Below are 54,335 nucleotides of genomic sequence, written 5' to 3' on the forward strand. Positions count from 1 at the left end.
GCGGGACGGTGGAGGATTTCGCGCCATGGTCGTCGCCCGCAAGGCAGAGCACGCCGCCATGCTTGGCGGAGCCGGCCGCATTGCCGTGGCGGAACACGTCGCCGCAGCGGTCGACGCCGGGGCCCTTGCCGTACCAGATGCCGACTGCGCCATCATATTTGGCGCCCGGCGACAGGGCGAGTTGCTGCGAGCCCCAGATCGCGGTGGCCGCGAGGTCCTCGTTCACGCCGGGCTGGAATTTGATGTTGTACTGCTCGAGATGCTTGCGGGCGGCGAACAGTTGCTGGTCGTAGCCGCCGAGGGGGGAACCGCGATAGCCGGAGATGAAGCCTGCCGTGTTGAGACCCGCGGCGCGGTCGCGCCTGATCTGCGCCATGGGCAGGCGGACCAGCGCCTGGATGCCGGTCATGAAGACGTGGCCGGTGTCCTGGGTGTATTTCTGGTCGAGGCTGATAGGCCCTTGGTTGATTCCCATTTAGCCCTCTTTTCGCTGGTCGCGACGACAGCTTTTTAGCTAGTCATCCGAGCTTGTTAGAACCAGTCTATGTCGGATTTTCCGGCCCGCGCAGCACAATTCTGGGCGAGCAGGCCCGTCGCTCAAAAATCGCAATTTCGTGCCGGGAATATTGCAGGGCCGTTTCGGTTTCTGTCGCAGGACAGGCCCGCGGCGAAATGGCGTAACGCGTCTTGTGGACCGAAAGGTGATTGGATGCGGCGACGATTTCGAACGACGGGCGCGATTCTGGTCGCCGCGCTGTTGTGCGGTGCGCTCACGGCAAGCGAATGTGCCGCGGCGCCGGCCGACGACGTCATCGCCCGCGGCAAGGCGCTCACGATCGCCGGCGACTGCGCCAGCTGCCACACGGCTGATCCGGCAAAGCCCTTTGCCGGGGGCAAGCGGATCGACACGCCGTTCGGTGCGGTGTTCTCGCCGAACCTCACCCCCGACCGCGATACCGGCATCGGCGGCTGGAGCGACGACGATTTCCTGCGCGCGCTGCGGATGGGCGTCTCGCCGAGCGGCGCGCATTATTTTCCTGCCTTCCCCTACCCGTACTTCACGAAGCTGATCCGCGACGACATCCTGGCGATCCGCGCCTATCTCGCGACGCTGGCGCCGGTCAGCAACAAGGGGCCGCCGCCGGAGCTGCGCTGGCCTTTGAACTACCGCGTGCTGATGCGGGCCTGGAACGCGCTGTTCTTCACGGCGGGCATCATCCAGCCGGACCAGAACAAGGGTTCGGAATGGAATCGCGGCCGCTATCTCGTCGAGGCCCTCGCCCATTGCGGCGCCTGCCACACGCCCAAGAACGCCTTCGGCGCCGACCGGCGCGACCAGGCGTTCGGCGGCAGCATGGTGCAAGGCATGTTCGCGCCAAGGCTCGATGGCGCCGCGCGCAGCGGGCTGAAATCATGGAGCGTGGCTGACATCGCCGAATATCTGCAGAGCGGCCGCAACGGGCACAGCCATGCCGGCCCCCTGATGTCCGAGGTGGTGCTCAATTCGACCTCGAAGATGAGCGACGCCGATGTGCGCGCCATCGCGGTCTATCTGAAGAGCCTGCCCGCCGGCGCGCCGGAGCCGGAGATCACTCCGCCCTCGCCGGCGCAGATGAGCAATGGCGAACGCATCTATCGCGGCGCCTGCATCGCCTGTCATGAGCTCGACGGCACCGGCGCGCCGCGGATCTATCCGCCGCTGCCCGGCAACGCCAATCTGCAATCGGCCAATCCGGCAAGCACGCTGCGCATCATCCTCGACGGCGCGCAGACCGTGACGACGCCGCGCGCGCCGAACGGCGGCTCGATGCCGGCCTATCCGAAGCTCACCGACCAGGAGGTCGCGGACGTTGCGACCTACATCCGCAATGCCTGGGGCAACGCGGCGCCGGCCGTCACCGCGGACGAGGTCGCGAAGGCGCGGACGGCGAAATAGCCGTTCAACGCTCCTCGTCGCCGAACACGAATTTCGGCATCTCCCATCGGTAGCGGATCGCAAGCATGCGGAACGTCAGCCCGAGGGCGAAGGTCAGCGCCGTCCAGAGCTGGGCGTTCACCTGCAGCCCGGAGCCGGTCACATAGAACAGTCCGGTCACCACGGAGACGCTGGCGTAGAGCTCGCTGCGAAACAACAGCGGCACCTCGTTGCAGAGGATGTCGCGCAGCACGCCGCCGGCGCAGCCGGAGATCATGCCGGCGACGATCACGATCGGCAGCGAGACGTCGACTTGCGAGGCCACGTCGCAGCCGGTCATGGTGAACACCACAAGTCCGATCGCATCGAGCACCAGGAATGCGAGGTTGAGCCGGTGAACCAGCCGCGCCAGCAGGATGGTGGCGAAGGCGCCGGCGGCTGCGACCGCAAGGTAGATCGGGTGCGCGACCCAGAGCAGCGGATAATGCCCGAGCAGCACGTCGCGGATGGTGCCGCCGCCGAGCGCGGTGATCGCGCCGAGCATGCAGACGCCGGCCCAATCCATGCTGCGCCTGCCGGCCGCCAGCGCCGCCGTCATCGACTGCGCCGCAACCGCAATGAACGAGAGTACTTGCAGCACCGAATCGGTGGGCGGCATGGTCCACATTGAAAAGGCCTCATGAAACAGATTGGAACCCAAGGAATCGACGGTTCCTGCATGAACAGGTTGCAACATTGGCGCGGAACATCCTTGCGCGCCAGCCATTGTCCCATGCGTTTAGCTTTGAGGTGCTAACGGAGGAACTTTGCAATGGCCCATCAACCTGACGATCCGTATCGCGCCAACCTGACCGAGGACGAAATGCGCCGTCAGGCGCGCTTCAACAGCCTGGACAACGAGCTGCAGCCGGATCCGGAACTCCAGGAGGGACCGGCCAGCACCACCAAGATCGCGATGTTCGCAGTCGCGGTGGCCGTGGTGCTCGGTGCGTTGTTCTACGGCTTGAACAATACGTCGGTGCATGAGGCGGGCACGACGCCGTCAGCGCAGACCGCGCAGCAGCAGCCGGCCAATCCGGCCGCGCCGCCTCCGGGCATGCGCGACGTGACGCCGAAGCCGAACAGCCAGCCCGGCACGACCACGGGCGCGGCACCGGCGCAGCCCGCGTCGCCGTCGGCCAACAAGCCGACCGGGCAGGAGATCGACCGTTCGGCGACCCCGTCCGACTCGACCGGCGACAAGAACAAGTAATCCGCTCGCTATCGTGAGCGACGAAGCAGCGGGCCCAGCGGCCCGCTGCTTTTTTGCACGTGAGCCTACTTGAACATCTTGTTGAGCTCGCCGCCGGGATAGCCGTTGGCGAATTCGGCGAAGGTGCCCTTCTCGGCCATCTCCTTGGCCGCCTTCATCACGCCGGTCCAGGCCATCCGCGCCAGTGCCCCGCCGACGCTGATCCGCCGCACGCCGAGATCGGCAGCCGCTTGCAGCGTCAGCTCGGACGCCCCGCCGATCAGGAGATTGACCGGCTTTGGCGCGACCGCCTTCACGACCGCGGAAATCTCCTCCTTGGTCGCGATGCCCGGCGAATAAAGGACGTCCGCTCCTGCTTCCGAATAGGCCTGCAGCCGTTCGATCACCAGATTGAGGTCCTTCTTCCCCCACAGGAATGCCTCGCAGCGGCCGGTGAGCAACACGCCGCTGTTGTCGGCATCGATAGCCTTGCGCGCCGCCTTGATGCGCTCGACCGCAAGCTTGTGCTCGAACAGCGGGTTGGCGGCGTCTCCGGTGGAATCCTCGATCGAGAGCCCGGCGACGCCGGTCTTGACGCCGCGCGCGACATTGACCGCGACCCTGTCGGGCTCGACCGCGAAGCCGCCCTCGAAATCCGCATTGACGGGAATATCGACCGCCGCACACAGCGCGGTCAGGTGGTCGCAGACGTCGTCGACGGTGACGCGGTTGTCGGCCTTGGCGATGGTCCATGCAAAGCCCGCGCTGGTCGACGCCAGCGCCTTGAAGCCGAGATGCTGCAAGGCGCGGGCGCTGCCGACATCGAACGGATTCGGAATGATGAAGCACCCGCCCTCATGCAGCTTCTTGAAGGCGGCGCGTTTGTCAGCAGTTGGCAGTGGCATTGGTCGCTCCCTGGAGTCATTGGCCGCGCACAGATAGGCACCCACGCATCCGCCCGCTAGTGCGGCTCATGCACCGCGCGGCTGTCCTTCGGCGCCTGATCGCGTTCGTTCAGGCCGTAATCACGGATCACGCTCGCCACCCGCAGCCGGTAGTTCTCGAAGATCCGCGCGCGGCCCTTGGCCTGGGTACGGCGATGCTCGATCGTGTTGCGCCAGGCTTCCACCGCAGCCTCGTCGCGGAAGAATGACAGCGACACGAACTTGCCCTTCTCCGTGATGCTCTCGAACCGCTCGACCGAGATGAAGCCGTCGATCTCCTGCAGGATCGGCTTCAGCTCGGCGGCAAGGTCGAAATAGAGATCCCGGTGCTCAGGCTTCGGCCAGACTTCGAAGATCACGGCGATCATGGGCGCCTCCCGCACATTGCTGTTGTGGCCCCACTATAACTCGACCTTGCGGAGAAATGTCCGTTCCTCGGCGAGGATGAAACAGTTTTCTTCCGCGAACTTGAAGTTCGCGACGCCCTCCTTGTCCTGGCGCAGCCGCGCGCGATAGGCCTCATAGGCGGCAAGGCTTTCGAACGAGATCAGCGCGAAGCCGATGTTGTTGGTTCCCTCATGCGGCATCCAGTAGCCGATGAGATCGCCGCCGCAGCGCGGGATGATCGAGAGCCAGTTCCGCGAATACTCCTCGAACATCGCGCGCTTGAACGGATCGAGCTGGTAGCGGATGAAGACGGTAACGGTCATTGATGGCCTCCGGTAATGTTTCCGCCATTGCGAGCGTCAGCGACGCACTCCTCGCAATGACGGCACGGTGGACAATAGCGGCTTGTCCGACCTCGATGCTTCGGCTATCATCGAACTATGAAAGCAGGACCCGACATCTCCCGGATCGCCGCTCTGGTCGGCGATCCCGCACGCTGCAACATGCTGACCGCGCTGATGACCGGCCGCGCGTTGACCGCGAGCGAGCTCGCGCAGGAGGCCGGCATCACGCCGCAGACGGCGAGCTCACATCTTTCCAAGCTCGAGGCCGGCGGGCTGATCGAGCCCGAGAAGCAGGGCCGCCACCGCTACTACCGCCTCTCCGACCCCGACGTCGCCGACGTGCTGGAAGGCCTGCAGGGCATTGCCGCCCGCGCCGGCCATATGCGGGTGCGCACCGGGCCGAAGGATCCGGCGCTGCGCCGCGCCCGCATCTGCTACGACCATCTCGCCGGCGATCTCGGCGTGCAGATGCTGGACAGCATGAAGCGGCAGAAACTGGTCCGCCAGAGCAAGCAGGCGATCGAGCTCACTGGCGAAGGCAAGCGATTCATGGCCGAGGAGCTGCAGATCGACGCTGATGCGCTGACGCATCCGCGCCGTCCGGTGTGCAAGGCCTGCCTCGACTGGAGCGAGCGGCGGCATCATCTCGCCGGCACGCTCGGTGCTGCCATGATGGACCGCTTCACCGAACTGAAATGGGCCGCGCGCGACGCTGCGCCGGGCAGTCGCGTGGTCAATTTTTCGCGCAACGGTGAGAAGCGATTCGCCGCGCTGTTCGGCCCCGACCAATAGCGGCGCGCCTTCCGGCAAGCATCGATGAACCGCCGGTCTCGCTTGCCTCGCCTTCCGATACATTTTCGCACGCTCGCCATGTGCGCGCGGCTGCCCGCGTCCGCGAAATATTTCGAAGTGATGCTGAGCCGGCTTGCGACGTGCTGACGCAGCTGTGAGCTGCAACATTCATGTCGCATTCAGGCCGCAACATTATGGTCGGCGACATCGGGCACGCCTTCTGCAATGATCCGGCCGGGCGAATCGGTAGACGAAAATTTGTTGCGGTGCCGCAGCGCGGCCCAAAATAAAAAAGGAGAAGACATGAAGTATCTTTTTGCTGCAGCAGTTCTGGTGACGACCGCATTCGCCGGCATCAGCGCCGCTGATGCGGCCGGTGGCTGCGGCCCCGGCTGGCACCGTGGCCCCTATGGCGGCTGCGTCAGGAATCGCGGCGTCGTCGTCGCGCCGGGCGCCGTCGTCGTGCGTCCGCCGGTCGTGGTCGAGCGCCCCGTCGTGGTGGCGCCGCGCGTCCGCGCCTGCCCCTACGGCTTTGCCTGGCGCTATGGCCGTTGCCGCCCGATCTGATCGCGGTACATTCCGAACTAACAAAACCCCGCCTGCCGCGGGGTTTTTCTTTTCGTCATGGAGTCGATATCACCAGCGGCGCCAGTGATGACGGCGCCAATGATGGCGGCGCCAGCCCCAATGCCTGCGGTGCCAGTGCCGGTGACGCCAACCCCAGTGGCGATGATGCCAGCGTACCTGCTCGGGCTTCATGCGGCCGACCTCCTCGCCCGTGGTGACGGCGGGATGCGCATCGCCAGCCGCTGGTGCGCGTGCATCCTGGTTGAGGGGAAGCGGCGCGAGCGGCGCCGCCTGCGCCGTCGCTGCGAAGGTGACGGCTCCGGCGGCGACACCGAAGGCCATCTTCAGAAAATCCCGGCGTTCCATGAGCGTTTCCCTTTGTTGCTGAGCTGGACCAACTGCGGCAGCGAGTTTTTGCCTCGCGACCTGAACGCTCGCTGAACCGCGCATTCACGTTTCATGGAACTCGGGGTTGTCGACGTCGTGACGTCACGCAACCATCATGCCGCCGCCGCCTCCTCCGCCAGCATCAGGAGGTCGCGCGTACGCGTCACCTCCGGCCAGTCACGGTTGAAGTCGGCGACCAGCCGCTTCATGTCATCGCTGTTCACCGCGCGCTCGAGCGCCTTCTCGTCGGCGAACTGATAGGTCGCCTGGTGCAGCGACGGATCGCTCAGGCTCCAGCATCGCCAGGCGCGCTCGGCGCCGAACGATTTCATCGCGTCGGGCAGATGCGCGCGCGAATACCAGGCATCGAAGGCGGGACGCCTCGCGGCATCCGTGACGGTGGCGCGGACGACGAAATAGGCTGCCGGCATTGTTTCCTCCATGGTTTCATTTCGCACACGCGGCCGGTCCATGCTCCGTGATATGTCGGTCTGCTGACAATGCCTGATCAGGGGGATCACCCATGCTTGCCCGTCACCGCACCGCCCTGCTCGCGTTCCTGTTCGCCCTCGGCTCCGCGCTGCCGGCTGCCGCCGAGGAGATCGCGCCGCCGCGCGAGGCGCAGATCGGACCGCGCCCGTTCTATCTGGTCGACAAGATGAAGGACGGGCCCCTGAAGCAGCAGCTCAGCCAATGCACCGGGCCGTTCCACAAGACCGACTTTTCGATCGGCCACCGCGGCGCCGCGCTGCAATTCCCCGAGCATAGCCGCGAATCCTATCTCGCCGCCGCGCGGATGGGCGCCGGCGTGATCGAATGCGACGTCACCTTCACCAGGGATCGCCAGCTGGTGTGCCGGCACTCGCAATGCGACCTGCACACCACGACCAACATCCTCACCGTGCCGGATCTCGCCGCAAAATGCACGCAACCCTTCAGCCCGGCCGATCCCGCCACCGGCAGGAAGGCCTCGGCGAAATGCTGCACGAGCGACATCACGCTCGCCGAATTCAAGCGGCTCACCGCGAAGATGGACGGCTTCAATCCGGATGCGCGAACGCCGGAGGACTACCAGAACGGCACGCCGCGCTGGCGCACCGAGCTCTACGCCAATTCCGGCACGCTGATGAGCCATGACGAGAGCATCGCCTTGATCAGGAGTCTCGGCGCAAAATTCACGCCCGAGCTGAAGGCGCCGGAAGTGGCGATGCCGTTCGACGGCGACTACACCCAGGAGACATATGCGACCCAGATGCTCGCCGCCTACAAGGCCGCCGGCATTCCGCCGAGCGAGGTGTTCCCGCAGAGCTTCAGCCTCAAGGACATCCTCTATTGGGTGAAGACCGAACCCGACTTCGCGAGCCAGGCGCTCTATCTCGAGGACCGCTACGAGAAAGCAGGCCTCGATCCGAACCGGCCGGAGACGTGGAAGCCGTCGATGCAGGAATTGAAGGCCTCCGGCGTCGCGATCCTGGGGCCGCCGATCTTCGCGATGCTGGCGCTGAACGACAAGGGCGAGATCGTCCCGTCGGCTTACGCCAGGGCGGCGAAGGCGGCCGGCCTCGATCTGATCGGCTGGTCGCTGGAGCGCGACGGCCCGCTGAACAAGGGCGGTGCATTCTACCACAAGTCGGTGAAGGCGGCGATCGACCGCGACGGCGACACGTTGACCGTGCTCGACGTGCTGGCAAAACAGGTCGGCGTCCGCGCGATGTTTTCCGACTGGCCGGCGACGACCACATTCTATGCGAACTGCATGGGGATGAAGTGAGGTCTTGCCGAGCGCGTTACGGCTGCTCCGCCCTACGCACCGTGCGCGCCCGCCATGACCATTCCGGCCGTTCCGCGCGCGGCAGAACAGGACTAGCATCATCGCCTTCCCGCCCGACGGGACAACACCACAGGGAGGCCGCCATGAAGCCAGGACAACCGGTCAAGGACGCCAGCCATCTCTACGAAGTCGAGCGCCGCGCCCAGCACGCCGCCCGCCCCGGCTTCCGCATCATGGAGCTGCAACTCTCGCCGACCCAGAAGGTGCCGTGGCACACCCACAGCAACATCTCCGACACCTTCTATGTGCTGGAGGGCCAGATGCGGCTGTTCCTGCAGGAGCCGAAGGAGGAAGTGAACCTGAAGGTCGGCGAGGTCTATGCCGTGAAGCCGACCCGCCCTCACCTCGTCACCAATGCCGGCACGACGTCGCTGACCTTTCTGATCCTGCAAGGCGTCGGCGAATACGACTACGTGCCGCTGGCGTCGGGCTGAGGACACGCGTCGCTTGCTGCGCCGTCGTCCCTGCGGAAGCAGGGACCCATAACCACCGCGTTACGTTGTTGAAGCAAGCTGTGGCCCCAACGTCGTGCAACAAGATCGAGCTGTGGTTATGGGTCCCGGGTCGCGCTGCGCTTGCCCGGGACGACCGAAGGATAGAAACCGATTCACATCTCAAACAGCCTGTACGGTGTCATCACCCGTGCATGCGGAATCCAGTTTCCCAGAGACGCCGGTGTTTGAGTCGAGAAGCCGCGGCGTACTGGATCGCCCGATCCCGTCTTCGCCAAGGCTTCGATGGGGCTTGTTGGGCACGCCGAAGCTTTGCGGAGGCGGCGAACCTGGCGATGACGGTGCGGGTTCCTCACACACGATCGTCGTCCTGGCGAAAGCCAGGACCCATAACCAGCGCATTCGGTGATGAACGGGATCGCGGCCCCAGCGCCGCGCAACCATTGAGATTTGGGGTAATGGGTCCTGGCTTTCGCCAGGACGACACTGAGTTTGTGGCGCCGCTTTGCGCGCCCGCCGCGCCTCACATCAGCTTCAGCGGCGCATCGTGAACCAGCCGCAGGTCGATATTGCCGATCAGACGCGCGCGGCGCGCCTCGGCGGTGCTGATCGCAGCCTCGGTCTGCCGCAGCGTGCTGACATTCGATCCGAGCGACACGATGCCGCCGAGCACCAGTGCGATCGATCCGAGTGCCGCAGTCTGACCAGCGCCTAACAGCCCAAGCAGCGCGACGGCCAGCAACGCAAACCCGCCTGCGATCGCGACCTTCGACCCGAGAATGATCCGCCGGGAGCGCTCGGCGCTCTCGGCAAGCTCCTCGATCTGCGCCTCGATCTCGGAGATCTCGTCGGTCGGCTCGTCTTCGGTCATCAAGTTCGAACCTGTAGGGCGGGTCAGGCGGAAGCCGTAACCCGCCACGGATCGTGCGGAACGAAGATGGTGGGTTACGCCTTCGGCCAACCCACCCTACGCTCTCCTCACAACGGCAAATTGTCGTGCTTCTTCGCCGGGATTTCCACCTTCTTGTCCTTCAGCATCGCCAGCGCTCGCGCGATCCGCCGCCGCGTCGAATGCGGCATGATGACGTCGTCGATGTAACCGCGTTCGGCGGCGATGAAGGGGGACAGGAAGCGGTCTTCGTATTCCTTGGTGCGCGCGGCGATCTTGTCGGGGTCGCCGATGTCACTGCGGAAGATGATTTCCACCGCGCCCTTGGCGCCCATGACAGCGATCTGCGCGGTCGGCCAGGCGTAGTTCATGTCGGCGCCGATCTCCTTCGAGGCCATGACGTCGAACGCGCCGCCATAGGCCTTGCGGGTGATGATGGTGACGAGTGGCACCGTGCACTGCGAGTATGCGAACAGCAACTTGGCGCCGTGCTTGATCAGGCCGCCATATTCTTGCGCGGTGCCCGGCAGGAAGCCCGGCACGTCGACGAAGGTGACGATCGGGATGTTGAAGGCGTCACAAAAACGAACAAAGCGCGCGGCCTTGCGCGAGGCATCGCTGTCGAGCACGCCCGCGAGCACCATCGGCTGGTTGGCGACGAAGCCGACGGTGCGGCCGGCGATGCGGCCGAAGCCGGTGACGATGTTCCTGGCGAAAGTCTCCGAGATCTCGAAGAAGTCGCCCTCGTCGACGACCTTCAGGATCAATTCCTTCATGTCGTAGGGCTTGTTCGGATTGTCGGGGATCAGCGTGTCCAGGGACATATCGACACGCCCGATGTCGTCGAAGCTCGGCCATTCCGGCACGCCGTCGGTGTTGTTCGAGGGAAGGAAGTCGATCAGCCGGCGCATCTGCAGCAGCGCGTCGACATCGTTCTCGAACGCGCCGTCGGCGATCGAGGAGCGCGTGGCGTGCACCGAAGCGCCGCCGAGTTCCTCCGCGGTCACCACCTCATTGGTGACGGTCTTCACCACGTCGGGGCCGGTGACGAACATGTAGCTGGTGTTCTTCACCATGAAGATGAAATCGGTCATGGCAGGCGAATAGACGTCGCCGCCGGCACAGGGGCCCATGATGACCGAGATCTGCGGGATCACGCCCGAAGCCTGCACGTTGCGGCGGAACACGTAGGAATAACCCGCGAGCGCCGCGACGCCCTCCTGGATGCGCGCGCCGCCGGCGTCATAGAGGCCGATGATCGGCGCCCTCGCCTTCATCGCCATGTCCTGAAGTTTCGTGATCTTCAGCGCGTGGGTCTCGGAGAGTGAGCCGCCGAACACCGTGAAGTCCTTGGCGAAGACAAACGTCTTGCGGCCGTTGACCGTGCCCCAGCCGGTGACGACGCCGTCGCCGGGGATCCTGGTCTTCTCCATGCCGAACTCGATCGAGCGGTGCTCGACGAACATGTCGAATTCCTCGAACGAGCCCTTGTCCAGCAGGAGCTCGATCCGCTCGCGGGCGGTCAGCTTGCCGCGGGCGTGCTGCGCCTCGATGCGCTTTTCGCCGCCGCCCAGCTTGGCGCCGGCGCGCCGCTCTTCGAGGGTATCGAGGATATCTTTCATTTGTTTCCGCCCGTGTTAGCTACAGTCCGCGTCCCGGCACGAGCCGGTCCGCTTCGTTCGGAAATGGCTTTAGCACGGCCGTTTCGGAACCGGAAAGTCGCTTGTGAGCGGGTTCGGGCGCAAAAACGGTAGGATTTTCCGATATCTGGGGAGACAGCGATGACAGATACGACCACGGCCGAGACCGGTGCCGCGACCGGCGGGGTGCGCACCCTGCTCCGGCTGGAGGGGCTGGTGCTGTTCCTCGGCATGACCGTGCTCTACTACAAGTGGGAGGGTTCCTGGCTGGTCTACGTCCTGCTGTTCCTGGTGCCGGACATCAGCTTCGCCGCTTACTTGATCAGCCCGCGGGCCGGCGCCATCGCCTACAACGCCGCGCACACCTATCTGGCACCGGTGGCGCTGATGACGCTGGGTTTTGCCGGCGAAGGACCGCTGGTGCTCTCGATCGCGATGATCTGGCTCGCCCATATCGGGATCGACCGCGCGCTCGGCTACGGCCTGAAATATTCTGTTGGTTTTGGCTTCACCCACCTCGGGCGGATCGGGAAGACGCAGGAGCCCGCCTAGCGCCGGCTTCCTGACGTCACGCACGGCCGGTCAAATTGACAGCGTGCGCGTCGATTGCTGTAGTCGCGGCCAATCAAGACAACCTCCGGGGGAATCGATGCTGACAGACTGGCGCCTGGCCGCGACCGCGATCCTGTTTTGCTGCGCCGTGCTGTTCACCTGCATCGAGACCAGCGCGCAGCAGATCCCGAAGGAGATCGCGGCGCGCACCGAGATCTACGGCATCCCCTCGCTGACGATCTCCGACCAGCAATTTTTGAACGGCGACGGCAACGGCAAGGCGGTCACCCTCGGCGGCGAATTCCGCATCGCGCAAGGCAGCGGCCGGCTGCCGGTCGTGGTCTTGATGCACGGCTCGAGCGGCGTCGGCGCCGGGATGGACGGCTGGGTGCGCCACTTCAACGGCATGGGCATCTCGACCTTCGTGATCGACGGCTTCTCCGGCCGCGGCCTCACCGCAACCGGACCGAACCAGGCGCTCCTCGGCCGGCTCAATTTGATCGTCGACATCTACCATTCGCTGGAAATCCTCGCCAAACATCCGCGGGTCGATCCCGAGCGCATCGTGCTGATGGGATTTTCGCGCGGCGGCCAGGCCACGCTCTATGCCAGCCTCGACCGCTTCAACAAGCTCTGGAACAAATCCGGCGTGCAGTTCGCGGCCTATATCCCGTTCTATCCGGATTGCTCGACCGGCTATCTGACCGATACCGAGGTCGCGGCGCGGCCGACTCCGGATCTTCCACGGCACGCCCGACGACTATAATCCGGTGGCGAGTTGCAAGGCCTATGTCGCGCGGCTGCAAGAGGCCAGGCGCGACGTGGTGCTGACCCAGTATCCCGATTCCGCGCATGGCTTCGATGCCGGCCTGATCGGCAACAACAATGTGGTGGAGGCAACGGGATCGCAGACCGTGCGCCACTGCACCATCAGAGAAGGCGAAGGCGGCGTGCTGATGAATGCATCGACCCAGGCGCCGTTCAGCTACAAGGACGCCTGCGTCGAGCTCGGTCCGCATGTCGGCAGCAACCCGACCACCGCGCTCGAGGCGCGCAAGGCGGTCAGCGATTTCCTGCGGGCGCTGTTCAAGCTGAGCTGACGAGGCCCGAACTCTATGTCCTCATCCTGAGGAGCCGAGAAGCGGCGTCTCGAAGGATGCAGGCCCGCCTGTGGCCTCATGGTTTGAGATGCGCGTTCCGCGCTCCTCACCATGAGGAGAGACGGACGTCAGGCGAAGCGGCGCGCGAACACCACGCAGACCACGACCAGCAGGGTCGCCGCGATCATCGACCAGGCCACCTGCTCGTGCAGCAGCAGGCCGGCCAGTGCGAGGCCGAAGAACGGCTGCAGCAGCTGCAGCTGGCCGACGCTGGCGATGCCGCCGATCGCAAGCCCTCGATACCAGAACACGAAGCCGACCAGCATGCTGAAGATCGAGACATAGGCAAGCCCGAGCCAGGCCGGCGCGCCGATGCCCTGCCAGCTCGGCGGCAGCGTCATGATCGTCATCACGAGCACCACCGGCACTGAGAGCACCAGCGCCCAGGAGATCACCTGCCAGCCGCCGAGCCGCCGCGACAGCGCAGCCCCCTCGGCATAGCCGAGACCGCAGACGACGATGGCGGCGACCATCAGGAGGTCGCCGGTCAGCGACGCCGATCCGTCGCTCGACAAGGCGAACGCGCCGACCGTCGCGCTGCCGATGCAGGAGAACAGCCAGAACAGCGGCTGCGGCCGCTCGCCGCCGCGCAGCACGCCGAACACGGCGGTCGACAGCGGCAGCAGCCCGATGAACACGATCGAATGCGCCGAGGTGATGTGCTGGAGCGCGAGCGCGGTGAGCAGCGGAAAGCCGATCACGACGCCGAGTGCGACGATGGTCAGCGACACCAGGTCCTTGCGCTGCGGCCAGGGCTGCCGCAGCACCGCGAGCAGCGCGGCGCCGAGCAACGCCGCGATCGCCGCCCGCGCCGACGTCAAGAACAGCGGCGAGAACCCGGCGACGGCCACGCGGGTCGCCGGCAGCGAGCCGCTGAAGATAATCACGCCGAGCAAGCCGCTGCCCCAGCCGTCGATCGAAGCCTTGTCCATCGTACTCTGCTTCCCAAAACGTAACTGCGCCCCCTCACCCCGCTCTTGCGGGGAGAGGGTTGGGGTGAGGGGCCGCCCCGCATACTCGGTAACGGCCGAACCCGTGGAGACTCCCCTCACCCGGAACGCATCCGGCGATGCGTTCCGACCTCTCCCCGCAGGCGGGGCGAGGTGAAGCCGAGTCCGATGTCGCACCGACCATAGCCAGCGGAGGCTCGCCAAGGCAGCTACAGATCAGTACAATACCGCAAAACTGTATGGGCAAAGGTAGGCATACACACTTGCAACAGCAATCCGATGCACCAAAGGCGACGCGAACCACCGACGTGATGAACGCGATCCGCGCCAAGGTGGCGAGCCGCGCGCTGGTCGCCGACGACCGCCTGCCCTCGATCCGCGGCCTGGCCGCGACCATGGGCGTGTCGCCCTCCACCGTCGTCGAGGCCTATGACCGCCTCGTCGCCGAGGGCCTGATCCGGGCCCGGCCCGGCTCCGGCTTCTATGTCTCGTCTGCGGCGCTGCCGCCGCTCGCGCTCGCCAAGGACCAGCCGCAGCGCGACCGTGCGGTCGATCCGTTCTGGGTGTCGCGGCAATCGCTCGATGCCGAGACCGGCGCGCTCAAACCCGGCTGCGGCTGGCTGCCGGCCGAGTGGATGCCGACGGAGGCGCTGCGGCGCGCGTTGCGCGGCCTGGCGCGGGCCGACGACGCCGTGCTCTCCGACTATGGTGCGACGCGCGGCTCGCTCGCGCTGCGCCGGATCCTGATGGCGCGGTTTGCCGACGAGGGCCTCGAGGTGCCGCCCGAGCAGCTCTTGCTGACCGCATCCGGCACCCAGGCGATCGACCTCGTCTGCCGCTTCCTGCTGCGGCCCGGCGACACCGTGCTGGTCGACGATCCCTGCTACTTCAATTTCCGGGCGCTGCTGCGCGCGCATCAGGTTCGCATCGTCAGCGTGCCCTATACGGCGTCGGGGCCCGATGTCGCGAGCTTCGAGGCGACACTGGCCGCCGAGCGACCGCGGCTCTATGTCACCAACTCGGCACTGCATAATCCGACCGGCGCGACGCTGTCGCCGCAGACCGCGCACCGCGTGCTGAATGCCGCCACAGCCTACGATCTCACCATCGTCGAGGACGACATCTTTGCGGACTTCGAGCCGGAGCCTTCGGCGCGGCTCGCCGCGCTCGACGGGCTCAACCGGGTGATCCGGATCGGCAGCTTCTCCAAGACGCTGTCGGCATCGGTGCGCTGCGGCTTCATCGCCGCGCGCGCGGACTGGATCGAGGATCTCGTCGATCTCCAGGTCGCGACCGGATTCGGCGGCCCGAGCGCGGTCGCCACCGAGATCATCGCCCGCGTGCTGTCGAGCGGTTTCTATCGCAAGCATGTCGAAGAGCTGCGCCGGCGCCTTGCCCGCGCCCGCCGCGACGTCGGCGACAAATTGCAGCGCATCGGCGTCACACCCTGGCTGATGCCGCGCGGCGGCTTCTATCTGTGGTGCCAACTGCCCGACAGCCGCGATTCCGCCGACGTGGCGCGCGCCGCGCTTGCCGACAACATCGTGCTGGCACCGGGCAACGTGTTCAGCGCCTCGCAGACGGCCGCCGCCTTCATGCGCTTCAACGTCGCGCAATGCCGCGACCCGAAACTGATGCCGGCCTTGCAGCGGGCGATCGGGCGCTAGACCAGGATGAGTTGGGATGAAGGTCTCGAGGCAGACTGGTTCTACCTCTCCCGCCTGCGGGGGTCGAGACGAGCGAAGCTCGCTCTTAGGTAGTATTGCATCGAAGATGCAATTCTGGCGGGATCTCTCTCCACGATGTGATCCCTGGAGAGAGCCCCCACCCCAACCCTCCCCCGCAAGCGGGAGAGGGAGCACACCGCATTCGCGATTGCGCTGGCAGCCACCCGACGCAGCCGCGCCCTACTTCTCACCCACCTTGAACGGCTCCTCCTTGCCCGGCGGCACGGTCTCCTCCGCCATCGCCAGGATCATCGCCACCATCACGTAATTGCCGGCGACCGCGGTGAGGTCGACGATCTGCTGATCGTTGAAGATCTTCTTGGCCCGCGCATAGATCTCGTCGGAGACCTTCTTGGTCGTGGTCAGCTCGGTGACGAAGTCGTACACGACCGCCTCGTCGTCGGCCATCTTCGACGGCCGGTTGCCGGCCTTCAGCTCGGCGATGACGTCGGGCGGCAGGCCGGCCTTGGCGGCGAGCGGCGCGTGCGCGAACCACTCGACCTGCGAGCGCCACTGCCGGCCGATGATCAGGATCGCGAACTCGTTCAGCCTGGTCGGCACCGAGGTTTGCCAGCGCAGATAATAGAACAGATCGTAGAGGCGCTGGCCGAGCACCGGGCTCCTGATCATCGGATTGTAGGGACCGCCGATGCCGACGCTCGACACCTTCATGATCTGCTCGCCGAGCGGTTTTTGCAGGTCGCTGAGCTGCTCCATCGTGAGCTGCGGGAAGCGCGGCTCCTTGCTGGTGGCCGGTGCCGAGAACACCGTCGCCGCGAGCCAGCCGCCGGCCGCGGCCAGCGTGAGCGACGAGAGCCAGACTGTTGCTGAATGCATGATTCCTCCGCTTGGTTTTATCGGAGGATGCTAGTCGAGCTACGTAGCGCCAGCCAGCGAAGAACACGCAGATCAGCTCGTCACAGCGCGACGATATCGGTGAGGCATTGCTGCGTGACGCTCATCCGCGCATCGATCTGCGCCTGCGTCTTGCAGTCCATGTTCATCGCGAACACGGTGATGTCGGTGCCCTTCTCGGCCCAGCCGACCAGCCAGCCGAGCGAGCCGTGCTCCTTGTCGGTGAGGCCGGTCTTGGCGCGGATGACGGTCTCGCCGACTTTCGTGACGGGGAGGATGTCGCACACCAGCTGCTGGCTGTGCTTGCCGACCGGCAGCACGCCGCGGCGCAGCCGGTCGAGGAAATCGATCTGCTGCACCGGATCGATCCGCAAATTGCCGGTCACCCAGAACTGGTCGATACCGCCGCCGATGTCGCGGTTGCCGTAGTCGATGATCTCGAGATATTTCTTCATCCGCGCCTCGCCGATGCGGCGGGCGATCTCCTGGAACACCGGAAACGCCGACACGGCGAGCGCCGAGCGCAGCGTGTGATCCTTGTTCCAGGCCTCGATGCTGCGGGTTGTGCCGTCCCACTTGAAGACGTCCTTGTCGGGGTCCTGCACCACGCCGGTCTCGAGCGCGATCAGCGCGTTCGGGATCTTGAAGGTCGAGGCCGGCAGCCTGCCCTCGCCCGAGCGGACCTTGTCGCTGGCGATGATCAGATAATCGTCCACCTTGTAGCCGACGAAGGTACCCTCGGTGCCGAGATCGAAGAACCGCTTTTGCAGCTCCTCGCGAAACTCGCTGCGCTGGTAGGACACGTTGGCGAAGCTGCGCGACGGCAGGATCGTAGCGGCAGCAAGCAGACCGAGCGCATGGCGGCGATGGATCACGACGGGGGCCTGGACGGGTTCGGGTTGACGACGATGCTGATGCCATCGTGGTGAAAGGATGGCAATAAGACTCACCTGTTTGTCGCGTTTTCTTCACGCGAACCGGTGTCCACTTCGCTCGAAGACGCGCCCGCTAGCGCGCCCGGCCCGACATCCGCAGCACGAACACCAGCACCTCGGCGACGGCCTTGTAAAGCTCGGCCGGAATCTCGTCGCCGAGCTCGACATTGGAGAGCGCGCCGGCCAGGACCTCGTTCTCCTCGATCGGGATGTCGTTGGCCCTGGCGACCTCGATGATCTTGGCGCCGATTGCGCCCTTGCCCTTTGCCACCACGCGCGGCGCACCGGCGTGGTCGTAATGCAGCGCGACCGCGAGCTGGTTGTTGGCCTCGCTCATGATGCGCGGTCCAGGAAATGGCCGGCGCGCGCGGGCGCGGGTTGCGGCGGGCTGCCGTCGCGGATCTCGATGTCGCCGGGCGTGAGCTCGGCCCTGGTCAGCGCCTGGTTCAGCTCGGACGCGCCGGCGCGCAGCTGCGCGGCGGTCGAGGGCCGCTCGGCCCACATCCGCACCGAGGTGCGCTCGCCGTTCAGCGAGACCAGCGCGTGCACCGGGCCGGCCGGCTCGACATCGAGCGTGAAGCGCGCGCGCCACACCCGCTTGGCCGCCTCGACCTCATGGCCGCCGCCATCGCGGGAAATCTCGAACTGCGCCATCGCCGTGCCCTGCTGGGTCAGGAACGGGATCTCGAAATTCCAGCGCGGCAGCATGGCGTCGAGCTGCGGGCGCGCAGCGTCGCCGCGGTCCGGCAGCGAGGCGACCTGTAGCAGCGTCTGCCGCGCCAGCGCCGCATCGGTGTTTTCCAGCAGGCGGTGCGCGGCGGTCGCGAGCGGCGCGCCCGGTGCGATCGACGGCTCCGCGACGGCCTGGGCTGACGGCAGCGCGCCGTGAAATGGCGGCGGCGGCGTGTTGCCGCGTACGGGCACCTCGCCCGGCAGCATCTCCCTCGGCGCGGCGCCTTGCCGTGCTGCGGGATTGCCGAGTTCGTGCAGCGCTTCCTGAATGAGATTGAGCGCGCCGCCGGAGGACGGGCCGGCATCGAGCGCATCCGCGAGTGCTCCGGCGAGTCCTGCGGTGCCGCGGCTGACATCCTCGGCGACCGGCAGGCGGGCCTGCGGTAGCAGGATCTCCTGAACGTCGAGCTCGGGCATTGCCGGCGGCACAATGCTTGGCGCCGTGCCGGCACTGGCGGGCACCGGTTGCGGCGGCGGTGTGGAGGACACGGGCCTGCCGGCATCGCCGGTGCCAAGCGAGGTCAGCGCCTGGCGCAGCACGATCAGCGCGGCCTTCAGATCGGGCGCGCTGCCACTCGCGGGCGCAACGCCCGCGGCCAGCGTCGCCTCGAACAGCAGGCCGGATTTCTGCAAGCCGGTCTTGACCGCATCGCCGCTCAAATTCTCGTCGAGCCCGGTCTGCTGCGCCAGCACCTGCGCGATCGCAGCCTGCAGCTTCGGCGGCAGATTGGCCGAGGCGACCGCGGCGAGATTGGCAAACAGCGGCGCCTGGCTGCCCTGTACCACCGCCGCATTCTGCGCCGCAGCTGTAATGGTGACGCGCTCCAGCGGCGTGAGCACAGCCTTCGGTGCGGTGGCGACGGGCTGGGCGGCGTCGGCGACATTGGCCGCCGCTGGCGACAGCCGTACGGCATCGCCGGTGTCAGGACCCTGCCCGACCAGCTGCAGGCGGATGCCGTCATTGGTCTGCGACACCGCGAGCTGCAGGTTCTGGCCCTGCTGCAGCGGCACCTCGGTCTGGACGTCGATCGACAGGCTCGCGATCGCGATCCGCACCAGATCGGCGGACAGCACCTTCAGCACCTGCGCATTGACGACGCTGCCGGCCTCGAGCGTGAGGTCCGGCGCAACGCTGTCCGCCTCCTTCGAGGCGAGCACCGGCAGCACGGGATTGATGGCGATTGCCATGTCGGAGGTCTCGGCCAGGCGCGAGGAACGTGCCGCAGGCTAGCCCGGCGCCGTAAACCCCTCGTTAACCGGCAGCCGGCTTGAGCTCCCTGAGCACGCCGGCGGCGGCCTTGAAATCGAGCTGGCGGGCGGCGCGGCGGGCAGCGACCTCCTCGTCGACGCCCCATTTCTCGATGTTCCAGTCCTCGTCGACATGGGCGGCGGCCCAGACCTGGTCCTCGTCGCGGACACCGTGCGCCAGCGCCAGCGCGAGCAGCGCCGAGCCGGTCAGCGTCGTCACCACATGGAGCGCCGCGACCGACCATGGGTCGGTCGGGAACGCCGCCCGTGCCGCCTTGATCGCAGGCTCCGGCTGGCCGACATGCATGACCCCCTCGGCCATCACGAAATGGGCGCCGAGCGCGTCAGCGGCCCAGAACAGGATCGGATCCCAATGCCGGGCTTCGCGCGCCACCAGCGTTTCGGGATGCCCGGCGCGATAAAACAACAGGTCGCTGCCGAGGAACTTGGCCGCATCGTCGGCCACCTCGTCGACGCGATCGATCACCCCCTCGATCACGCTGTTGGCAAGGCGCGTCAGCGGCATGGTCATCGGATCGATGGTTTCGCCCTGCGCATTCCATTCCGCCGCCACCGCGTCCGCAATGGCCCGCGTCGGCACCGCGATCGGCTTGCCGGACGGCGTGCGGATCGGCTTGCCGTCGAGCGTGATCGAAAATCCGCCGTCGGCCTCGGCGACGCCGGCGCTGGTGTAGAACCGCTTGCGCTGGGGCGTGCGAATGTGGCGCCGCACCGCCTCCTGCGGATCGAATGGAGATTGTTCTGGGACATCGTCGAAAAGTTCGCGCATCGCGCCGGCCGGCTTTCGTTCGGAAGGATTTCCCTGCAAGATATGTCAGGGGCAACGGCAAATAAAGCTGATGGGACGCGTCAAGATCCTCGCGGGTTTCTCGCTCGTTGCGGCCGCCCTGGGCGCCGCCACCGCCGACGCCGGGTTCCGCACACCGGAATCGCTGATCCGCAACGTCTACGCCTACTATGGCAAGGGCAGTCCTGCGTTTTCCAATGGACTCCCGCGCGACGAGGACGCTGCCCGGCAATTCTTCGATTCGTCCCTGCGCGCGGCCTGGTCCGCCCCGCACGACGCGCCGTACGATTTCCTGGTGCAGAGCCCGAGCTGGAGGCTCGGCCCGATCTCGATCGCCATCCTGCGCCGGCAGTTCGACCGGACCGACCTGACCGTCTCGTTCGATAATGAGGGCCGCGCGGTCACGCTCAATTTCATCGTCGTCAACGGGCCCGACGGCTGGGTGATTTCCGACGTCGAGAGCCCGCACGATTCCCTGCGGATGTTTCTGACGCAATTCAAGCGCTAGAAGACCGTCCTTGCACTTGTGCGCCTTGCGGATGAAGAACGCATATCGCGCCACGACCTCGCCTTTGTGGAGATTGCTCAATGACGGACGTCGCCTTCCGCCGCGCCGAACTGGCCGACCTTCCAGCGATCGTTGCCCTACTGGCCAACGACATCCTGGGCCAGCAGCGCGAGGACGCGAGCTTCCCGCCGAACCAGAAATATGTCGAAGCCTTCCAGGCTATCCTTGCCGATCCCAACCAGTTGCAAGCCGTCGCGACCTTGAACGACGCCGTGATCGGCACGCTTCAACTGACCTTCATTCCCGGATTGGCGCGCATGGGCGCCTGGCGCGGGCAGATCGAGGCGGTTAGAATTGCCGAGACGCACCGGGGCTCAGGCGTTGGCCAACAGATGTTCGAATGGGCGATCGAGCAATGCAGGGTCAGAGGCTGCAATCTCGTGCAGCTTACCACCGACAAGGCGCGCCCCGACGCGCATCGCTTCTATGAACGGTCGGGATTCGTCGGCAGCCATATCGGCTACAAGCTGACGCTCTGAAGCTGCCGCCGGGCCGGCCTTGTCATCATGTCCGTCTACTTGTTCCGGTCACCACCAAGAAGATTCTTGTAGACCTTTCCATCCTTCATGATGACCAGGAAGTTCTTTGCCGGATCTTCGATCAGCTTGATATTGTCGATCGGATTGCCTTCGACCAGCAGAAGGTCGGCGAGCGCACCTTCCTCTACCACGCCCAGCTTGCCCGAATATGGATTTCGAAGCCCGGACAGAGCGAGCAATTCGGCATTCGTCGATGTCGCCATGATGAGCGCCTCAGCGGGCGTGTACCATCGCGTGAGGGCCGTCAGCATCGCGCCTTGCCGGTCAGCGAGCGCCTGCGAGAACAAGACGTCGGTACCGAAAGCCGTCTTCAACTTGTACTTCTTGGCAAAGCCGTAGACCCGGTCGGTGCCGGCAACGACCTGCCGCATCTTCTCCTGCTCCGCAGGTCCAAGGGCACTCGCGCCCGACAGATCGAGGAACGGCTGGGTGCTCAGCCAAATTCCCTTCTCGGCCATCAGGCGGGCCGACGCGTCGTCCATCAAATGACCGTGCTCGATGCACTTGACCCCCGCTGCGATCGATCGCTGGATCGCGACCGGGGTATAGGCGTGTACTGCGACGTAGGTACCCCAGTTCTCGGCAGCGTCTACCGCGGCACGCAACTCCGGTTCAGTAAACGTGGACACATCGAGCGGACTGAACGGCGACGCCACCCCACCGCCCGCCGTGAGCTTGACCTGCGTCGCTCCCTGCATGAGCTGCTCGCGCGCCCGCACGCGAACTTCATCCGGGCTGTCCGCGATCATGGCGCCACCTATCCTCTCCATGCGGCTGAGCATGCCGCCGATCGTTCTGGGCAGATCGGACAGCTGCCGGAAGTCGCCATGGCCGCCGGTGATGGTGATCACGGCACCGGATGGGTAGATGCGAGGACCGGCGACGAGACCCTCGTCGATCGCCCGCTTGAGGGAAAAGGCCGGCCCGCCCATGTCGCGAATGGTGGTGAAGCCTCGCATGAGCGTCGCTGTTGCCTCGGCAGCCGCAAGAAGGTTGGTGTAACCGACGTCGCTGGCCATCACGGCCGCCGGAGTCGGGCGTACCAGCAACGCATGCCAATGCGCGTCGATCAGCCCGGGCATCAGCACCCGTCCATCGCCGGCGATCACCTGAGCGTCGGCCGTGATCGCCGCAGTCGAAATCTTCTCGATCTTGTTGTTCCGGATCAACACATTGGACGGCCCGGACAGCGCGCCATTCTTGCCATCGAAAATGCGTACGTTCTGGAACAGCACGCCACCATCCTGCTGAGCCTGCGCCGGCCGCGAGGCGACGAGGCTCATCGCAATCGACGCAACCAGCGCCGAAACCCTGACGCTCTTCCTCAAACCCGACATGTCCACTCTCCGCCGATGGCGCATCGCGCGAGACCGTCATTGATCTCGCTGTGCGCGAGGGACCGACTTGATTTCAGCAATTGGTGAGAGTTCCGCTGCTCCCTGGAGGGATCGACGGCCTATTGAGCCGCTCTGGCGGCAGGCTGCAAAGCGTAGCTCAGCCATCCGATGCCATGGGACAACAGATCGATGCCCAGCAGCAGCCCGAGCACCCACAGCCCGGTGGCCGGAAATCCGGTCAGAATGATGAGGCCGGCCAGGACGCCAAACAGGCCGGACGCCAGCATGATCCAGCCGGACTGCTGCCAATGGCCGATGCCGACCAGCATGCGCACAATCCCGGAGACCAAAAGCATGAGACCGAGGGCATAGGTCAGGAGCAGCGCACTCGCCACCGGCTGGCTGAGCAGGACGATTCCGCAGGCAAGGTAGAGCACCCCGAGCAGAAGCTGCCATACGAATCCACCCCAGCCCCTGGTCCAGAAGGCGTGCAGGATTTCGAACCCGCCGGCAACGATGGCGGTCCAGCCGATAAAGATGGCGCTGATCACGGTGAAAAGCACGACATCTCCCAGGACCAGAAGGCCCGCGGCGATCAGGACGAGGCCCAGCAGAACGCAGACCCATAAAGGCGGGCCAGGCAGGCCGCGGAGCATCGTGGAACTGTTCTCATAGGTAGCCATGTCGTCCTCCTTGATCCCAGGCAGCCATGGCACGGTCGCGCATTCCAGGCCGCGCAACCGGGCCACTCGAGCTGCCGAAGCTTGTGCCCGCCGTCACCAGCGCCATCCGCAGCGGCGGCGACCTCTGTGCCACCAACAGGTCCAGCGGCGCCGGCGATGCCAGCGGCGGCGCGGTGGCGGAGGACGCGGGCGCGGTGGTGGTCGGGCGACGACCATATGAAGCGGCCGCTCCGGATCATCCGTCTTCACCACGAGGGCATCTTCGGGAGCTAGTGGCAGCGCCTTGGCCGCCTGCATCAGCAATCCGGTTCCGAGACCAACGGCTGCGACGCCGCCGAGCATTCTCCGGAGCACGATGCGACGGTCGAGTTCATCCATATCCGGCACCTCGTTGTTGTTGCAGAGAGCTTCTTACCCAGCGGCGGCCAACCTCCCGATCAGGCCGATCGCTCGCGCTCGCCGGTCGCTCCGTCGTCCGGTATTTCGCCCGGCCGGTAATTCGGCAGCCGTCCCGCCGGAATGACCGCAAGCAGAGCAAGGCCGGCCATGATCAACAATCCGATCTTCAAAGCGCGCAGGCGCGCTTCGGTGTTGACCCGGACGGCTTCCTCGACCTGCTGCGGCGTACCGCTCGTACCTTCGAGCACACTGCGCAGCCGGTCATTGCTGACGAAGGTGATGTTGCCGAGGTCAACCTGGCTCTGAAGCTCCTTGGTAAGCACCGGACTGGCCGCGATCCTGCCGAGCGCGATCGTGCTCAAAAGACCGACCAACAGAGCTCCGGCCACCGCGGTGCCAACGGCAGCCGCCAGATTCTGCGTGGTTCCGCGCAAAGACCCGACATCCCCCGCCAACGCCTTGGGCGAAGCCGTGACCAGAACGTTGAACAGTAGTGTCACCAGCGAGCCCTGGCCAATGCCGAACAGCACGAGGCCAAGGAGAACGGGAATCTCGCTCCAATCGTTGCGCACGACGAAGGCGAGCCACAGCAACGCAACGGTGCAGAGGCCGAAGCCAAAGCGTCCGATCTGGCGGGGCGTCAGTTTGTCGTAGAGATTGACGATCAGCATCGCCGAGAGAAAGACGGTCAGATTGAACGGCATCATCGCGATCGCCGTCGCAATTGGCGAACGTCCCTGCACGATCTGGATGTAGAGCGGCACCGTGAAGTTCAGCGCGGCCTCGAGCGCCACGACCGCGAATAGCGCGTAGACCGCACACCTCTCCTCCGGCGAGTCGAGCACCTCCAACGCCAGCAGGGGCGTCTTCCCCGCGGCCTGCTGCCGATGCGTCCACATCAGGAATGCCTGCCCGAGCACGATGCCGAGCACGATCAGGATCGGCGCCGGCGAGACGCCCAGCAAGTCAAACGGCGCGTTGGGGGTCGCAAGGATCACCCCCCAACCGTTCAGATTATTGAATCCGAAGCTGATGAAAATGATTGCGCTCGCTGCCAGGGCGACGCCGATCAGATCGATTTGGACATCCGCGCGACCGCGGTCCGGCCGCAGGCGGAAACTCAGAGCGAACGCGATCGCCGAGGCAACGATGAGAATTGCAAACGCCGGCCGCCAGCCGATATAGGTGCCGAGCAGCCCACCGACGACAAATGCCAGCACGCCGGCGGCAGCCCTTGCCGAGCCCAGCGCACCAAGGGCGGTCGCCTGCTGGCGTCCGGCATAATTCTCGGCAATCAGCGCGACGAGCGAGGGCACGATCACCGCGCCCGCAGCGCCGCAAAGCGCCTGAGCGGAAATCATGACGGAGGCCGTGGGGCTGAACGTCATCGCGATCTGCGCTATCAGGAAAAGCACGACGGCACCGCGAAATACCTGCACCGCCCCGAACCTTTGGGCGAGCTTCGCGCCAAGCATCACGAACCCGGCCACAAGCATCGAGTAGGCCACGATTCCGGTCGCGACGGTGGTCGGCGGCACGCCGAAGCTGGCCACCATTCCCCCCATCGCGACCGGCAACGACGCGACGTTGAACGACATGATCATCTGGCCGACCGCAATCGCGATCATGGGCACCCATGATGCGCGCTCTTCCTGTTGAATGTCGCCGATCGAGATCGCTTGTGTTGCCATCGCGTCCTCCAACCTGCCCGGTGTTGCGATCGATCGAGCGACAGCTCCACCGATCCTCACAGCATCTGGTTTCACTCGTCCGGTTGGGACACGAACAGATCCATGCCCAGTCTTTGCGACAAGAACTTCGCGGCGAGCTGCCCTCGCACGCTGTTGCCGGCCGCATCCAGTGGCGGCCCGAAAGTGCCGAATCCACCTTTTCCCGGAGACACCGCGACGATGCCGCCACCGATGCCGCTTTTGCCGGGCAGACCGATGTCGTACAGCCAGTCGCCCGACGTCTCATACAGTCCGGCCGTGACCATGACGGCCAATGCATAGTGGCACACGGCCGCATCGACCACCCGCTGCCGGGTCACCGGATTCACGCCACCATCGGCCAGCGTTGCACCCATCACGGCCAGATCCCTGGCGCTCACATTCAGCGAACACTGCCGGGTGTAGAGATCGGTCGCCTGCCTGGCGTCGCAGAAGATGCGGTCGTAACTCTCCAGCAGCCGCGCGATGCTTCGGTTGCGAAAATTGGTCTTGGATGCCGATGCGTAGACTTCCTCATTGAGCGAAAGCTTGCGGCCCGCAAAGCGCGAGAGACCGTCATGGATGAACCGCCACTGCTCTTCCGCGTTCGAACCCGGCACGAGGCTTGTGGTCGCGATCGCGCCTGCGTTTACCATCGGGTTGGTGCGCCCGGCGCCATGCTCGATCGCCGCCAGCGAATTGAACGGCAGCCCGGTCGCATTCGCGCCCAGTTTTGCACGAGCCTCTTCGGGGCCGATGGCCTCGCACACCAATGCGAACACGAATGGCTTCGATACACTCATGATCGAGAATTCGTATTCGATATCGCCGGCGCCGTAGACGCGTCCGCTGGTACCGGCCACGCAGACGCCGAACAGTTCACTCGGCACCCTGGCCAGGGCCGGATAAACCTGCGAATTGGTCCCTTCGCTGTTCGACTTGAAGCGCAGATGCGCTTGAGACACGAGCTCCTGCACCATCTCGGGCTTGGGCAAGTGCCCAGTCGAGATGTAGGGCCGCTCCGCTTGTTCCGCGATCGAAGGCGGCCACATTGGCTCTCCTTCCGGATTTCGACCTTATTGCTTCAGGTCTTCTAGTCGGCAACCAGAAGTAGGCGCCCAAAAAACCACGGAGTCAACGATCCGCTCCCACAGCCTTTGCAATGCTTGCGTTGGGTCGAGACCACTTTACGACAAATGTGCTGAACGCATTGCATTTCGCGGAATTGCAGCATCGTTACGCGATACGGCACTCGATTGATTCATGCGACGTTTCGGCGCGGCTAGGTAAGCAAGATTGTCCAATCGCCCGCGACGCAATTGAATCAAAAGAGAAGTCATCAGCAACCAGCGATTTCCATCGTGGGCCCGCGAGAGTACGATCATCGTGTGCGGATGTGAGCCCGCTGTTTGGTCCAAGCAACACTGGCCCGCGGCGATGGTGGAATGACCGCATCACTTGCAGAGTGAGGTTGATCATGGTGGCGCGCGCAAGCGACGGACAGCTTCTGCTGGTAAAGAAGCTGGGTGGGCTCATCGCTATCGTTGTTGGCTGCTTGCTGACAGCAGTCGGTGTGACATTCGAATCGACAAGCACAATTGTCGTCGGTGTCCTGTTTCTTGTGCTCGGGGCGGCCCTGCTCACGCTCAAGATCATGAGACGCAATCAAAGTGGGCCGTTTGGATAGCCAAACGGATTCGCACGTTGGACGGCCTTTAACCGGATCGCCGCGCCTCCGCCGGCCGATGCCGCTTGTCCGTTCGAGCTCGCACCGGCGCGACCACAATCCCGCCCGAGCGTCAGCAAGGCCTGTCTAGCAGACCACGCCCTGCCCTAATCCCGGTGGTTGGCGCAGGATCGCGAATAGGCGGCGCGCTCGGCCTGGTTCAGGCCCGCGGCGGCGGCCTCGTCGAGACACCGGCTGACGCGGTCACCGAACGAGCTGCGCGGCCGCGAACGCAGGCTCGGCTGCGTCGGTGCATCCATCCTCGGGATCGCCGGCACCTCGATCCGCGGCGGCGGCGGAGGCTGGGGCACCGGCGGGTCCCACATCGAGCGGCCTGGCGGAGGGATTTGCGCAACGGCGCTCGCCGCGCCGATGGCCCAGAGCAAGGTGCAGGCAACAATCAAGGATCGCGTCATCAGCCATATCTCGTGACGCGCCGGCACAGGTTCAAGTGATTGCGGCGCACGTCAACGCTTCGCTTGATCTGCGAGTTCCCCGCCCTCGTCACGGCTTCTGGTAGATCACGTGACCCGCACGGATGGTGGAGCTCACTTTCGCGAGATTGCCGACGTCGCCGAGCGGATCGCCGTCGAGCACCACGAGATCGGCGTCGAAACCCTGCTCCACCCGTCCCTTCTTCGCGGCCTTGAAGAACCGCGCCGGATTGGTCGTCAGCGAGGCCAGCACCTGCCGCTCCGACAACACGCGGTGCATCAGCTGAAATTCCTGCGTGGTGTCGTACAGCGTAGTGAAGCCGACATCGGTGCCGAACAGCACCGTGCCGCCATTCTCCGAAAACTGCTTGAGCTGGTTGACGGTCGAAGCCACCAGACGGTTGGTGACGTTCGGATCGAGCACCACGGTGGTGAACAGCGACAGTGTGGGAACGAGCGCAGTCCCCTGCGCCTTGAACCGCGCCAGCTGATCCCCGGTGTAGCTGGGTTCGCCGGGTGTGGCGTGCGCGAGCACGTCGACGCCGGACTCGATCACCGTCTCGACGCCGACCTTGTTCTGCGGGTGTGCGAACACCGGCCTGCCCTGCGCATGCGCCACATCGACGGCTGCTTTCGCGATCGCCGGGTCCATGTTGACGACGGGCTTGTCGCCCATGAAGGCGCCGGTGAACAGCTTGATGCCGTCCTCACCCATCGCCAGCCAGTCGCGCGCCCATTTTGTGGCCTCCTCGGGCGTTGCGACTTCCGGAAGCTGCACCTCACGCGGGATGTAGACGGGGTGCCCGCCCTTCGGGAAGATGTTGCCGGCAAACAGGATGTTCGGGCCGGCGACTTCGCCCGCGACGATGCGCGTGCGCAGCGGCAACGTGTCCCTCGGATTGGAGCCGAGATCCCAGACCGTCGTAAAACCCCAGCGCGTCAGCATCTCCTGCATGTGCTGCGTCAGCGCCGCGGCGGGCGCTGCGCCTGAGTTGCGCCAGACATTCTGCGTGAAATGGACATGGCTGTTCCAGAAGCCGGCGACGATGGTCTTGCCGCTGCAATCGATCACGCGGGCATCCGGCGGCGCCTGGATGTCGCCGGACTTGCCGACCGCGCTGATGACGCCGTCGGTGACCACGATCACCGCATCCGGCAGCGCTTCCGCATCGGCCGATGCGTAGAGCGTGCCGCCGCGGAGCACGATGGTCTCGGCCTGCGCCGTCACCGTGGCGACAGCCGAGCCAATCAGGAAAAGCGCGACGCGCAGCCAGGTGCCGATCATGGAGAGTCTCCGTTGCAGGCCGGCAGAGGCCGGCGCGCGAAGATAGCCGCAAAGCGCGGAGCCGTTTGATCGTTCTTGCTGTCCGCGCCGGATAGCGGCGCCCCGACTGTCACTCCTCAGGCGCGTTCTCGATCGGGTCGAAGCGGTCGGCCTCGAGCCCGAGCAGATTCCAGGATTGCAGCATGTGCGGCGGCAGCGGCGCGGTGGCATCGATCACGCCGCCGCGCGGGTGCGGAATCACGATGCGGCGGGCGAGCAGATGCAGCCGGTTCTGCAGGCCGCCGGGCAGCTGCCAGTTCTCCTTGTTGAAGTATTTCGGGTCACCGACGATCGCGTGATCGATATGCGCCATGTGGGCGCGCAATTGATGGGTGCGACCGGTCACCGGCTTGAGCGACACCCAGGCGAGCTTGGTCGCCGAGGTCTCGACCACGGCATAATAGGTCACCGCGTGGCTCGCGCCCTCGTCACCATGCTCAGCGATCCGCATGATGCTGTCTTCCTCGCTCTCCTCCTTGGCGAGGTAGGTCGAGATGCGGCCCTGCTTCGGCTTCGGCACGCCGGCGACCAGCGCCCAGTAGATCTTGCGCGCGGAGCGATGGCGGAATGCGCCGGTGAGATGCGTGGCGGCGAAACGCGTCTTGGCGACCAAGAGGCAGCCCGAGGTCTCGCGGTCGAGCCGGTGCACCAGCCGCGGCTTCTGTCCCTTGGCGTCGCGCATCACCTCGAGCATCTGGTCGACATGGCGCGTCATGCCGGAGCCGCCCTGCACGGCGAGGCCGGCCGGCTTGTTCAGCACCAGCACGTCGTCGTCTTCGTAGAGCGTCATGTCCTTCAGCGCCTGCAGCGTCTTCGCCTCGGCCTCGGAGAGCGCGCCGGCCGTCTTCGGCGTGTCGAGCCGCAGCGGCGGAATCCGCACGCTCTGGCCCTCCTCGAGCCGGTCCTTGGAATCGGCGCGCTTGCCGTTGACCCTGAGCTCGCCCTTCCGGACGATGCGCTGGATATGGGAGAACGAGAGGCCCGGAAACCGCGCTTCGAGGAAACGGTCGACGCGCATGCCGTTCTCGTCGGAGGTGACGACAACGGTCTGCACCTTGGTCGGCAATGGCTGCTCGGCCGCGGCGGTCTTCGACGTGGCGGGCTCGGCCCGCTCCTGCCGGTCGCGGCGCGGCTCGGCAAAGCGCTGTGGCTTTCCGGCTGCACGGTGCGCGAACGGACGCTCGCCGGTCTTGCGCTCACCGGACTTGCGGTCGCCGAATTTGCGATCGTCCGGCTTGCGGCTGCGCTGCGCCGATCCGCTCTTGCCACGATCCTTAGCACGATCCTTGCCACGATCGCCGGCGCGGTCCCGGTCGCGGCCCTTGTCGCGCCCTTTGGCGCGGTCGCCCGGCGATGTGGTTCTTTTGATGCGACGGCTCATGGTGATTTTTCGGCTCCAGACCTGCATTGTGCCTAGCGCAAATGCCGCGAATCGTCACGGCGAAATCGGTGTGAATCCGGTGCAGCATCGGCCATGTTCGGCCGCATACGGCAATCGACGGGGGCCCTGGAATGAGACTGGCGATATCGGCTTTGGCGGCGGCCCTGATGCTCACGGACCCTGCGCTCGCCCAGCAAAGCCCGATGCCCGAAGCCGCGATGCCGGAAGATCTGGCCTGGAAGCTCCTGGAACTCGGCCGCGTCATCGACCCGCCCAAGACCGCCGCACTCTACGCGCCGCTGCAACAGAAGGAGCCCTATCAGGGCGTCAAGGTCGAGCGCGACGTCAAATACGGCCCCGCCGACCGGCATCTGCTCGACGTGTTCACGCCGGAGACGGCCTCACCACCACGGCCGGTGCTGATCTACATCCATGGCGGTGGCCTCATTGCCGGCAACAAACACGCCCCCGGCAGCCCGTTCTACGACAACATCATGCTGTGGGCGGTGAAGAACGGCTTCGTCGGCGTCAATGCCACCTACCGCCTGGCGCCGGCCTTTCCGTGGCCGGCAGGCGCGGAGGATATGGGCGCGATCGTGCAGTGGGTTTCGGAAAACATCGCCTCCCGCGGCGGCGAGCCCAGGCGCATCTTCCTGATGGGCCAATCGGCCGGCGCGATCCATGTCGCGAGCTATGTCTCCCATGGCGAATTCCACAAGGTGAAGGGCGGCGGGCTTGCCGGCGCGATCATGGTGTCCGGCATCTATGATCTGACGGCCTCGCCGGTCGGCGACGCCGAGCTCGCCTATTACGGCCCCGACCCCTCTCGCTATGCCGAACGCTCCTCGCTGCAAGGCCTGGTCGCGAGCCCGATCCCGTTCCTGATCACCGCGGCCGAGCTCGATCCGCCGCGCTTCGTCGAGCAGTTCGAGCTCATGAAGCAGGCGAGCTGCAAGCGGCAGGCCGGCTGCGCCCGCAGCTTCATGCTGCCGCAGCACAGCCACATGTCGGAGGTCTATGCGATCAACACGCCGGACACGCGGCTGACCGATGAGATTTTGGAATTTGTGAAGAGCGTCAAGTGACGCGCCAGAGCAATATGAAGTTATGGCCCGTTGCAGCGCGCGCTGCCAAAATATCGAGAACAACCCCATGCAAAGTAGCCGGCGGCGATCAGCGTGGCACTAAGCAACTTGACACGTCGGGCAAATCAGGAATATATTTCTAATATTCCGAAGTTGCGCAAGTGTTCCTCGCCCGAAGGTGTTGCACATGGCATTGGCGAGCTTCCGCAACTGACGCTTCCACGCCGCAGGTGGCAACGGGAGCGCACGTTACTCGTGGCGCGGCCCAATCTCATGTTGCTCTGGGCCGTGTACCCATAAAACCGTAGGCGTGACTCTACGTCCGCTTTGTCCCGATAGCGACCAAGTTCGTGCAGCAACGCAAGATGTCGCGATCGGCCACTTCCGGACTCATGCGCCGCAGAAAAGCAGGCTCATTTGATCAAGGTCGTCGGCGCTGTCAGCAGAGTCTGGTGAGATGGAGATCCTTCAACCGCCAAATCCTGCGAGCCGCTCAATGAACCAGAACGCAGCCGTGACGCCGATCGCATAGCTCGTAACCGGGACAGTGGCGTGTCTGATCCTTGGCGAAACGCCAAAGCGTCGGGTGCAAAACAATGCCCCGAGCACGGCACCGATGAAAATCAATTGCCCGATCTCCACGCCGACATTGAAGGAGAGCAGCGCAAGTGGGATATCGCCTTGTGGCAGTCCGATATCCGTCAACGCGCTGGCAAAGCCCAGCCCGTGCAGCAGGCCGAAGGAGAAGGCCACGATCCATGGCCGTCGTAAGGTTAAGCTGGTCTTACCCTGCTGCATGCGAACAATTTCACACGCCAGCAGCAGAATGCTCAGCGCGATCATGGCCTCGACAGGCGGCCCCGGCACATGCACCACCCCCAGCGTGGCCAGACTGAGCGTAATTGAATGGGCAACCGTGAAGGCGGTGATGGTCCACAGCAGCACCCGTCCATTACGCACGATCAAAATGAGAGCGAGCACGAACAGCAGGTGATCGAAACCGAACAGAATGTGCTCGACTCCGTGCAGGACATAGGCTCCCGCCACCGCGAGCATTCCGGGCGCGGCCGCGATCTCAATCCATGGGCGGCTTGGCCGTACCAAGATGGTCGAGACAGTGCCGTCACGCATCTGCACGCGCACCAGCACCTCTGTGATTGTCAATTGCAGGCCCGCGAACTCGATGCGCCCTCCCAGTCCGTTTGGCCCCGCCTCGACCCAGCGACGTTCGACGAGCGAGTCCGAGAGCTCGCTCACAACGGGATCCTTCAGGTTCTTTACACGGTCCGGAAGCTTGAGGACGACCGGCAGACGCATGCCCGACAGGACGGGCGTTCGCCACAGAACCTCGTACTGGCCCGGCGCTGTCTCCTTGAGCGCGAGATAGGCGGGGCGAATCTCATGGGCGCAGGCGGACCGACAGGCGCAAAACGCCAGCAGCAGGGCTACAATAACGCCGATGAAAGGACGGACGGCGCTCACTGGGGATAGACCCCGGCCGGGATGGACTGCATGACCGTTTTCGGGTCGAATTTTCGGGGCGGCGGCGCGCCTTCAGGCGGTGGCGCCGGCAGCAACACGGTGTATTTCGCGCGCAATTCGTCATAGGCCTTTTTCGTCGCCTGCGCCTTCCGGTCGCTGAGCCAGACCCGTTTCACATCGGCCTGAATCTCGTCGAAGGGCGGCGTGCGCGCTGGAATCTGCGTATCGACGAAAATCAGATGCCATCCGTAACCGGATTCAATTGGACCCTGCCAGGAGCCCGTCGGGAGGTTGAGTACGGCGGTCGCAAAGGAAGGTCCGAATTCCTTGAAGAGATATTCGGGCGTGCGATCGCGATAATATTCTTGCAGCATGAACGGATCGGCGCCTGCGAGTTTCGTATCTTGCGGCTGGCGATTTAGTTCCGAGAGCGCCTTCTCGGCGTCCGCGTGCGCGTTGTCGCCGCGGCGGTCGGGCGAGAAATAGAGATGCCGGAAGCTGGTGCGCGGTGGCTCCACGAATAGCCTTTGGTTCTGTTCGAACCATGCTTTCAGTTCGGCGGCGCTTGGCTCGTGCGCGGCGGCCACGTCCTCGGCGAGGAACTGCATTTTCTGCGCCATGCGCCGCCTGATGATCTCGTCGTCCTTGTCGAGCCCCATCGCGACGGCTTCGCGATAGAATATCTCCTCCTTGACGTTGGTTTCGACGAGACGGTCGAGTTCTTGCAGTGTCGGCTCGCGGCCCCATTGCGACTGAAAAAGCGTGGCGAGGCGCGCGAGTTGATCGTAGGTCAGAACAATCTGCCTTGAAGGCGCCTGAGGAGCCGGAACGGAGGCTTGAGCCTGTGCTGTCGGGGCCGGTCCCGATGGCGGCAAGAAACGATAAAACGCGAACAGGGCGGCGCCGATTACAAAAAAATGGACCAGAGGCTCGCGCAAGAAACGGGACACAAGGAACTCCACGAAACGTGAACTATTGGATGCGCACGCCCGCCTCCGCCGCGCGCTGGAGATAGACAGTGATGGCGAAGTGACTGGCGGGGTCCAATTCCGGATTTGCCTTGACGATCGCGAAATAATCCGCCGCAGCATCCCAATAGCCCCAGTCCGCCAATTGCGGGGCGACGAAGCCGGCCATGGCCGGGCGCCGTTTGATGAAACTACGATAGGCTTCAATGATGCGCGCACGCGGCACTGCACCGTTGGCGTCGCCGAGAACCTTGAGCGCCAGAAGCGCGGCCTCGATTTCAGGCATTGTCCGGCTGCGGTCGCCGAACACCCGCGTTTCGATCCATTCGACGCGGGAGGCGCCGTCGAGTTGGAGGTCGGCGGCGAATAGCGCCGCGAGGTCTCTTGCGTCGTGGAACGCCAACGCCGCTTCGAGGCGGGCGCCGAGGCCCTTGGCTTCCACAGCGCCGCCGGCAAAGCCGAGCAACATCAGATAGGCGGCGCGGCGCGACGAAAGTCTTGGATCGTCGATCCAACCGGTGACTTTGGCCGGCTCGATTTTCGATCGCGCCGCATCAATCGCCGCATAGGGTGCACGGGCAAGTTCTCCCCAGGCGAGGCGCGCTGCCAGGGGATTGGCGATTTCCAGATAGGGCAGGACGAGCGCTACCCTTTGGCGCCAGCCGGCGTAGGTGAGGATGTCCGCCGTCGCGGGCGTCATCGGCCATGAACGCTGAGGGGCGTCGCCGCCGATTTCGCGCGTGGCGACAATCGCGCGGAGCCATTCCGCGTAGGCCCGTGGGATAGAGCCCAGGCTTGTCCAACCGGCGTCGGCGGCGCTGTGCACCAACAACAACGCCTCGCCGGCAGGAACGGTCATCGCGTTTCCGGCGACAGGGTCGGCGATGATCGCGCCGTCCATGTCTTTTCCCTTGACGACCGCGACCACCTGCAATGGGCTGCCATCAGCTTCCGGTGCGGCGAGCACGGCACGGTCCGCTGCATCGAGCCGCGTGCCCTCGGTCAGCATTTGCCGCGCGGCTTCATAGCAGAGCGGGCACGCCGCCGCGCCCATCGACGAAATCAGCAGCAACAGAATCGGCAGGCTGCTTCGAAGCCGCTCGAGCGCCGCAGCCCTCGTTCCTTTCCCCGGCGTCAATCGTGTCATCAGCGCAAGTTGTTCAGCGGATTCAGTTCTCTGATCGGCGGAATGATTTCATAATTGGCGTAGCCGAACTCGTTGCTGCGCGCGCCATAATATTTGTCGCCGAGCTTATAAACGCTGACCTGGATCGCCGTGCCGACCATGTCGGTGACGAGCTTGCCGTTATTGATGTAATAGGGCTTGGTCGCGCCGAGATAGCTGCTGCCCGCGATATCGCCTAGCGCGCTCGGCTGCATTTCGCCCTTGCCGCCGTAGGCGAAGCGGGTCTGAGCCTGGTTGGCGGCGAATTTCGACGTCTCATAGGCCGGGTCGATTGGCGTCAGCGGCTTGGCGGGGTCTGCGCCGTCTGACGCGCCGAAGACCATTCGCATCTTCACGCCGGTCACGTTGTTTTGCAGGTACGGCGATTTTCCGACAAGCAAACCCTTGAGTTCGCTGTCGCCAAGCGCGACCGCGCCCTGCTTCATGAGATCGTCCACGGTCGGCCCGGCCTTGGCCGTCTTCCGCACGTCTTCGCTTGGCGTGTACCAGATCGGCGAACTCCAGGCGCGCTCCTGCTGGGTCGAGGCCACGACGTCCGGCGGGGCGATGCCAAGTTTCGCAGCCTGGATCGTCGTCCACCGCGGCGTCGGGATTTCGAGCACGCGGGCGTAGTAGAATGCGTGCAGGCTCGGATCGAATTCCGGATCGGTCCAGACCGTCTTCAGTTCGACGGCGCCTATTGTGTTGGTGTAGGTTCCCTTGCCGATATTGACCGTGTTGCCAACCGGCGGCACGATGCCGGTGTATTTGTCCGGCTCGCGGTCGCCCGCCCAGGCGACGTCGAAGACTCTCTCGAAGCTCTGGCCACTCTTGGTCCAGCCCTTGACGACTTGGATGCGGTCGAGATTCCCGGAGCTCGGGTCCTTGAGCGCCCAGACGACGAAGGACGGCGGTTTCGCGCCGGCGGGCATCGGTTGCAAGTCGCCGCCCATCGGCACGCCTTGATCATAGGCCGTCGTGACCCAGGCCTGATCCTTCAGCCAGTCCGGCGCGATCTTCAGACGCTTCTGCTCATCGGTCACGTCCTTCGCGTAATTCCAGCCGCCGAAGAAGCGCACCTTGATGTGCGGGCCACTGACCGCAAAAGTCTCCTTGCGCTTCATGGCGTTGAAGATCGATTCGCGGGTGTTTTCTTCCGCCCAGACGCCCGTCAGGCCGGCCGTAGTGATGTTGCGGACGTCGATGCCAGACAACAACAAACCAGCCATGCGGCGTTCGACCGTGCCGTCGAGACTGCCGAGGGTGCCGAAATAATTGTCATGGCGGTAAGGCGTGGCCGTCGAGTGAGAATCCGACGCCGCGCCGAAGCCGAATTTATAAGGATTGAAACCTTTGGCGTCTTGGAGGGCGATGCCATCCTTCAGCGCCTGGCGGGCATAGCTGCCGACAATGTGCGGAATGCGCCCTTCGGGATCGCCGAGCAGAAACGCAAAAATTTCGTAGCTGGCGAATTCGTCATTCGGCGAGAGCAATGGATGAGTTTCGGATTGCCCCTTGGTCTGCTTCAGCTCGATCAATGGCTCGTTGCGCATGCGATCTTCGGCATAGGCCCGATCGATCGGGCGACCGTGCAGATCGACCTCGGTTGGATACATGCGCCCGTCCGAAAGATTGGCGTTATGCGAAATCGCCAGCAATTCGTTGCCGGCCTTGCGCTGGCTATCCATCCATTTCCAAAGGTCTGTCGGGTCGGTCGAGTCAAGCGCGCTGTACGGCGCGGTCGGGATATGTTTGCAATCCTTGAAGAAAATGTTGCGGTGGAGGTTCATGCTGTTGGGCATCGACGTCCACTCGTAGGAGCAGAAGGCCGTAAACTTGCCCGGTTCGTTGGCCTTTTCGGCGAAATCGACGGCTTTTTGCCAGACCGAGTGCGCAATCTCCGGATCCATCAGCGCTTGGTTAGGCGTAGGAAGGCCCACCAAAGTGACCGCGGCGAGGTAAACTCTCTGTTGTTCTTCCGGAGTGTTGCCCTTCAAAATGAATTGCTGCGCCGCGGGGACTTTGCTGATCGGCGACGATGGATCGTTGGCCAGACTGACGATGCCCACATATTCGGAATGATCGGTGACGCCGGCGAAATCCAATGGGGTTTCAATCTTGATGTCATAGCCCAGCGGATGCTTAATCGTTTGACCCTTGAAATATTTGTAGGAGTCGCCGGGGTCGCCCCGGTTGCCAAACGTCCAGGCGTCGAGCGAATAGCCAGTGTGGATGTGGGTTTCGCCGAAATAGGCGTCGCGTTCGGGATTGCGCTGCTGAGCCTGCGCGGGCAAAGACACAAAGCCGATTATGCCTGCTGCCAAGATTGACTTCGCGAAATGGCTTTGCCTGGAACGACTTTGTTCAGAAATGAACTTCATCATCGCCTCCCAGCTAAGTCTCGAGTGCTGCAAAGAATATATAGCTCAAATAGAGTCGGCGGTTCGGCGGTGTGGCTGGCCCGTCCCAGAGATCATCTGAACGGGAGAGCCGAACTTCCTTTGATTTAGATCAAAGCAGGTCCGCTGGATGATCGAAGGTGCCAAAATTCTCGAATGACCGCTGCGGGTCAAACGCGCCGCTTGGCCGGTTGAAGCGACCCAAGCTACGTCTCAAACGGTCCGAAAAGCCGCCGAGAAGCAACCGCAACGATGCGATCTGCTTCAGCCCCTATCTCTACCGTGCTCGCAACCAGGTCGAGCGGTTCTTCAACAGGATCAAACAATGTCGTCAGGTGGCGACGCGCTATGACAGGCTTGCTGCCAACTACCTTGCTTTCGTTCAACTCGCGTCGATCAGGCGCTGGCTGCGCCTTTATGAGTCCGCGTCCTAGCTCCCGCCGCGCTCCTTGCGCAGCCGCTGCCAATAATCCAGCCGCTTGCGGATCTCGCGCTCGAAGCCGCGGTCGGGCGGATCGTAGAAGGTCTGGCGGCCCAGCGCTTCCGGGAAGTAGTCCTGGCCGGAGAACGCGTCGGGCATGTCGTGATCATACTGATAGCCGGAGCCGTATCCCTCCGACTTCATCAGCTTGGTCGGCGAATTCAGGATGTGCTTCGGCGGCAGCAGCGAGCCGCCCTGCTTCGCGGTCTGCATCGCCGCGCCGAACGCGGTGTAGACCGCGTTCGATTTCGGCGCGGTGGCGAGATAGACCACGGCCTGCGCGATCGCGAGCTCACCCTCCGGCGAGCCCAGGAAATCATAGGCATCCTTGGCGGCGTTGCAGACCGCCAGCGCCTGCGGATCGGCAAGGCCGATGTCCTCGACCGCCATGCGCACCACGCGCCGCGCCAGGAACAGCGGATCCTCGCCGGCGTCGAACATGCGCGCGAGATAATACAGCGCCGCATCCGGATCGGAGCCGCGCACCGACTTGTGCAGCGCCGAGATCAGATTGTAGTGGCCGTCGGCCGACTTGTCATAGATCGGCGCGCGGCGTTGCAGGATGGCCTGCAACTGCTCGGCGTTGAACACCTCGCCCTTGCGGGCGGCGCGCCAGACTTCCTCGGCCAATGTCAGCGAGGCGCGGCCGTCACCATCGGCCATCCGCACCAGCACGGCGCGGGCTTCCGCATCGAGCGGCAGCGGCTTGCCCTCGATCTTCTCGGCATTGGCAAACAGTTTCTCGATCGCCGCCGTATCGAGCGAGTGAAACACCAGCACGCGGGCGCGCGACAGCAACGCCGCGTTGAGCTCGAACGATGGATTCTCCGTGGTGGCGCCGACCAGCACCACCGTGCCGTCCTCCATCACGGGCAGGAAGGAATCCTGCTGCGCGCGGTTGAAACGATGCACCTCGTCGACGAACAGCAGCGTGCCCTTGCCGGTCTCACGGCGGGCCCGCGCGGCATCGAACGCCTTCTTGAGATCGGCGACGCCGGGGAACACCGCGGAGATCTGCTCGAAATGCAGCTCGGTGGCGTCGGCCAGAAGCCGCGCCACGGTGGTCTTGCCGGTGCCGGGCGGTCCCCAGAACACCAGCGAGCCCAGCGTGCGTGTCTCCAGCATCCGCGTCAGCGCGCCGTCGGGGCCGAGGATGTGATCCTGGCCGACGACATCGGCCAGCGTGCGCGGGCGCAGCCGGTCCGGCAGCGGGTGTGGCGCGTCCTGCTCCATTCCCGCCGCCGCGAACAGGTTGCTGGCCTCGCGCGGTTGCTTCGGACTCACTTGGGACTCACTTGCGGTTCACCTTTGGGCTCATCCGCCGAGCGTCACGTTGATCTGCTGGCCGCCGCGCACCAGCGTGATGCGCCAGACCCGCGACCCGGTCTTCGAGGCCTTCTCGAGGTCGCTGGTCCGCGCAATCTTCTCGTTGTTGACCGCGAGGATGATGTCGCCCTTCTGGAAGCCGACATTGGCGGCGGTGCCGTCATCGGCGAGCTCGGTCACCACGACGCCTTCGGCGCCGGCGTCGAGATGCAACTCATCGGCCAGCGCCGGCGAGATGTTGGCGACCCTGGCGCCCTGGAACGGCGAGCGCGCGGTCAGCACGATTTCGTCGCGATTGGTGTCGGGCGCCGTCTCCAGCGGCACGGTGAGCTTCACCGGCTTGCCGGCGCGCTGCACTTCGATCTCCGCGTTGCCGCCGAGCGGACGGGTCGCGAAGCGGTAGTCGAACGCGTTGGGATCGTCGATCGGCGTGCCGTCGATCCCGACGATCAGGTCGGAGAGCTTGAGCCCGGCCTTCGCCGCTGGGCTGTTCGGCGCGACGTTGGCGACCAGCGCGCCGGACGGCAGCTTCAGTCCCAGCGTCTCCGCGATCTCCGGCGTGACCGCCTGCAGCCGCGCGCCGAGCCATGGACGCTTCACCGCCTTGCCGCCGCTCTTGGCGGAGGCCACCACCACCCGCACCATGTTGGCGGGAATCGCAAAGCCGATGCCCTGCGAGCCGCCGGAGCGCGAGAAGATCGCGGTGTTGATGCCGGCGAGTCGGCCGGTCATGTCGACCAGCGCGCCGCCCGAATTGCCGGGATTGATCGCCGCGTCGGTCTGAATGAAGAATTGATAATCCGTGATCCCGACTTGAGTACGCGCCAGGGCGGAGATGATGCCGTGCGTCACGGTCTGGCCGACGCCGAACGGATTGCCGATCGCCAGCACGACGTCACCGACCTGCAGCTGGTCGGAATTGGCGAAGTCGAGCGTTGCGAATTTTTCCTTGTTGGTGTTCTTCAGCCGCAGCACCGCAAGGTCGGTGCGGCTGTCCTTCAGCACGATCTCCGCCTCGTATTCGCGCTTGTCGGCGAGCGAGACCTTCACCTGGTCGGCGCCCTCGATCACGTGATTGTTTGTGACCACGAGCCCGGAGCCGTCGACCATCACGCCGGAGCCGAGCGACCGCTGCATCTGTTCGGGCTGCTGTCCCGGCACGCCGAAGAACCGGCGAAAAATCGGATCGTCCAGGAACGGATTGCGGTTCTGCACGGTCTTGGCGGCGTAGACATTGACCACCGCCGGCTGCACCCGCTGCACGATCGGCGCATAGGACAATTGCAGCTCGGCCTGCGAGGACGGCACGCGGCGCTCCTGCGCCGCGGCTGCGGAAAGATTCCCCATGAAGGCCAACGTGCACAGAGCGGATACGGCAGCAAAACGGACGGGTCGGAGCATTCTCACCTCTCGTGGAAACGCCGGAATATAGTCGTGTTCGCCAGGCAATTGAAGGGCGCCGGGCCGGATAACTGGCCCCCCGCCGGACCGGTGCACAACCCGCGGCCACCGCGTTGAAGCGCGCCGCCAAGCTTCTATGATGGCTGTCATCTCACTGCGCCGCTCCTCTTGTTGCCTGCGGACCACAAGCGGAACTGCGATGCCCGGAAGCAGTGTCGTGCGTCAGTCACGATACGCTCCTAGGACCGTTCGGTGAGTGGGGACTTCAAACACAACAGGGGTGCACAATGGGTGCGACAAAAGTTGGTGCAATCGCCATCGGCCTGGCAGGGGCGCTCGCCGCCTCGCCGGCCTATTCACAATCGGCCGGAGGCGGCAGCGATGCGGAGATCGCGCTGCTGAAGCAGCAGCTGAAGATGCTCGAGCAGAAGCTCGACAGACTGCAGAAGCAGACCAACGCCAATACCGCAACCGCGGCCAGCGCAAACGCCAATGCGAAGGCGGCGGATGCCAAGGCCGCGCGGGTGGCGAGCGCCAACGCCGCGATCCCGGTGAAGGGCCCGGTCGCGCCGTCCGGCGTCGTGGTGACGATGCCGAACAACCGGCCGACGATCTGCACCGCCGACGAACAGAACTGCGTCGCGATCACGAGCCGCGTGCACTGGGATGTCGGCGGCTACGACTATCGTCCGAACACCGCAGGCACCTCACCGCAGAAGCTCGACAGCGGCGAGAACGTCCGCCGCGCACGCATCGGCATCGTCGGCAAATTCTTCGGCGACTGGAATTACTCGCTGATCTACGATTTCGGCGGCTCGTCCGACGGCTTCGGCGGCGCGGCGCCGGGATCGCTGCCCGGCGGCGGCACCTCGGGCATCGAGAATGCGTTTCTGAGCTACACCGGCTTCAAGCCGTTCGGCGGCAAGATGGCGATCGAAGGCGGCATCATGGACGTGCCGTGGACGCTCGACGAAGCGACCAGCTCCAACGACATCCTGTTCATGGAGCGCGCCTCGGTCGGCATCATCGCCCAGAACATCGCCGCAGGTGACTTCCGTTCGGCCGCCGGCACCCGCTGGTGGAACGACCAGTTCTGGATCGGCGGCTATGTCACCGGACCGACGTCGGGCGCCATCCACTCCGCGTCCTCGGCCTCGCCGGCCGGCACGTCCGAGCAGTATGGCGGGGTCATCCGCGTCGCCGGCAATCCGATCAGCGGCAAGAACTATTCGGTGCATATCGGCGCCGATGCGGAATGGCTGGTGCAGCCGCCACGCAACCAGCTGACGCAGGCGCAGACGCTCACGCTCAGCGACCGGCCCGAGCTGCGCATCGATCCGACGACGCTGATCTCGACCGGTGCGATCGCCAACGTCTCCGGCGCGCAGGTCTACGGCGTCGAGGCGGCCGCGACCTATGGTCCGTTCATCGCACAGGGCGAATATTACTGGTTCAATGTCGATCGCTCCGCGAACACCGGATTGCCGCCGTTCGGCGCGCCGAGCCTGAAGTTCGACGGCGGCTACGCGCAGGTCGGCTACGTGCTGACCGGCGAGAACCACGCCTACAATCCGGCGACGGCCTCCTATAGCGGTATCAAGCCGCATGATCCGTTCTCGCTCGCCGGCGGCGGCATTGGCGCCTGGGAAATCGCCGGCCGCGTCAGCACGATGGACCTCAACGATCAGATCGCGCAGGCGGTCGGCATCGCGGGCGGACGGCAGACTGTCTACACCGCCGCGCTGAACTGGTACGTCAACAACAACGTCCGCTTCATGCTGAACTACCTGCACGGCGATATCGCCAAGCAGGCCTCGGCGACTTCGACTGCGGACGTCGGCTCGAAGTTCGACGCGGTCGCGCTACGCACGCAGGTCGCGTTCTGAGGCGATCTGAGCTGAGACGAACTCATAGACGGCCGGGGCATCGCTCCGGCCGTTTTTGTTGCTCTGAAATGCGTGAAATCATCGAGCCGTAGCGGCATCGAAACTGCGGTCCCTCTCCCGCTTGCGGGCCGGGCTATCGCATTTCGTGGCGGTGCCCTCGTGGCCATCCTTCGAGACGCCCGCCTTCGGCGGGCTCCTCAGGATGAGGTCTTGTTTTGCGGCACAATAGTAGACCCTCATGGTGAGGAGCGCCGCTTGCGGCGCGTCTCGAACCACGAGGCCCAGCACTTGCGCAGTCGCCAAGGGGCATATGCGATAGCCTGCCCAGGAGGGGGAGGGCCAGGGTGGGGCTCTCTCCACGAGTCACATTGTGGAAAGAGCCCCCACCCGCATCGCATAAGATGCGATGCGACCTAAGAGCAAGCTCCGCTTGTCTTGACCCCGCAAGCGGGAGAGGTGCAGCGGAGTTTGCCGCACGACCAGTTCAACTGCACCTCAGCCCTAGGCCGCGCGCTTCTTCTTCACAACGACCTCCGGCGCCGGCGCGCAGGACAGCCGCTCCTGATGGCCCTCGCCCCAGGCCTTCAAAATATCGATCACCGGGCGCAGGCTCTCGCCGAGTTCGGAAAGCGTGTATTCGACCCGCGGCGGCACCTCGGCATAGACCTTGCGGATCACGAGGCCATCGTCCTCGAGCGCGCGCAGCTGCTTGGTCAGCATGCGCTGGGTGATGCCGGGCATCCGCTTCCGCAGCTCGCCGAACCGCTGGGTGCCGGCCTGCAAGTGGTACAGGATCACGCCCTTCCATTTGCCGTCGATCAGGTCCAGCGCTGCCTCGACCGCGCAGCCCGGGCGGCGCGCAAAATTCTGCCGTTTCATGGGATATTTCCCAATAGTATACAAACAGGGACTAGTTCCCTGTTTTTACAGTACTTGCCAAAAGGACGCCAGCGCGACAGGTAAGACGGCAGGCAATCGCCCACCACGGAGACCAGGCATGAAGGCCGTCGGATACCAAAAATCGCTGCCGATCGAGGCGGCGGATTCGCTCGTCGATTTCGAGATCGCCAAGCCCGAGCCGAAGGGGCGCGACATCCGCGTCGCGGTGAAGGCCATCTCGGCCAATCCGGTCGACTACAAGGTGCGCAAGCGCGCGGCGCCGACCGACGGCGGATACAAGATCCTCGGCTTCGACGCGGCCGGCGTGGTCGACGCGGTCGGGCCTGAAGTCTCGCTCTTCAAGCCCGGCGACGAGGTGTTTTACGCGGGCTCGATCCTGCGCCAGGGCACCAATTCGGAATTTCACCTGGTCGACGAACGCATCGTCGGCAACAGGCCGGCGTCGCTGTCCTTCGCGCAGGCCGCCGCCTTGCCCCTGACCTCGATCACCGCGTGGGAGCTGCTGTTCGACCGGCTCGGCGCGGTGCCGGGCAAGAGCCTCGATCCGCGCACGCTACTGATCACCGGCGGCGCCGGCGGTGTCGGCTCGATCCTGATCCAGCTTGCGCGCCGCCTCACCGGGCTGACCGTGGTCGCGACCGCAACGCGGCCGGAGTCGCAAAAGTGGTGCCGCGATCTCGGCGCCCATGCGGTGATCGACCACTCGCAGCCGATGAAGGAGCAGATCGAAAAACTGAAGCTGCCGCCGGTCGGCCTCGTCGCCAGCCTCACCTTCACCGACCAGCACTACAAGTCGATCGCCGACTTCATCGCGCCGCAGGGCAAGTTCGGCCTGATCGACGATCCGCCGGAATTCAACGTCGCCGCGTTCAAGGGCAAGGCGGTGTCGGTGCACTGGGAATCGATGTTCACGCGTTCCTCGTTCCAGACGCCTGACATGATCGCGCAGCATCATCTGCTCAACGATGTCGCCGACCTGATCGACAAGGGCGTGCTGCGCACCACGCTCGACCAGACCTTCGGTACCATCAACGCCGCGAACCTCAAGCGCGCCCACGCTTTGCTGGAAAGCGGCAAGTCGCGCGGCAAGATCGTGCTGGAAGGCTGGTAGACGGGTGGGTTAGGCCTGCTGCGTTACGGCTCTACCTCCGCCGTCATTGCGAGGAGCTCGCGACAAAATTGCGAAGCAACTTTGCGCTGAAGCGACGAAGCAATCCGCCCAACCGCGTTTGCGGGCAGATGGATTGCTTCGCTTCGCTCGCAATGACGGCTGGGCGCAGGATCCGTGGAGAAGCAGCTGCAACGCAGTAAGAGCAGCAAACCCGCCCACCGCACCTCGCGAGATATCCCCACAGGCCGGCGGGTGGCTTTTGCCAAAGCCACAGCATCGCCTGTATGATTTGCGCAACGATCACCCCGTCCTCAATCCAACCGCGCAAGACGTGGCTGGAGCGGTGGTGACGCCCCAAGGGAATACATGGGGGATGGGAGGAAACCGATGAATTTGCTCACGGCCGATCCGTCGCGGATCGATCCGGAGTGGATGACGCGGGCGCTGCGCGAAGCCGGTGTAATCGACCAGGTCAGGGTCGTCGATCTCGCGTGCAAGCCGGTCGGCAATGGCCTCGTCGGCGACAGTTATCGATTTCGTCTGACCTATGACGGTGACGAGCCGAACGCTCCCTTGAGCGTCGTCGGCAAATTCCCGGCCGCGGATCCCGACAGCCGCCGCTCCGGTTCCGCGCACACGCTCTACGTCCGCGAGGTCGCGTTCTATCGCGAGCTGGCGGCGACCGTCGCCATTCACACCCCACGGCCGATCCTGGCCGAGATCGATCCGGCAACCGACGATTTCACGCTGATCCTGGAGGACCTCGCGCCGGCGCGCGCGGGTGATCAGCTCGCCGGATGCGTGATCACGGACTGCCTGACAGCGATGACCGAGGCCGCGGCGTTGCATGCGCCGCGATGGAACGACCCGAGCCTCGATGCGGTGCCATGCTTCGTGGTGGCCGCAAGCCGGCGCAGAGACCTTCGCGCGGTGCTGCCCGGCATCATCGGTCACTACAAGGAGCGATATCGCGGCGTGATCGAGCCGGAATTCCTTGATCTGATCGACCGGCTTCCGGACGCGCTATCGCGCTACCAGTCCGATCGATCGGCGCCGCGAACCCTCCAGCACGCGGATTTCCGGCTCGACAACATGCTGTTCGACGTCCGCGGCAATACCCATCCGATGGCGACGCTGGACTGGCAGACGCTGACAGTGGGCCCAGGAATCGTCGACGTCGCCTATTTCCTCTCGGCCGGTATCGACCCGATCGAACGGCGGCTTCATGAGGCCGACCTGGTGCGGTTCTATCATTCGGAACTGATCCGGCGCGGCGTGCGGGACTATGACTGGGATCGTTGCTGGCGGGATTACCGGCGCTACACGCTGCATGGCATCATGATGGGCGTCGTCTCCGCCCTCAGCGTGCAGCGCTCCGAGCGCGGCGACGCGCTGTTCCTGAAAATGACCCGCGGCGCCTGCGCGCAAGCGCTGGACCACAACAGTTTTTCATACTGGCAGGACTGACGCGCTATCGAGCGAAGTGGATACAACGCGTCAGGACAGCGAAAGGGATCGGCGTGCTTAACAAACTGGACGACTTCCCCATCCACCAGACGCCGGAGCCGATCGCGGTTCCTTCGACCAGCGACCGCAATGTCTATGACCGGACATGGTTCAATGGCTACACCGCCGACGGCGCGTATTATTTCGGCATCGGCATCGCGATCTACCCGCACCGCAAGATCCTCGATTGCGCCTTCAGCGTCGCGGAACGCGGCGGACGGCAGCACTGCTTCTACGGCTCGCGGCGCGCCCCGATCGAGCGCACCGAGATGCAGGTCGGTCCGTTCAGGCTCGAAGTGCTCGAACCGATGCTGCGGACCCGGGTCGTGCTCGACGACAATGCGACGGGCCTCGCCTGCGACCTGACCTTCTCCGCGCGCACCGCGGCGATCCAGGAAGCGCGCCAGACGCTTTGGTCGGGCGACCGCCGCGCGATGGATTCGACCCGGTTCGACCAGTTCGGCCGCTGGAGCGGCGTCATCAGCCACCCCGACGGCGGGATCAAGGTCGACGATCGCACCTGCTACGGCACCAAGGATCGCTCCTGGGGCGTGCGCAATGTCGGCGAACGCGACGTCGGAGGCGCGCCGATGCCGCCGCCGAGCGTGTTCTTCCTCTGGGCGCCGCTGGTCTGGGACGACCACATCTCGCACGCGATCTTCTTCGACGGGACGCAGGGCGAGGCGCTGGTCCGCGAGGGCATCACCGCGCCGCTCTACCGAAGCGAGGCCGAGATCCCCGGCGTGGTCGACGGCCTCGACCGCCGCATGGCGACCGCGCGGCATCGCGTCAAATACGTGCCGAACACCCGGCTCGCGCAGTCGGCTGAAATCGACCTCGTCGATATCGACGGCCACACCGCGACCATCGCGCTCGACCCGATCCTCAAATTCCAGATGAAGGGCCTCGGCTACGGCCATCCGCAATGGGGCCAGGGCATGTGGAAGGGCGAGCTCGAGACCGGCGGCGAGTCGTTCGATCCATCGACGCTCGACCCACTGGCCCGCGAGAATGTGCACGTGCAGCAGGTGGTCCGCGCCCGCCAGGGCGGCCACACCGGAATTGGCGTGCTGGAGCAGATTTGCTTCGGCCCCTACCGCCCCGCCGGCTTCAGCGAATTCCTGGACGGCGCGAAGGGATAGCTAGAGCGTTTTCGAGCGAAGTGGATACCGGTTCGCGTGAAGAAAACGCGTCAAAACAAGAATCTAGAGCCCCGTTCCGATTCCATCGGAACGGGAAAAGCTCTAGATCGGCGGCACGCCCTCGACGAACAGAAGGCGTCGCTCCAGCGCGGTTGCGCGAAGCTTCAACGCTTCGGCGTATTCCGGTGACGCGTACCATTCGCGCAGGCGGGCCATGGTCGGAAATTCGACGATGACGATCGCGTTCGGTGGTGGGCCGCCCTCCACCACCTCGACTGTGCCGCCGCGCACGACATAGCGCCCGCCATATTGTGCGATGGTGTTCGCCGCCAGCGTCCGATAGGCCTCGAATGTCGCGGCGTCGCGCATCTCGACCTCGGAGATCACATAGGCCGGCATGCGGCCTCACGCGATGGTGTTGACGATGCCGCCCTCGGCGCGCAGCGCGGCGCCGTTGGTCGCGGAGGCCTGCTTGGAGCAGACATAGACCACGAGATTGGCGATCTCCTCGGTGCTGGCAAAGCGCTGCAGCAGCGAGGTCGGCCGGTGCTGCTTGACGAAGTTGGAGGCCGCCTCCTCGACCGACTGGCCGTTCTGCTTGGCGAGATCCTTGACGAAGGTCTCGACGCCCTCGGACATCGTCGGCCCGGGCAGCACCGAGTTGACGGTAACGGCGGTGCCCTTGGTCAGCTCGGCGAGCCCGCGCGCGATCGCAAGCTGCGCGGTCTTGGTCATGCCGTAATGGATCATCTCGGTCGGGATGTTGAGGCCGGATTCGGAGGAGATGAAGACGATGCGGCCCCAGTTGCGCTTCAGCATGCCCTGCATGTAGCCGCGCGACAACCGGACGCCCGACATCACGTTGACCTCGTAGAAGCGGCTCCAGTCCTCGTCGGGAATGTCAAAGAACGGCTTCGGCTCGAAGATGCCGGCGTTGTTGACGAGGATGTCGACCTCCGGCAGCGCCGCGAGCAGCGCCTTGCAGCCCGCCGCGGTCGAGACGTCGGCCGCAATGCCGCGGACCTTTGCGCCGGGTACGGCCTTCCCGATCGCGGCAACCGCTGCATCGACCTTGGCCTGACCGCGGCCATTGACCACGACCTCGGCGCCGGTCTCGGCCAGCCCCTTGGCAATGGCGTTGCCGATGCCCGCCGTGGAGCCGGTTACCAGCGCAGTCTTTCCGGAAAGGTCGATTTTCATCTGTCATCTCCATTGATGTCGATGGATATCGGGCGCCACATGATGCACCGCAATTGTGTCTCACCGATGCGTGAGGAAATAGAACACACCTCGTCGTCCTGGCGAAAGCCAGGACCCATTACCACCGCAGGTGATTATGAGAAGGATTTGAGCCCCAGCGTCGCGCAGCAATTTAGATTTGGGGTAATGGGTCCTGGCTTTCGCCAGGACGACGGCTGGAAGGAGCGCCGCCGCCAAACAAAAACGGCGCCCGAAGGCGCCGTTCTCAAAATCTGGCTCGGTAGCCCGGCTTACGCCGCCTCGGCTTCCTTGTCCTGCGTCGGACCGGAGTCCTGGCCCTTGGCGTCGACGTCGCGGTCGACGAACTCGATCACGGCCATCGCCGCGTTGTCGCCGTAGCGGAAGCCGGCCTTGATGATGCGGGTGTAGCCGCCCTGGCGGTCCTTGTAGCGGGTCGCCAGCGTGTCGAACAGCTTCTTGACCTGGTCGACGTCGCGCAGCTCCGAGATCGCCTGGCGGCGCAGGGCGAGGCCGCCCTTCTTGCCGAGGGTGACGAGCTTCTCGACGATCGGCCGCAGCTCCTTGGCCTTCGGCAGCGTGGTGACGATCTGCTCGTGCTTGATCAGCGCGGCCGCCATGTTGGCGAACATCGCACGCCGGTGCTCGGCGGTGCGGTTGAGCTTCCGATGAACCTTGCCGTGACGCATAGTCTATTCCTTACTTTGTAAACTGCCGCGACGGTTCGTCGGACATGTTGCTCAGGTGGGCTGCCTGCGTTCGCCCGGTCGTCATTCCGGGGCGGCTCGCAGAGCCGAACCCGGAATCTCGAGGTTCCCCGATGCGCAATTGCGCATCTGTGGTTCGATGCTCGCGCATCGCCCCGGAACGACGAATTCTCAGTAGTGATCCTCGAAGCGCTTGGCGAGCTCGTCGATGTTCTCCGGCGGCCAGCCCGGCACTTCCATGCCGAGGTGCAGACCCATCTGGGCCAGCACTTCCTTGATCTCGTTCAGCGACTTGCGGCCGAAGTTCGGGGTGCGGAGCATTTCCGCTTCCGACTTCTGCACGAGGTCGCCGATGTAGACGATGTTGTCGTTCTTCAGGCAGTTTGCCGAACGCACCGACAGTTCGAGCTCGTCGACCTTCTTGAGGAACGCCGGGTTGAACGCGAGATCGGGGATGATCTCCTGCGTGACTTCCTTGCGCGGCTCTTCGAAGTTGACGAACACGTTGAGCTGATCCTGCAGGATGCGCGCGGCGTAGGCCACGGCGTCCTCCGGCGTGATCGCGCCGTTGGTCTCGATCGTCATGGTCAGCTTGTCGTAGTCGAGGATCTGGCCCTCACGGGTGTTCTCGACCTTGTAGGAGACCTTGCGGACCGGCGAGAACAGGCTGTCGACCGGAATCAGGCCGATCGGCGCATCCTCGGGACGGTTGCGCTCGGCGGCGACATAGCCCTTGCCGGTCGTGACCGTGAACTCCATGCGGATCTCGGCGCCGTCGTCCAGCGTGCAGAGCTGCAGGTCGGGGTTGAGCACGGTGACATCGCCGACGGTTTGGATGTCGCCCGCGGTGACGGCGCCCGGGCCCTGCTTCTTCACGACCATGCGCTTCGGGCCTTCGCCCTGCATCTTGATCGAGATGTCCTTGATGTTGAGGACGATGTCGGTGACGTCTTCACGGACACCGGCGATCGAGGAGAACTCGTGCAGCACGCCGTCGATATGCACCGACTGCACCGCCGCGCCCTGCAGCGAGGACAGCAGGATGCGGCGCAGCGCGTTGCCGAGCGTCTGGCCGAAGCCGCGCTCGAGCGGTTCGGCGACCACGGTGGCGAACCGGCTCGCGTCCGAGCCCGGCGTCACCTGCAGCTTGTTCGGTCGAATGAGTTCTTGCCAATTTTTCTGGATCGTCACTGTTTCACCCATTTGCCGGTCACAGGGCCAAATCGAATGGCCGAACCCGGCGTTGGAGATCGCGGATCAGTCCGCGCGGTCAATTCCAAAAACCATCGCAGGGCGGCCAGAGGCCGCCCGCGACTTACAGATCAAACGCGCCGACGCTTGCGCGGACGGCAGCCATTGTGCGGGATGGTGGTCACGTCGCGGATCGAGGTGACGGTGAAGCCCGCAGCCTGCAGCGCGCGGAGCGCCGACTCACGGCCCGAACCCGGACCGGCCACTTCAACCTCCAGCGTGCGCATGCCGTGTTCCTGCGCCTTCTTGGAGACGTCTTCCGCCGCGACCTGCGCGGCATAGGGGGTCGACTTGCGCGAGCCCTTGAAGCCCATGGTGCCGGCTGACGACCAGGCGATGGTGTTGCCCTGCGCGTCGGTGATGGTGATGGTCGTGTTGTTGAACGACGAATTCACGTGCGCGATGCCGGAGGCGATGTTCTTGCGTTCGCGGCGGCGTACGCGGGTGGCTTCCTTGCCCATTTCAAACCTTTCCTGTGATCTCGACGCCGCCGTAGTGCCAGCGGCTACACCTCAAAACGCAAATGGCGAGTAGCGAACTTCCATTCGCTACTCCCCACCCGCAATTCGCAAAACTTACTTCTTCTTGCCGGCGATCGCCTTGGCCGGCCCCTTGCGCGTGCGCGCATTGGTGTGGGTGCGCTGGCCGCGCACCGGCAGACCGCGGCGATGACGCAGGCCGCGATAGCAGCCGAGGTCCATCAGCCGCTTGATGTTGATGCCGACCTCACGACGGAGGTCGCCCTCGACCAGATAGTCGCGGTCGATGACTTCGCGGATCTGCAGGACTTCCTGGTCGGTCAGCTGGTTGACGCGACGGTCCAGCGGGATCTTGACCTTCTCCACGATGTCGGCCGCGTGCTTCTGGCCGATGCCATGGATGTACTGAAGCGCGATCAGGACGCGCTTGTTGGTAGGAATGTTGACGCCGGCAATACGGGCCACGGACTTCTCTCCTGTCGCCGATCCATCACGGATACGGGCTTCTCGAGTTCTTGCTCTCTCGGGCTTGTGTCCACAAACGCGAACACGACGCCCTCCCCTCATGTCCTTCGGGGCCCGGCATCGTCATAAAACTATCCAACTTGGATGCGGGGCTTATTAAAGGATTCATGTCGGTTTCGTCAACCGCTCCTAGCGTTTAGCTCGCTTTTTCGTGAGCTTTTTTGCCGCCTTTTTGGCGGTCTTTGCTCCCTTGCGGGCTTTCGCGGCGCCGGCGGCCTTCTTTACCGCCTGCTTCGCGGCTTTCTTCACGGTTTTCTTGGCCGCTTTGGCCTTGGAGGGCGCCTTGGCAGCCTTCCGGGCCGATTTGGCGGCCTTTTTGGCTGGTTTAGCTGCCTTCCTGGCCGGCTTCTTGCTGGCATTCATGGCCGCCTTGGCGGCCTTTTTAGCCGCCTTCGGGGCGTGATCCTCGTGATCCTTCGGTTCCAGCGCGCCGAGCGCGGTCAGGATCCGGTTGATCTCGCGGGTCACGTGCTCGATGGTCATCATGCCATCGACCGTCAGGAGCTTCCGCCGCTCCGAATAATAGTGAATCAGCGGCTCCGTTAGGGAACGGTACTGCGCCAGGCGCTTGGTCAGCACTTCCGGCGTGTCGTCGAGGCGGACTTCCTCGCCGCGCGCGCGGGTTTCCTCGGCACGCTTCTCAACGCGGGCGAGCAGCGCGCTCTCGTTGACGCGGAGCTCAACCACCGCATCAAGCTTGAGGTGCTTTTTCCGAAGCAGATCGTCGAGCGCCGCGGCCTGCGGCACGGTGCGCGGGAAGCCGTCGAGAATGAAGCCCTTCTTGGCATCGGGCTCCTCGATTCGGTCGGCGATGATTCCCACCACCACCTCGTCGGGAACCAGGCCGCCATTGGCCATGATCTCCTTGGCCTGCAAGCCGATCGGCGTGCCCGCGGCTACCGCAGCGCGCAGCATCTCACCGGTCGAGAGCTGGACGATGCCGTGCTTGTGCACCAGCCGCTGCGCCTGGGTTCCCTTGCCCGAGCCCGGCGGCCCCAAAAGGATCAATCTCATGTCTGTTTCGCCCCCCGGCTAGGTGGGCGACGTCCGCACACCTGTGTTTTGAATTCGAAGCCGAGCCGTGATCAGCGGCGGCGGCCTCCCCTGAGCTTCGACTTCCTGATCAGCCCTTCATACTGATGAGCGAGCAGATAGCCCTGCACCTGCGACACCGTATCCATCGTCACGCTGACGACGATCAACAGCGAGGTGCCACCAAAGTAGAACGGGACCGATGCGTAGGAAATCAGAATTTCAGGAATCAGGCAGACGATCGCGAGATAGACTGCGCCGAGCACCGTGATGCGCGACAGCACATAGTCGATGTACTCGGCGGTGCGCTCGCCGGGCCGGATGCCGGGGATGAAGCCGCCATGCTTCTTCAGATTGTCCGCGGTCTCGGTCGGGTTGAACACGATCGCGGTATAGAAGAACGCAAAGAACACGATCAGTGCGAGATACATGAACAGGAACAGCGGCCGGCCGTGGCTGAGCTGGGTCGTGATCCACTGGAACCATTCCGGCCCCTTGCCGGCGTTGAAGTTCGCGACCGTGGTCGGCAGCAACAGCAGCGACGAGGCAAAGATCGGCGGAATCACGCCCGAGGTGTTGAGCTTGAGCGGCAGATGCGAGGACTGCCCCTCGAACATCTTGTTGCCGACCTGGCGCTTCGGATACTGGATCAAAAGCCGGCGCTGCGCGCGCTCCATGAACACGATGAAGGCGATCACGGCGACCGCCATCACGATGACGATCAGGATCAGGCCGGTCGACATCGCGCCCTGGCGGCCAAGCTCCAGCATGTTGGCGAGCGCCGACGGCAATTCGGCGACGATGCCGGCCAGGATGATCAGCGAAATACCGTTGCCGATGCCGCGCGAGGTGATCTGCTCGCCGAGCCACATCAGGAACATGGTGCCGCCGGTCAGCGTGATCGCGGTCGAGATCCGGAAGAACATGCCGGGGTCGCTGACGACATTGCCGGCGCCTTCGAGGCCGATCGCGATGCCGTAGGACTGGAACAGCGCCAGGATCACCGTCAGATAGCGGGTGTACTGGTTCAGCGTCTTGCGGCCCGCCTCGCCTTCCTTCTTGAGCGCCTCGAGCTGCGGCGACACGGTGGTCAGCAGCTGCACGATGATCGATGCCGAGATGTACGGCATGATGTTCAGCGCGAAGATCGCCATGCGGTGGATGCCGCCGCCGGCGAACATGTTGAACATGCCGAGGATGCCGCCGGACTGGCTGCGGAACACCTGCTCCCAGATGTTGGGATCGATGCCGGGCAGCGGGATGTAGGTGCCGAGCCGATAAACAAGCAGCGCACCCAGGGTGAACCAGATGCGCTTCTTCAGCTCGTCGGCTTTCGCCAGCTGTCCGAAATTGAGGTTGGCGGCAAGTTGTTCGGCTGCTGAGACCATGTTTCGGCTTTCTCCCGGAGCCCCATTCGCCGGCGCCCCAAGGAGATCAATTCCCTGGGCGCCGGCAGACACCGGACATTATCTGGTGCTCGGCCTCGATAAGTCCATCATTCGATCTGCGGATTGCCCGCGCGTCGCGGGCAATGACGCAGATGTTACGCCGCCTCGCCTTCTTCCTTGGCGGGGGCCAGGATCTTGACCGAGCCGCCGGCCTTCTCGACCGCGGCAATGGCCGACTTGGAAGCGCCGTGCACCTCGATGGTCAGCTTGGTCTTGATCTCGCCGCGGCCGAGCAGCCGCAGGCCATCCTTGGCGCGGCGCAGCACGCCGGCCTTCACCAGCGATTCGACGTTCACCGTCGCGCTCGCATCGACCAGCTTGTTGTCGATCGCTTCCTGCAGACGGTCGAGATTGATCTCGGCGAAGTCGAGCCGGAA

At 64.6% G+C, this 54,335-nt stretch carries 55 protein-coding genes and 2 pseudogenes (2 of these 57 running past the window's edge); 18 read left to right on the forward strand and 39 right to left on the reverse strand.

From position 1 onward, the window contains the following. Positions 1–475, reverse strand: the 5' end (the start) of a protein-coding gene (locus QJT82_RS10110) for an indolepyruvate ferredoxin oxidoreductase family protein (RefSeq protein ID WP_028339263.1). The gene continues 3,020 nt to the left of window position 1, outside the view; 475 of the gene's 3,495 nt are visible here — the first part of the coding sequence; its start codon is at positions 473–475; the stop codon falls past the left edge of the window. Between the two features lie 234 nt (positions 476–709). Here QJT82_RS10110 and QJT82_RS10115 point away from each other — a divergent pair, with 234 nt between their 5' ends. Continuing rightward, positions 710–1,936 carry a cytochrome c gene (locus QJT82_RS10115; protein ID WP_259242675.1) on the forward strand — a complete coding sequence of 409 codons (1,227 nt, stop codon included), beginning with the start codon at positions 710–712 and terminating at the stop codon, positions 1,934–1,936. Between the two features lie 4 nt (positions 1,937–1,940). Here QJT82_RS10115 and QJT82_RS10120 read toward each other — a convergent pair whose 3' ends face one another. Further along, complete coding sequence (locus tag QJT82_RS10120) at positions 1,941–2,582, reverse strand: trimeric intracellular cation channel family protein (protein WP_028339265.1); 642 nt, start codon at positions 2,580–2,582, stop codon at positions 1,941–1,943. A gap of 144 nt (positions 2,583–2,726) precedes the next feature. Between QJT82_RS10120 and QJT82_RS10125 the strand changes: the two genes are divergently transcribed. Next, the gene (locus tag QJT82_RS10125; protein WP_028339266.1) at positions 2,727–3,167 is read left to right on the forward strand and encodes a hypothetical protein; all 441 of its coding nucleotides are present in this window, start codon (positions 2,727–2,729) and stop codon (positions 3,165–3,167) included. A gap of 65 nt (positions 3,168–3,232) precedes the next feature. Here the strand turns inward: QJT82_RS10125 and QJT82_RS10130 are convergent, their stop codons facing one another. From QJT82_RS10130 to QJT82_RS10140, 3 genes are read right to left on the reverse strand one after another with little or no spacing between them, the layout of a single operon-like run. Next, positions 3,233–4,051 carry an isocitrate lyase/phosphoenolpyruvate mutase family protein gene (locus tag QJT82_RS10130; protein WP_028339267.1) on the reverse strand — a complete coding sequence of 273 codons (819 nt, stop codon included), beginning with the start codon at positions 4,049–4,051 and terminating at the stop codon, positions 3,233–3,235. Between the two features lie 56 nt (positions 4,052–4,107). After that, a complete protein-coding gene (locus QJT82_RS10135; RefSeq protein WP_016839915.1) occupies positions 4,108–4,458 on the reverse strand; it encodes an antibiotic biosynthesis monooxygenase in 351 nt (116 codons plus the stop codon). A gap of 33 nt (positions 4,459–4,491) precedes the next feature. Beyond that, positions 4,492–4,800, reverse strand: a complete 309-nt coding sequence (locus tag QJT82_RS10140; RefSeq protein WP_028339268.1) for an NIPSNAP family protein — start codon at positions 4,798–4,800, stop codon at positions 4,492–4,494. Between the two features lie 117 nt (positions 4,801–4,917). Between QJT82_RS10140 and QJT82_RS10145 the strand changes: the two genes are divergently transcribed. Beyond that, positions 4,918–5,613 (forward strand): metalloregulator ArsR/SmtB family transcription factor, encoded by a 696-nt coding sequence (locus QJT82_RS10145; protein ID WP_026192884.1) that lies wholly within the window; start codon positions 4,918–4,920, stop codon positions 5,611–5,613. A 179-nt stretch (positions 5,614–5,792) separates the two neighbouring features. Here the strand turns inward: QJT82_RS10145 and QJT82_RS10150 are convergent, their stop codons facing one another. After that, positions 5,793–5,918, reverse strand: coding sequence for a hypothetical protein (locus QJT82_RS10150; RefSeq protein ID WP_259242674.1), 126 nt, complete (start codon positions 5,916–5,918; stop codon positions 5,793–5,795). Here QJT82_RS10150 and QJT82_RS10155 point away from each other — a divergent pair. After that, positions 5,917–6,180, forward strand: a complete 264-nt coding sequence (locus QJT82_RS10155) for a hypothetical protein (protein WP_028339269.1) — start codon at positions 5,917–5,919, stop codon at positions 6,178–6,180. The genes QJT82_RS10150 and QJT82_RS10155 overlap by 2 nt on opposite strands. Positions 6,181–6,249: 69 nt before the next feature. Here QJT82_RS10155 and QJT82_RS10160 read toward each other — a convergent pair whose 3' ends face one another. Both QJT82_RS10160 and QJT82_RS10165 read right to left on the reverse strand, forming a co-directional pair. After that, entirely contained in the window at positions 6,250–6,546 is a 297-nt protein-coding gene (locus tag QJT82_RS10160; RefSeq protein ID WP_028339270.1) for a twin-arginine translocation signal domain-containing protein, read from the reverse strand. 134 nt (positions 6,547–6,680) lie between these two features. Beyond that, on the reverse strand, positions 6,681–6,998 hold the full coding sequence (locus tag QJT82_RS10165) for a hypothetical protein (RefSeq protein WP_028339271.1): 318 nt from the start codon (positions 6,996–6,998) through the stop codon (positions 6,681–6,683). Between the two features lie 92 nt (positions 6,999–7,090). On the opposite strand from QJT82_RS10165, the gene QJT82_RS10170 reads away from it, so the two are divergent. Both QJT82_RS10170 and QJT82_RS10175 read left to right on the forward strand, forming a co-directional pair. After that, positions 7,091–8,338: a glycerophosphodiester phosphodiesterase family protein gene (locus QJT82_RS10170; RefSeq protein WP_051447749.1), complete on the forward strand. Its 1,248-nt coding sequence runs from the start codon at positions 7,091–7,093 to the stop codon at positions 8,336–8,338. Between the two features lie 143 nt (positions 8,339–8,481). Continuing rightward, complete coding sequence (locus QJT82_RS10175) at positions 8,482–8,832, forward strand: cupin domain-containing protein (RefSeq protein WP_028339273.1); 351 nt, start codon at positions 8,482–8,484, stop codon at positions 8,830–8,832. A gap of 541 nt (positions 8,833–9,373) precedes the next feature. On the opposite strand, the gene QJT82_RS10180 is transcribed toward QJT82_RS10175, so the two are convergent. Next, on the reverse strand, positions 9,374–9,721 hold the full coding sequence (locus tag QJT82_RS10180) for a hypothetical protein (protein WP_028338231.1): 348 nt from the start codon (positions 9,719–9,721) through the stop codon (positions 9,374–9,376). Positions 9,722–9,828: 107 nt separating this feature from the next. After that, positions 9,829–11,361 (reverse strand): acyl-CoA carboxylase subunit beta, encoded by a 1,533-nt coding sequence (locus QJT82_RS10185; protein WP_028339274.1) that lies wholly within the window; start codon positions 11,359–11,361, stop codon positions 9,829–9,831. A gap of 159 nt (positions 11,362–11,520) precedes the next feature. On the opposite strand from QJT82_RS10185, the gene QJT82_RS10190 reads away from it, so the two are divergent. Then, positions 11,521–11,931, forward strand: coding sequence for a DUF4260 domain-containing protein (locus QJT82_RS10190; RefSeq protein WP_028339275.1), 411 nt, complete (start codon positions 11,521–11,523; stop codon positions 11,929–11,931). A 97-nt stretch (positions 11,932–12,028) separates the two neighbouring features. Then, a pseudogene (locus QJT82_RS10195) lies at positions 12,029–13,031 on the forward strand (dienelactone hydrolase family protein). A gap of 128 nt (positions 13,032–13,159) precedes the next feature. On the opposite strand, the gene QJT82_RS10200 reads toward QJT82_RS10195, so the two are convergent. Then, positions 13,160–14,023, reverse strand: coding sequence for a DMT family transporter (locus QJT82_RS10200; RefSeq protein ID WP_028339276.1), 864 nt, complete (start codon positions 14,021–14,023; stop codon positions 13,160–13,162). A gap of 329 nt (positions 14,024–14,352) precedes the next feature. Here QJT82_RS10200 and QJT82_RS10205 point away from each other — a divergent pair, with 329 nt between their 5' ends. Then, positions 14,353–15,708: a PLP-dependent aminotransferase family protein gene (locus QJT82_RS10205; protein ID WP_035631057.1), complete on the forward strand. Its 1,356-nt coding sequence runs from the start codon at positions 14,353–14,355 to the stop codon at positions 15,706–15,708. Between the two features lie 240 nt (positions 15,709–15,948). Here QJT82_RS10205 and QJT82_RS10210 read toward each other — a convergent pair whose 3' ends face one another. The 5 genes from QJT82_RS10210 to QJT82_RS10230 all read right to left on the reverse strand — a co-directional run bounded on the left by QJT82_RS10210 (position 15,949) and on the right by QJT82_RS10230 (position 20,328). Further along, positions 15,949–16,605 carry a carboxymuconolactone decarboxylase family protein gene (locus QJT82_RS10210; RefSeq protein ID WP_028339278.1) on the reverse strand — a complete coding sequence of 219 codons (657 nt, stop codon included), beginning with the start codon at positions 16,603–16,605 and terminating at the stop codon, positions 15,949–15,951. Positions 16,606–16,685: 80 nt separating this feature from the next. Then, complete coding sequence (gene blaOXA / locus QJT82_RS10215) at positions 16,686–17,498, reverse strand: class D beta-lactamase (RefSeq protein WP_028339279.1); 813 nt, start codon at positions 17,496–17,498, stop codon at positions 16,686–16,688. Positions 17,499–17,631: 133 nt separating this feature from the next. Beyond that, positions 17,632–17,895: an EscU/YscU/HrcU family type III secretion system export apparatus switch protein gene (locus QJT82_RS10220; RefSeq protein ID WP_028339280.1), complete on the reverse strand. Its 264-nt coding sequence runs from the start codon at positions 17,893–17,895 to the stop codon at positions 17,632–17,634. Beyond that, complete coding sequence (locus QJT82_RS10225) at positions 17,892–19,478, reverse strand: flagellar hook-length control protein FliK (RefSeq protein ID WP_028339281.1); 1,587 nt, start codon at positions 19,476–19,478, stop codon at positions 17,892–17,894. The genes QJT82_RS10220 and QJT82_RS10225 overlap by 4 nt, the downstream gene beginning before the upstream one ends. A gap of 64 nt (positions 19,479–19,542) precedes the next feature. Beyond that, the gene (locus QJT82_RS10230; RefSeq protein ID WP_028339282.1) at positions 19,543–20,328 is read right to left on the reverse strand and encodes an ATP12 family protein; all 786 of its coding nucleotides are present in this window, start codon (positions 20,326–20,328) and stop codon (positions 19,543–19,545) included. A 70-nt stretch (positions 20,329–20,398) separates the two neighbouring features. On the opposite strand from QJT82_RS10230, the gene QJT82_RS10235 reads away from it, so the two are divergent. Together QJT82_RS10235 and QJT82_RS10240 are read left to right on the forward strand one after the other, a co-directional pair. Next, entirely contained in the window at positions 20,399–20,854 is a 456-nt protein-coding gene (locus QJT82_RS10235) for a hypothetical protein (protein WP_028339283.1), read from the forward strand. An 80-nt stretch (positions 20,855–20,934) separates the two neighbouring features. After that, positions 20,935–21,393, forward strand: a complete 459-nt coding sequence (locus QJT82_RS10240; RefSeq protein WP_028339284.1) for a GNAT family N-acetyltransferase — start codon at positions 20,935–20,937, stop codon at positions 21,391–21,393. 35 nt (positions 21,394–21,428) lie between these two features. On the opposite strand, the gene QJT82_RS10245 is transcribed toward QJT82_RS10240, so the two are convergent. From QJT82_RS10245 to glsA, 4 genes are all read right to left on the reverse strand, one after another. Then, the gene (locus QJT82_RS10245) at positions 21,429–22,790 is read right to left on the reverse strand and encodes an amidohydrolase family protein (RefSeq protein ID WP_028339285.1); all 1,362 of its coding nucleotides are present in this window, start codon (positions 22,788–22,790) and stop codon (positions 21,429–21,431) included. A gap of 119 nt (positions 22,791–22,909) precedes the next feature. Then, positions 22,910–23,473 carry an HdeD family acid-resistance protein gene (locus QJT82_RS10250; protein ID WP_028339286.1) on the reverse strand — a complete coding sequence of 188 codons (564 nt, stop codon included), beginning with the start codon at positions 23,471–23,473 and terminating at the stop codon, positions 22,910–22,912. 437 nt (positions 23,474–23,910) lie between these two features. Further along, the gene (locus QJT82_RS10255) at positions 23,911–25,563 is read right to left on the reverse strand and encodes an MFS transporter (RefSeq protein WP_028339287.1); all 1,653 of its coding nucleotides are present in this window, start codon (positions 25,561–25,563) and stop codon (positions 23,911–23,913) included. Between the two features lie 71 nt (positions 25,564–25,634). Further along, positions 25,635–26,633, reverse strand: a complete 999-nt coding sequence (gene glsA, locus QJT82_RS10260; protein ID WP_051447750.1) for a glutaminase A — start codon at positions 26,631–26,633, stop codon at positions 25,635–25,637. Between the two features lie 425 nt (positions 26,634–27,058). On the opposite strand from glsA, the gene QJT82_RS10265 reads away from it, so the two are divergent. Next, entirely contained in the window at positions 27,059–27,268 is a 210-nt protein-coding gene (locus tag QJT82_RS10265; protein ID WP_028339289.1) for a hypothetical protein, read from the forward strand. A 146-nt stretch (positions 27,269–27,414) separates the two neighbouring features. Here QJT82_RS10265 and QJT82_RS10270 read toward each other — a convergent pair whose 3' ends face one another. The 3 genes from QJT82_RS10270 to QJT82_RS10280 all read right to left on the reverse strand — a co-directional run bounded on the left by QJT82_RS10270 (position 27,415) and on the right by QJT82_RS10280 (position 30,446). Next, entirely contained in the window at positions 27,415–27,723 is a 309-nt protein-coding gene (locus QJT82_RS10270; protein WP_028339290.1) for a hypothetical protein, read from the reverse strand. Positions 27,724–27,811: 88 nt separating this feature from the next. Further along, positions 27,812–29,026 (reverse strand): amidohydrolase family protein, encoded by a 1,215-nt coding sequence (locus QJT82_RS10275; protein ID WP_051447751.1) that lies wholly within the window; start codon positions 29,024–29,026, stop codon positions 27,812–27,814. A 109-nt stretch (positions 29,027–29,135) separates the two neighbouring features. After that, positions 29,136–30,446 (reverse strand): RluA family pseudouridine synthase, encoded by a 1,311-nt coding sequence (locus QJT82_RS10280; RefSeq protein WP_028339292.1) that lies wholly within the window; start codon positions 30,444–30,446, stop codon positions 29,136–29,138. Positions 30,447–30,613: 167 nt separating this feature from the next. Here QJT82_RS10280 and QJT82_RS10285 point away from each other — a divergent pair, with 167 nt between their 5' ends. After that, positions 30,614–31,531 (forward strand): alpha/beta hydrolase, encoded by a 918-nt coding sequence (locus QJT82_RS10285; RefSeq protein ID WP_245288652.1) that lies wholly within the window; start codon positions 30,614–30,616, stop codon positions 31,529–31,531. 468 nt (positions 31,532–31,999) lie between these two features. On the opposite strand, the gene QJT82_RS10290 is transcribed toward QJT82_RS10285, so the two are convergent. From QJT82_RS10290 to QJT82_RS10305, 4 genes are read right to left on the reverse strand one after another with little or no spacing between them, the layout of a single operon-like run. Beyond that, complete coding sequence (locus QJT82_RS10290; RefSeq protein WP_028339294.1) at positions 32,000–33,013, reverse strand: HupE/UreJ family protein; 1,014 nt, start codon at positions 33,011–33,013, stop codon at positions 32,000–32,002. Beyond that, complete coding sequence (locus tag QJT82_RS10295) at positions 33,010–33,963, reverse strand: peptidylprolyl isomerase (protein ID WP_196238129.1); 954 nt, start codon at positions 33,961–33,963, stop codon at positions 33,010–33,012. Before QJT82_RS10295 ends, QJT82_RS10290 begins: the two co-directional genes overlap by 4 nt. A gap of 22 nt (positions 33,964–33,985) precedes the next feature. Beyond that, on the reverse strand, positions 33,986–35,128 hold the full coding sequence (locus QJT82_RS10300) for a hypothetical protein (RefSeq protein ID WP_035631061.1): 1,143 nt from the start codon (positions 35,126–35,128) through the stop codon (positions 33,986–33,988). Beyond that, on the reverse strand, positions 35,128–37,527 hold the full coding sequence (locus tag QJT82_RS10305) for a DUF3604 domain-containing protein (RefSeq protein WP_063607058.1): 2,400 nt from the start codon (positions 37,525–37,527) through the stop codon (positions 35,128–35,130). The genes QJT82_RS10300 and QJT82_RS10305 overlap by 1 nt, the downstream gene beginning before the upstream one ends. A gap of 293 nt (positions 37,528–37,820) precedes the next feature. Between QJT82_RS10305 and QJT82_RS10310 the strand changes: the two are divergent. Continuing rightward, a pseudogene (locus QJT82_RS10310) lies at positions 37,821–37,979 on the forward strand (transposase); the annotation flags it as partial. Here the strand turns inward: QJT82_RS10310 and QJT82_RS10315 are convergent. Both QJT82_RS10315 and QJT82_RS10320 read right to left on the reverse strand, forming a co-directional pair. Continuing rightward, positions 37,976–39,310, reverse strand: a complete 1,335-nt coding sequence (locus QJT82_RS10315) for a replication-associated recombination protein A (protein ID WP_028339298.1) — start codon at positions 39,308–39,310, stop codon at positions 37,976–37,978. The pseudogene QJT82_RS10310 and the gene QJT82_RS10315 overlap by 4 nt on opposite strands. Positions 39,311–39,340: 30 nt before the next feature. Continuing rightward, positions 39,341–40,699 (reverse strand): DegQ family serine endoprotease, encoded by a 1,359-nt coding sequence (locus QJT82_RS10320; RefSeq protein ID WP_155258366.1) that lies wholly within the window; start codon positions 40,697–40,699, stop codon positions 39,341–39,343. A gap of 341 nt (positions 40,700–41,040) precedes the next feature. Here QJT82_RS10320 and QJT82_RS10325 point away from each other — a divergent pair, with 341 nt between their 5' ends. Beyond that, positions 41,041–42,639, forward strand: coding sequence for an OprO/OprP family phosphate-selective porin (locus QJT82_RS10325; protein ID WP_028339300.1), 1,599 nt, complete (start codon positions 41,041–41,043; stop codon positions 42,637–42,639). A gap of 501 nt (positions 42,640–43,140) precedes the next feature. Here QJT82_RS10325 and QJT82_RS10330 read toward each other — a convergent pair. Beyond that, positions 43,141–43,518, reverse strand: a complete 378-nt coding sequence (locus tag QJT82_RS10330; RefSeq protein WP_028335471.1) for a helix-turn-helix domain-containing protein — start codon at positions 43,516–43,518, stop codon at positions 43,141–43,143. Between the two features lie 118 nt (positions 43,519–43,636). Here QJT82_RS10330 and QJT82_RS10335 point away from each other — a divergent pair, with 118 nt between their 5' ends. The 3 genes from QJT82_RS10335 to QJT82_RS10345 all read left to right on the forward strand — a co-directional run bounded on the left by QJT82_RS10335 (position 43,637) and on the right by QJT82_RS10345 (position 47,298). Next, positions 43,637–44,650: a zinc-binding alcohol dehydrogenase family protein gene (locus tag QJT82_RS10335; protein WP_028339302.1), complete on the forward strand. Its 1,014-nt coding sequence runs from the start codon at positions 43,637–43,639 to the stop codon at positions 44,648–44,650. A gap of 387 nt (positions 44,651–45,037) precedes the next feature. Next, a complete protein-coding gene (locus tag QJT82_RS10340) occupies positions 45,038–46,117 on the forward strand; it encodes a phosphotransferase (protein ID WP_028339303.1) in 1,080 nt (359 codons plus the stop codon). 53 nt (positions 46,118–46,170) lie between these two features. Then, positions 46,171–47,298 (forward strand): hypothetical protein, encoded by a 1,128-nt coding sequence (locus QJT82_RS10345; RefSeq protein WP_028339304.1) that lies wholly within the window; start codon positions 46,171–46,173, stop codon positions 47,296–47,298. Positions 47,299–47,400: 102 nt separating this feature from the next. Here QJT82_RS10345 and QJT82_RS10350 read toward each other — a convergent pair whose 3' ends face one another. The 9 genes from QJT82_RS10350 to rplO all read right to left on the reverse strand — a co-directional run. Then, positions 47,401–47,697 (reverse strand): DUF1330 domain-containing protein, encoded by a 297-nt coding sequence (locus QJT82_RS10350; protein ID WP_028339305.1) that lies wholly within the window; start codon positions 47,695–47,697, stop codon positions 47,401–47,403. A 6-nt stretch (positions 47,698–47,703) separates the two neighbouring features. Next, a complete protein-coding gene (locus QJT82_RS10355) occupies positions 47,704–48,498 on the reverse strand; it encodes an SDR family oxidoreductase (protein WP_028339306.1) in 795 nt (264 codons plus the stop codon). A gap of 290 nt (positions 48,499–48,788) precedes the next feature. Continuing rightward, positions 48,789–49,205 (reverse strand): 50S ribosomal protein L17, encoded by a 417-nt coding sequence (gene rplQ, locus QJT82_RS10360; RefSeq protein WP_028339307.1) that lies wholly within the window; start codon positions 49,203–49,205, stop codon positions 48,789–48,791. Between the two features lie 189 nt (positions 49,206–49,394). Beyond that, entirely contained in the window at positions 49,395–50,426 is a 1,032-nt protein-coding gene (locus QJT82_RS10365) for a DNA-directed RNA polymerase subunit alpha (protein ID WP_035631062.1), read from the reverse strand. 119 nt (positions 50,427–50,545) lie between these two features. After that, the gene (gene rpsK / locus QJT82_RS10370) at positions 50,546–50,935 is read right to left on the reverse strand and encodes a 30S ribosomal protein S11 (protein WP_006021048.1); all 390 of its coding nucleotides are present in this window, start codon (positions 50,933–50,935) and stop codon (positions 50,546–50,548) included. A gap of 114 nt (positions 50,936–51,049) precedes the next feature. Next, complete coding sequence (gene rpsM, locus QJT82_RS10375; protein WP_028339308.1) at positions 51,050–51,418, reverse strand: 30S ribosomal protein S13; 369 nt, start codon at positions 51,416–51,418, stop codon at positions 51,050–51,052. A 189-nt stretch (positions 51,419–51,607) separates the two neighbouring features. Then, positions 51,608–52,492 (reverse strand): adenylate kinase, encoded by an 885-nt coding sequence (locus tag QJT82_RS10380; protein WP_028339309.1) that lies wholly within the window; start codon positions 52,490–52,492, stop codon positions 51,608–51,610. Positions 52,493–52,563: 71 nt separating this feature from the next. Next, the gene (secY, locus tag QJT82_RS10385; protein ID WP_016843764.1) at positions 52,564–53,898 is read right to left on the reverse strand and encodes a preprotein translocase subunit SecY; all 1,335 of its coding nucleotides are present in this window, start codon (positions 53,896–53,898) and stop codon (positions 52,564–52,566) included. Between the two features lie 155 nt (positions 53,899–54,053). After that, on the reverse strand, positions 54,054–54,335 hold the 3' portion of the coding sequence (gene rplO, locus QJT82_RS10390; protein WP_028339310.1) for a 50S ribosomal protein L15. 204 nt of this gene lie beyond the right edge of the window; only the last 282 of its 486 coding nucleotides appear in the window; its start codon lies beyond the right edge, outside the window; its stop codon occupies positions 54,054–54,056.

The sequence above is a fragment of the Bradyrhizobium sp. Mp19 genome, from assembly GCF_029952935.1.
Taxonomy (GTDB): Bacteria; Pseudomonadota; Alphaproteobacteria; order Rhizobiales; family Xanthobacteraceae; genus Bradyrhizobium; species Bradyrhizobium elkanii.

Coding starts and splice junctions, on each gene's coding strand:
- QJT82_RS10115 (WP_259242675.1), top strand. CDS start 710: ATGCGGCGACGATTTCGAACGACGGGCGCGATTCTGGTCGCCGCGCTG.
- QJT82_RS10120 (WP_028339265.1), bottom strand. CDS start 2,582: ATGTGGACCATGCCGCCCACCGATTCGGTGCTGCAAGTACTCTCGTTC.
- QJT82_RS10125 (WP_028339266.1), top strand. CDS start 2,727: ATGGCCCATCAACCTGACGATCCGTATCGCGCCAACCTGACCGAGGAC.
- QJT82_RS10130 (WP_028339267.1), bottom strand. CDS start 4,051: ATGCCACTGCCAACTGCTGACAAACGCGCCGCCTTCAAGAAGCTGCAT.
- QJT82_RS10135 (WP_016839915.1), bottom strand. CDS start 4,458: ATGATCGCCGTGATCTTCGAAGTCTGGCCGAAGCCTGAGCACCGGGAT.
- QJT82_RS10140 (WP_028339268.1), bottom strand. CDS start 4,800: ATGACCGTTACCGTCTTCATCCGCTACCAGCTCGATCCGTTCAAGCGC.
- QJT82_RS10145 (WP_026192884.1), top strand. CDS start 4,918: ATGAAAGCAGGACCCGACATCTCCCGGATCGCCGCTCTGGTCGGCGAT.
- QJT82_RS10155 (WP_028339269.1), top strand. CDS start 5,917: ATGAAGTATCTTTTTGCTGCAGCAGTTCTGGTGACGACCGCATTCGCC.
- QJT82_RS10150 (WP_259242674.1), bottom strand. CDS start 5,918: ATGTCTTCTCCTTTTTTATTTTGGGCCGCGCTGCGGCACCGCAACAAA.
- QJT82_RS10160 (WP_028339270.1), bottom strand. CDS start 6,546: ATGGAACGCCGGGATTTTCTGAAGATGGCCTTCGGTGTCGCCGCCGGA.
- QJT82_RS10165 (WP_028339271.1), bottom strand. CDS start 6,998: ATGCCGGCAGCCTATTTCGTCGTCCGCGCCACCGTCACGGATGCCGCG.
- QJT82_RS10170 (WP_051447749.1), top strand. CDS start 7,091: ATGCTTGCCCGTCACCGCACCGCCCTGCTCGCGTTCCTGTTCGCCCTC.
- QJT82_RS10175 (WP_028339273.1), top strand. CDS start 8,482: ATGAAGCCAGGACAACCGGTCAAGGACGCCAGCCATCTCTACGAAGTC.
- QJT82_RS10180 (WP_028338231.1), bottom strand. CDS start 9,721: ATGACCGAAGACGAGCCGACCGACGAGATCTCCGAGATCGAGGCGCAG.
- QJT82_RS10185 (WP_028339274.1), bottom strand. CDS start 11,361: ATGAAAGATATCCTCGATACCCTCGAAGAGCGGCGCGCCGGCGCCAAG.
- QJT82_RS10190 (WP_028339275.1), top strand. CDS start 11,521: ATGACAGATACGACCACGGCCGAGACCGGTGCCGCGACCGGCGGGGTG.
- QJT82_RS10200 (WP_028339276.1), bottom strand. CDS start 14,023: ATGGACAAGGCTTCGATCGACGGCTGGGGCAGCGGCTTGCTCGGCGTG.
- QJT82_RS10205 (WP_035631057.1), top strand. CDS start 14,353: ATGAACGCGATCCGCGCCAAGGTGGCGAGCCGCGCGCTGGTCGCCGAC.
- QJT82_RS10210 (WP_028339278.1), bottom strand. CDS start 16,605: ATGCATTCAGCAACAGTCTGGCTCTCGTCGCTCACGCTGGCCGCGGCC.
- QJT82_RS10220 (WP_028339280.1), bottom strand. CDS start 17,895: ATGAGCGAGGCCAACAACCAGCTCGCGGTCGCGCTGCATTACGACCAC.
- QJT82_RS10225 (WP_028339281.1), bottom strand. CDS start 19,478: ATGGCAATCGCCATCAATCCCGTGCTGCCGGTGCTCGCCTCGAAGGAG.
- QJT82_RS10230 (WP_028339282.1), bottom strand. CDS start 20,328: ATGCGCGAACTTTTCGACGATGTCCCAGAACAATCTCCATTCGATCCG.
- QJT82_RS10235 (WP_028339283.1), top strand. CDS start 20,399: ATGGGACGCGTCAAGATCCTCGCGGGTTTCTCGCTCGTTGCGGCCGCC.
- QJT82_RS10240 (WP_028339284.1), top strand. CDS start 20,935: ATGACGGACGTCGCCTTCCGCCGCGCCGAACTGGCCGACCTTCCAGCG.
- QJT82_RS10245 (WP_028339285.1), bottom strand. CDS start 22,790: ATGTCGGGTTTGAGGAAGAGCGTCAGGGTTTCGGCGCTGGTTGCGTCG.
- QJT82_RS10250 (WP_028339286.1), bottom strand. CDS start 23,473: ATGGCTACCTATGAGAACAGTTCCACGATGCTCCGCGGCCTGCCTGGC.
- QJT82_RS10255 (WP_028339287.1), bottom strand. CDS start 25,563: ATGGCAACACAAGCGATCTCGATCGGCGACATTCAACAGGAAGAGCGC.
- glsA (WP_051447750.1), bottom strand. CDS start 26,633: ATGTGGCCGCCTTCGATCGCGGAACAAGCGGAGCGGCCCTACATCTCG.
- QJT82_RS10265 (WP_028339289.1), top strand. CDS start 27,059: ATGGTGGCGCGCGCAAGCGACGGACAGCTTCTGCTGGTAAAGAAGCTG.
- QJT82_RS10270 (WP_028339290.1), bottom strand. CDS start 27,723: ATGACGCGATCCTTGATTGTTGCCTGCACCTTGCTCTGGGCCATCGGC.
- QJT82_RS10275 (WP_051447751.1), bottom strand. CDS start 29,026: ATGATCGGCACCTGGCTGCGCGTCGCGCTTTTCCTGATTGGCTCGGCT.
- QJT82_RS10280 (WP_028339292.1), bottom strand. CDS start 30,446: ATGAGCCGTCGCATCAAAAGAACCACATCGCCGGGCGACCGCGCCAAA.
- QJT82_RS10285 (WP_245288652.1), top strand. CDS start 30,614: ATGCTCACGGACCCTGCGCTCGCCCAGCAAAGCCCGATGCCCGAAGCC.
- QJT82_RS10300 (WP_035631061.1), bottom strand. CDS start 35,128: ATGACACGATTGACGCCGGGGAAAGGAACGAGGGCTGCGGCGCTCGAG.
- QJT82_RS10305 (WP_063607058.1), bottom strand. CDS start 37,527: ATGAAGTTCATTTCTGAACAAAGTCGTTCCAGGCAAAGCCATTTCGCG.
- QJT82_RS10320 (WP_155258366.1), bottom strand. CDS start 40,699: ATGGGGAATCTTTCCGCAGCCGCGGCGCAGGAGCGCCGCGTGCCGTCC.
- QJT82_RS10325 (WP_028339300.1), top strand. CDS start 41,041: ATGGGTGCGACAAAAGTTGGTGCAATCGCCATCGGCCTGGCAGGGGCG.
- QJT82_RS10330 (WP_028335471.1), bottom strand. CDS start 43,518: ATGAAACGGCAGAATTTTGCGCGCCGCCCGGGCTGCGCGGTCGAGGCA.
- QJT82_RS10335 (WP_028339302.1), top strand. CDS start 43,637: ATGAAGGCCGTCGGATACCAAAAATCGCTGCCGATCGAGGCGGCGGAT.
- QJT82_RS10340 (WP_028339303.1), top strand. CDS start 45,038: ATGAATTTGCTCACGGCCGATCCGTCGCGGATCGATCCGGAGTGGATG.
- QJT82_RS10350 (WP_028339305.1), bottom strand. CDS start 47,697: ATGCCGGCCTATGTGATCTCCGAGGTCGAGATGCGCGACGCCGCGACA.
- QJT82_RS10355 (WP_028339306.1), bottom strand. CDS start 48,498: ATGAAAATCGACCTTTCCGGAAAGACTGCGCTGGTAACCGGCTCCACG.
- rplQ (WP_028339307.1), bottom strand. CDS start 49,205: ATGCGTCACGGCAAGGTTCATCGGAAGCTCAACCGCACCGCCGAGCAC.
- QJT82_RS10365 (WP_035631062.1), bottom strand. CDS start 50,426: ATGGGTGAAACAGTGACGATCCAGAAAAATTGGCAAGAACTCATTCGA.
- rpsK (WP_006021048.1), bottom strand. CDS start 50,935: ATGGGCAAGGAAGCCACCCGCGTACGCCGCCGCGAACGCAAGAACATC.
- QJT82_RS10380 (WP_028339309.1), bottom strand. CDS start 52,492: ATGAGATTGATCCTTTTGGGGCCGCCGGGCTCGGGCAAGGGAACCCAG.
- secY (WP_016843764.1), bottom strand. CDS start 53,898: ATGGTCTCAGCAGCCGAACAACTTGCCGCCAACCTCAATTTCGGACAG.